Annotated in this window: 49 protein-coding genes (2 of these 49 cut by a window edge); 31 read left to right on the top strand and 18 right to left on the bottom strand. The window is 73.5% G+C overall.

The window, feature by feature from the left end; genetic code table 11:
• The 5 genes from ACERUN_RS03935 to ACERUN_RS03915 form a co-directional block, all read left to right on the top strand.
• A protein-coding gene (locus tag ACERUN_RS03935; RefSeq protein WP_370288424.1) for a TetR/AcrR family transcriptional regulator crosses the window boundary here: on the top strand, window positions 1-294 show its 3' portion. Its footprint begins 312 nt before the window's first position; only the last 294 of its 606 coding nucleotides appear in the window; its start codon lies off the left edge, out of view; it ends in the stop codon at window positions 292-294.
• A 138-nt stretch (window positions 295-432) separates the two neighbouring features.
• Window positions 433-747: a WXG100 family type VII secretion target gene (locus tag ACERUN_RS03930; RefSeq protein ID WP_370288423.1), complete on the top strand. Its 315-nt coding sequence runs from the start codon at window positions 433-435 to the stop codon at window positions 745-747.
• A gap of 3 nt (window positions 748-750) precedes the next feature.
• Complete coding sequence (locus ACERUN_RS03925) at window positions 751-1,047, top strand: WXG100 family type VII secretion target (protein WP_370288422.1); 297 nt, start codon at window positions 751-753, stop codon at window positions 1,045-1,047.
• Window positions 1,044-2,351: a colicin D domain-containing protein gene (locus ACERUN_RS03920; protein ID WP_370288421.1), complete on the top strand. Its 1,308-nt coding sequence runs from the start codon at window positions 1,044-1,046 to the stop codon at window positions 2,349-2,351. The genes ACERUN_RS03925 and ACERUN_RS03920 overlap by 4 nt, the downstream gene beginning before the upstream one ends.
• Before the next feature lie 7 nt (window positions 2,352-2,358).
• Window positions 2,359-3,060: a hypothetical protein gene (locus ACERUN_RS03915; RefSeq protein WP_370288420.1), complete on the top strand. Its 702-nt coding sequence runs from the start codon at window positions 2,359-2,361 to the stop codon at window positions 3,058-3,060.
• Window positions 3,061-3,116: 56 nt separating this feature from the next.
• On the opposite strand, the gene ACERUN_RS03910 is transcribed toward ACERUN_RS03915, so the two are convergent.
• Window positions 3,117-4,745 (bottom strand): acyl-CoA dehydrogenase family protein, encoded by a 1,629-nt coding sequence (locus ACERUN_RS03910; RefSeq protein ID WP_370288419.1) that lies wholly within the window; start codon window positions 4,743-4,745, stop codon window positions 3,117-3,119.
• A 63-nt stretch (window positions 4,746-4,808) separates the two neighbouring features.
• Here ACERUN_RS03910 and ACERUN_RS03905 point away from each other — a divergent pair, with 63 nt between their 5' ends.
• Complete coding sequence (locus tag ACERUN_RS03905) at window positions 4,809-5,537, top strand: PaaX family transcriptional regulator C-terminal domain-containing protein (protein ID WP_370288418.1); 729 nt, start codon at window positions 4,809-4,811, stop codon at window positions 5,535-5,537.
• A gap of 4 nt (window positions 5,538-5,541) precedes the next feature.
• Here the strand turns inward: ACERUN_RS03905 and ACERUN_RS03900 are convergent, their stop codons facing one another.
• The 4 genes from ACERUN_RS03900 to ACERUN_RS03885 form a co-directional block, all read right to left on the bottom strand.
• Window positions 5,542-6,258, bottom strand: a complete 717-nt coding sequence (locus tag ACERUN_RS03900; RefSeq protein WP_370288417.1) for an SWIM zinc finger family protein — start codon at window positions 6,256-6,258, stop codon at window positions 5,542-5,544.
• Entirely contained in the window at window positions 6,255-9,272 is a 3,018-nt protein-coding gene (locus ACERUN_RS03895) for a DEAD/DEAH box helicase (RefSeq protein WP_370288416.1), read from the bottom strand. Before ACERUN_RS03895 ends, ACERUN_RS03900 begins: the two co-directional genes overlap by 4 nt.
• A gap of 62 nt (window positions 9,273-9,334) precedes the next feature.
• Window positions 9,335-10,675, bottom strand: coding sequence for a hypothetical protein (locus ACERUN_RS03890; protein ID WP_370288415.1), 1,341 nt, complete (start codon window positions 10,673-10,675; stop codon window positions 9,335-9,337).
• A gap of 61 nt (window positions 10,676-10,736) precedes the next feature.
• Window positions 10,737-12,875 carry a DEAD/DEAH box helicase gene (locus ACERUN_RS03885; protein ID WP_370288414.1) on the bottom strand — a complete coding sequence of 713 codons (2,139 nt, stop codon included), beginning with the start codon at window positions 12,873-12,875 and terminating at the stop codon, window positions 10,737-10,739.
• A 320-nt stretch (window positions 12,876-13,195) separates the two neighbouring features.
• On the opposite strand from ACERUN_RS03885, the gene ACERUN_RS03880 reads away from it, so the two are divergent.
• Both ACERUN_RS03880 and ACERUN_RS03875 read left to right on the top strand, forming a co-directional pair.
• Window positions 13,196-13,570 (top strand): hypothetical protein, encoded by a 375-nt coding sequence (locus ACERUN_RS03880; RefSeq protein ID WP_370288413.1) that lies wholly within the window; start codon window positions 13,196-13,198, stop codon window positions 13,568-13,570.
• A gap of 88 nt (window positions 13,571-13,658) precedes the next feature.
• Window positions 13,659-14,240, top strand: coding sequence for a hypothetical protein (locus tag ACERUN_RS03875; RefSeq protein WP_370288412.1), 582 nt, complete (start codon window positions 13,659-13,661; stop codon window positions 14,238-14,240).
• Between the two features lie 128 nt (window positions 14,241-14,368).
• On the opposite strand, the gene ACERUN_RS03870 is transcribed toward ACERUN_RS03875, so the two are convergent.
• A complete protein-coding gene (locus ACERUN_RS03870; RefSeq protein ID WP_370288411.1) occupies window positions 14,369-16,336 on the bottom strand; it encodes a M13 family metallopeptidase in 1,968 nt (655 codons plus the stop codon).
• A 131-nt stretch (window positions 16,337-16,467) separates the two neighbouring features.
• On the opposite strand from ACERUN_RS03870, the gene ACERUN_RS03865 reads away from it, so the two are divergent.
• Together ACERUN_RS03865 and ACERUN_RS03860 are read left to right on the top strand one after the other, a co-directional pair.
• Window positions 16,468-17,139 (top strand): CAP domain-containing protein, encoded by a 672-nt coding sequence (locus tag ACERUN_RS03865; protein WP_370288410.1) that lies wholly within the window; start codon window positions 16,468-16,470, stop codon window positions 17,137-17,139.
• 116 nt (window positions 17,140-17,255) lie between these two features.
• Entirely contained in the window at window positions 17,256-17,831 is a 576-nt protein-coding gene (locus tag ACERUN_RS03860; protein ID WP_370288408.1) for a CAP domain-containing protein, read from the top strand.
• A 64-nt stretch (window positions 17,832-17,895) separates the two neighbouring features.
• Here the strand turns inward: ACERUN_RS03860 and ACERUN_RS03855 are convergent, their stop codons facing one another.
• Window positions 17,896-18,867: an NADPH:quinone oxidoreductase family protein gene (locus ACERUN_RS03855; protein WP_370288407.1), complete on the bottom strand. Its 972-nt coding sequence runs from the start codon at window positions 18,865-18,867 to the stop codon at window positions 17,896-17,898.
• A 28-nt stretch (window positions 18,868-18,895) separates the two neighbouring features.
• Window positions 18,896-20,275: a glycoside hydrolase family 1 protein gene (locus tag ACERUN_RS03850; RefSeq protein ID WP_370288406.1), complete on the bottom strand. Its 1,380-nt coding sequence runs from the start codon at window positions 20,273-20,275 to the stop codon at window positions 18,896-18,898.
• A 140-nt stretch (window positions 20,276-20,415) separates the two neighbouring features.
• On the opposite strand from ACERUN_RS03850, the gene ACERUN_RS03845 reads away from it, so the two are divergent.
• Window positions 20,416-21,090, top strand: coding sequence for a pirin family protein (locus tag ACERUN_RS03845; protein ID WP_370288405.1), 675 nt, complete (start codon window positions 20,416-20,418; stop codon window positions 21,088-21,090).
• A 36-nt stretch (window positions 21,091-21,126) separates the two neighbouring features.
• Here ACERUN_RS03845 and ACERUN_RS03840 read toward each other — a convergent pair whose 3' ends face one another.
• Window positions 21,127-22,749: an FAD-binding oxidoreductase gene (locus tag ACERUN_RS03840; protein ID WP_370288404.1), complete on the bottom strand. Its 1,623-nt coding sequence runs from the start codon at window positions 22,747-22,749 to the stop codon at window positions 21,127-21,129.
• 16 nt (window positions 22,750-22,765) lie between these two features.
• Here ACERUN_RS03840 and ACERUN_RS03835 point away from each other — a divergent pair, with 16 nt between their 5' ends.
• The 3 genes from ACERUN_RS03835 (at window position 22,766) to ACERUN_RS03825 (ending at window position 26,320) form a co-directional block, all read left to right on the top strand.
• Window positions 22,766-23,482, top strand: coding sequence for a TetR/AcrR family transcriptional regulator (locus ACERUN_RS03835; protein WP_370288403.1), 717 nt, complete (start codon window positions 22,766-22,768; stop codon window positions 23,480-23,482).
• Window positions 23,479-25,122 (top strand): glycerol-3-phosphate dehydrogenase/oxidase, encoded by a 1,644-nt coding sequence (locus ACERUN_RS03830; protein WP_370288401.1) that lies wholly within the window; start codon window positions 23,479-23,481, stop codon window positions 25,120-25,122. Before ACERUN_RS03835 ends, ACERUN_RS03830 begins: the two co-directional genes overlap by 4 nt.
• A 133-nt stretch (window positions 25,123-25,255) precedes the next feature.
• Entirely contained in the window at window positions 25,256-26,320 is a 1,065-nt protein-coding gene (locus ACERUN_RS03825) for a TerC/Alx family metal homeostasis membrane protein (protein ID WP_370288400.1), read from the top strand.
• A 119-nt stretch (window positions 26,321-26,439) separates the two neighbouring features.
• Here ACERUN_RS03825 and ACERUN_RS03820 read toward each other — a convergent pair whose 3' ends face one another.
• From ACERUN_RS03820 to ACERUN_RS03805, 4 genes are all read right to left on the bottom strand, one after another.
• A complete protein-coding gene (locus tag ACERUN_RS03820) occupies window positions 26,440-27,921 on the bottom strand; it encodes an NAD-dependent succinate-semialdehyde dehydrogenase (RefSeq protein ID WP_370288399.1) in 1,482 nt (493 codons plus the stop codon).
• Window positions 27,922-28,270: 349 nt separating this feature from the next.
• Window positions 28,271-30,334: a penicillin-binding transpeptidase domain-containing protein gene (locus tag ACERUN_RS03815; protein WP_370288398.1), complete on the bottom strand. Its 2,064-nt coding sequence runs from the start codon at window positions 30,332-30,334 to the stop codon at window positions 28,271-28,273.
• 77 nt (window positions 30,335-30,411) lie between these two features.
• A complete protein-coding gene (locus ACERUN_RS03810; protein ID WP_370288397.1) occupies window positions 30,412-31,227 on the bottom strand; it encodes an SGNH/GDSL hydrolase family protein in 816 nt (271 codons plus the stop codon).
• Window positions 31,228-31,341: 114 nt separating this feature from the next.
• Complete coding sequence (locus ACERUN_RS03805) at window positions 31,342-33,060, bottom strand: DEAD/DEAH box helicase (protein WP_370288396.1); 1,719 nt, start codon at window positions 33,058-33,060, stop codon at window positions 31,342-31,344.
• Between the two features lie 189 nt (window positions 33,061-33,249).
• Between ACERUN_RS03805 and ACERUN_RS03800 the strand changes: the two genes are divergently transcribed.
• Window positions 33,250-34,563, top strand: a complete 1,314-nt coding sequence (locus tag ACERUN_RS03800) for an endonuclease/exonuclease/phosphatase family protein (RefSeq protein ID WP_370288395.1) — start codon at window positions 33,250-33,252, stop codon at window positions 34,561-34,563.
• A gap of 33 nt (window positions 34,564-34,596) precedes the next feature.
• Here ACERUN_RS03800 and glmS read toward each other — a convergent pair whose 3' ends face one another.
• Both glmS and ACERUN_RS03790 read right to left on the bottom strand, forming a co-directional pair.
• Window positions 34,597-36,507 (bottom strand): glutamine--fructose-6-phosphate transaminase (isomerizing), encoded by a 1,911-nt coding sequence (gene glmS, locus ACERUN_RS03795; protein ID WP_370288394.1) that lies wholly within the window; start codon window positions 36,505-36,507, stop codon window positions 34,597-34,599.
• A 102-nt stretch (window positions 36,508-36,609) separates the two neighbouring features.
• Window positions 36,610-36,873 (bottom strand): hypothetical protein, encoded by a 264-nt coding sequence (locus ACERUN_RS03790; RefSeq protein ID WP_370288393.1) that lies wholly within the window; start codon window positions 36,871-36,873, stop codon window positions 36,610-36,612.
• 292 nt (window positions 36,874-37,165) lie between these two features.
• Between ACERUN_RS03790 and ACERUN_RS03785 the strand changes: the two genes are divergently transcribed.
• The 5 genes from ACERUN_RS03785 to ACERUN_RS03765 all read left to right on the top strand — a co-directional run bounded on the left by ACERUN_RS03785 (window position 37,166) and on the right by ACERUN_RS03765 (window position 42,143).
• A complete protein-coding gene (locus ACERUN_RS03785; protein ID WP_370288392.1) occupies window positions 37,166-37,300 on the top strand; it encodes a hypothetical protein in 135 nt (44 codons plus the stop codon).
• A gap of 279 nt (window positions 37,301-37,579) precedes the next feature.
• Window positions 37,580-38,137, top strand: a complete 558-nt coding sequence (locus tag ACERUN_RS03780; protein ID WP_370288391.1) for a YceI family protein — start codon at window positions 37,580-37,582, stop codon at window positions 38,135-38,137.
• Between the two features lie 184 nt (window positions 38,138-38,321).
• Window positions 38,322-38,906 carry a SigE family RNA polymerase sigma factor gene (locus ACERUN_RS03775; protein WP_370288390.1) on the top strand — a complete coding sequence of 195 codons (585 nt, stop codon included), beginning with the start codon at window positions 38,322-38,324 and terminating at the stop codon, window positions 38,904-38,906.
• Window positions 38,899-40,032: a hypothetical protein gene (locus tag ACERUN_RS03770; RefSeq protein ID WP_370288389.1), complete on the top strand. Its 1,134-nt coding sequence runs from the start codon at window positions 38,899-38,901 to the stop codon at window positions 40,030-40,032. The genes ACERUN_RS03775 and ACERUN_RS03770 overlap by 8 nt, the downstream gene beginning before the upstream one ends.
• A gap of 131 nt (window positions 40,033-40,163) precedes the next feature.
• Window positions 40,164-42,143: a LamG-like jellyroll fold domain-containing protein gene (locus ACERUN_RS03765; protein ID WP_370288387.1), complete on the top strand. Its 1,980-nt coding sequence runs from the start codon at window positions 40,164-40,166 to the stop codon at window positions 42,141-42,143.
• A gap of 154 nt (window positions 42,144-42,297) precedes the next feature.
• Here the strand turns inward: ACERUN_RS03765 and ACERUN_RS03760 are convergent, their stop codons facing one another.
• On the bottom strand, window positions 42,298-44,274 hold the full coding sequence (locus tag ACERUN_RS03760; protein WP_370288386.1) for a M3 family metallopeptidase: 1,977 nt from the start codon (window positions 44,272-44,274) through the stop codon (window positions 42,298-42,300).
• Window positions 44,275-44,496: 222 nt separating this feature from the next.
• Here ACERUN_RS03760 and ACERUN_RS03755 point away from each other — a divergent pair, with 222 nt between their 5' ends.
• From ACERUN_RS03755 to ACERUN_RS03710, 10 genes are all read left to right on the top strand, one after another.
• Entirely contained in the window at window positions 44,497-45,783 is a 1,287-nt protein-coding gene (locus ACERUN_RS03755; RefSeq protein WP_370288384.1) for an MFS transporter, read from the top strand.
• 174 nt (window positions 45,784-45,957) lie between these two features.
• A complete protein-coding gene (locus ACERUN_RS03750) occupies window positions 45,958-46,836 on the top strand; it encodes a DUF4394 domain-containing protein (RefSeq protein WP_370288383.1) in 879 nt (292 codons plus the stop codon).
• A gap of 109 nt (window positions 46,837-46,945) precedes the next feature.
• Window positions 46,946-47,608: an RNA polymerase sigma factor gene (locus ACERUN_RS03745; RefSeq protein ID WP_370288382.1), complete on the top strand. Its 663-nt coding sequence runs from the start codon at window positions 46,946-46,948 to the stop codon at window positions 47,606-47,608.
• Window positions 47,605-48,399, top strand: a complete 795-nt coding sequence (locus tag ACERUN_RS03740) for a zf-HC2 domain-containing protein (protein ID WP_370288381.1) — start codon at window positions 47,605-47,607, stop codon at window positions 48,397-48,399. Before ACERUN_RS03745 ends, ACERUN_RS03740 begins: the two co-directional genes overlap by 4 nt.
• 108 nt (window positions 48,400-48,507) lie before the next feature.
• Entirely contained in the window at window positions 48,508-49,068 is a 561-nt protein-coding gene (locus ACERUN_RS03735; RefSeq protein ID WP_370288380.1) for a hypothetical protein, read from the top strand.
• The gene (locus tag ACERUN_RS03730; RefSeq protein ID WP_370288379.1) at window positions 49,065-49,379 is read left to right on the top strand and encodes a hypothetical protein; all 315 of its coding nucleotides are present in this window, start codon (window positions 49,065-49,067) and stop codon (window positions 49,377-49,379) included. The genes ACERUN_RS03735 and ACERUN_RS03730 overlap by 4 nt, the downstream gene beginning before the upstream one ends.
• Complete coding sequence (locus ACERUN_RS03725) at window positions 49,376-51,151, top strand: alpha/beta hydrolase (RefSeq protein WP_370288377.1); 1,776 nt, start codon at window positions 49,376-49,378, stop codon at window positions 51,149-51,151. Before ACERUN_RS03730 ends, ACERUN_RS03725 begins: the two co-directional genes overlap by 4 nt.
• Window positions 51,148-51,675 (top strand): hypothetical protein, encoded by a 528-nt coding sequence (locus ACERUN_RS03720; protein WP_370288376.1) that lies wholly within the window; start codon window positions 51,148-51,150, stop codon window positions 51,673-51,675. Before ACERUN_RS03725 ends, ACERUN_RS03720 begins: the two co-directional genes overlap by 4 nt.
• 302 nt (window positions 51,676-51,977) lie before the next feature.
• Window positions 51,978-52,997 (top strand): ATP-binding cassette domain-containing protein, encoded by a 1,020-nt coding sequence (locus tag ACERUN_RS03715; protein ID WP_370288375.1) that lies wholly within the window; start codon window positions 51,978-51,980, stop codon window positions 52,995-52,997.
• Complete coding sequence (locus tag ACERUN_RS03710; protein WP_370288374.1) at window positions 52,994-53,794, top strand: ABC transporter permease; 801 nt, start codon at window positions 52,994-52,996, stop codon at window positions 53,792-53,794. Before ACERUN_RS03715 ends, ACERUN_RS03710 begins: the two co-directional genes overlap by 4 nt.
• Window positions 53,795-53,932: 138 nt before the next feature.
• Here the strand turns inward: ACERUN_RS03710 and ACERUN_RS03705 are convergent, their stop codons facing one another.
• Entirely contained in the window at window positions 53,933-55,462 is a 1,530-nt protein-coding gene (locus ACERUN_RS03705; protein WP_370288373.1) for an FAD-dependent oxidoreductase, read from the bottom strand.
• A gap of 58 nt (window positions 55,463-55,520) precedes the next feature.
• Window positions 55,521-56,879, bottom strand: coding sequence for a cytochrome P450 (locus ACERUN_RS03700; RefSeq protein WP_370288372.1), 1,359 nt, complete (start codon window positions 56,877-56,879; stop codon window positions 55,521-55,523).
• A 256-nt stretch (window positions 56,880-57,135) separates the two neighbouring features.
• Here ACERUN_RS03700 and ACERUN_RS03695 point away from each other — a divergent pair, with 256 nt between their 5' ends.
• On the top strand, window positions 57,136-57,353 hold the start of the coding sequence (locus ACERUN_RS03695; RefSeq protein WP_370288465.1) for an HAD family hydrolase. 526 nt of this gene lie beyond the right edge of the window; 218 of the gene's 744 nt are visible here — the first part of the coding sequence; it begins with the start codon at window positions 57,136-57,138; its stop codon lies off the right edge, out of view.

Below are 57,353 nucleotides of genomic sequence, written 5' to 3'. Positions count from 1 at the left end.
TTCGCCCTCAGCCGTCGAGCGCTCATCATCGTGCAGGACCGCGACTGGGAGTCGCTGCCACCCGAGGCCCGCGACCAGGTGCGCTCGCTGCAGCGCGCCTACATCGCGCTGTGGATGGACCAGCTCCAGGTGCTCGACCCCGACCTCGACCGGCCGCGCGCCCGCGCCGCCGCGCAGGCCGCGTTCGGCCTCATCAACTCCACCCCCCGCGCCGGCCACGACATCCCGGACGACGACCTCCACGCGCTGCTGGCCCGCATGGCACTGGCGGCGTTGGGTGTCGATCGCGCCTGAGCGACCAGGCACGGCGTCCTCGCGCCGTCCTCGCGGTGTCCTCGCGTCGTCCACTGCCGGGGCTGTGGACGACGGTCGACCTCGCGTCTCCGCTTCGGGCCAGAATCGAGTCAGGACACACCGACTCGGGAGGTAGCTGTGGACCTGGATGCACGACGATTCGAGCAGGCGCGGACGGCGATCCGCGCCGAGGCCGATCGACTTGCCGAATGTCGTGATCGCGCCCATCGGCGCGTTATCGGTCTCCTCGACGGCGGCTGGGCGGGGAGGGCGGCCGACGACTTCGCCGAGGCCTGGGGTGCGTGGCAGGCCCAGGCCGCAGCCCTGAGCCAGGATGCTGCCGACACGGCAGCCCTGTTGGCTCTCGCTCGTGCCGACGTCGCCGCGGCCGACGAGTCCGCGGCAAGACGCTCGATTGCCCAGGCACAGCGCCTCGTGCAACGGCTGGGGTGAGCCGTGAGCGCCTACAGCGTGGACCTCACGGAACTCGATCTGACGATGCGGGCACTGGCGCAGGCCCACGGAGAACTGGTGGACGTCGGCGCGCAGCTGGACGGCGCCGCCGACCTCCTCGCCGAGCACTGGCACGGCATGGCCGCGACATCCTTCGCCGAGGCCCAGCGACGGTGGTCCGCGCGCCTGGTCACCGCCACGCGAGCCCTCCATGAACTGCGTGCCGCCGCGCAGCGGGCGCACGGCGCCTACGCGGAGGCAGCCTCCGTCAACCGGAAGGCATGGGAGGCCCTGCGATGAGGATCGCGGTCGATCCGGTCGGCTACGCCACGGCAGCCGAACTCCTGAACGACGCCGGTGATCTCGCCGCTGCAGCACTGGAGCGCCTCCAGCACGGGCTCGCCAGCAGTGGCGCGATGGCCGGCGACGACGCGGCGTCCGAGAGGTTCGCCCGCACCTACGACGACGCTGCCGCGACCGCCGTCGACGCGATGGCCGACCTGGTCGATGCGATCGGCACCGCCGCCACGTTGACCGCGCGCAGCGGCGAGCGCCACAGGCGCGCAGAGACTGCGGCCTCCCTGGTAGCGCGCGACGCCGGCCACCGCGGAGCCCTCGCGCTCGCGCGGCCCACGCGCCAACGACCACCCTCGGCGCTGGGCGCCGACGACCCCGACACGCCTGCCCTGTGGGACCTCGTGGTCGACGACCTGGAGGGCTACACCTGGCCGGGCGCCGACACCCCTCGCCTGCACCACGCCGCGCTCGCCTGGTCGGGCGCGGCGAGCGAACTCGTCGTGGTCGAGCGCCTGATCGGCCATGCCGCCGGAGCACTCGAGGAGCAGCACTCGCCCGAGATCGAGGTCGCCTGCGACGCCTTGCGCGAGCTTCTCCGCCACGCGGTCGACCTCGCCGCGAGCCTTGAGGGCATCGGCCGCAACTGCGCAGGTTTCGCCGATCAGGTCGAGACCACCAAGGAGGTGGTCCGCGGTCTGCTGCAGGAGCTGGCCGTCGAGCTCGGCACCACCGCGGTGATCTCGGGGGTCACCAGCGTCGTCACCTTCGGCGGGGCCGCGGCCGTGGGGGCGGGCGTGGCGGCCGTGCGTGTCGCCGCGAGAGCCCGCGAGATGGTGGCGGCCTTCCGTGCTCTCAGAGCCCTGCACTGCGTGGAAGCGGTGGCGAGGGAGACCGAGGGCCTGGGCCGGATACGGAAGGCGCTGCAGCGATACCGCGATGGCAAGGAGTTGTTGGATGCTCAACGCACCGTGCCTCACCTCGCGCGCATCGACGCACCGCCGCTGACCGCACCGGTGAGGCAGCTCCAGAGCAAGTACAAGCACGCGAAGGAGTTCGACCCCACCATGGAGCCGAACTACAGCCCGCGGAACGCCGCGCTGTTCGAACAGCGACTGAGACAGTTCGTCGAGGGGCCGGGGGTCGTGACTCGCCAGGTGAACTACCGGGGCAATCCGGATGCCCTGGTCACGTTCGACCCGGTGACGGGCAAGATGCTGATGCAACATCCGGACGGCCGCATGTGGTCGAGCTGGCCCCTGAGTCGCAAGCAACTCATCGACGTCATCAACAACGGGCACCTGGGGTGATCCGCCCATGAAAGACCGCGAGCGACGCCGCATGCCGGACGCCATCGCCATCCGCCCGGGCCTTCCTGGGGTGGACTCCGTTCTGGAACTCGCCGATGACTTCTGCCATGGGCGGATGACCACCCGTGAGTTCACTCAGCAGCACTGGAACCTGCGCCGGTGGGTGCTGCCGCCCACCGGTCATCCCCTCGCCCCCTACCTCGACGACCTTCAGCGGATCTGCGAGGGGTACGTCGCGGACCCAGCACTGAGAGAACCGGCTGATCCGGAGGATCACGAGGTGCTCGCCGCTGCCGCATCCGCCCTGCGCGCGTGGCGGGATCTCGGCGGCGACCTACGCCCTCGCTGGCTGCGGAAGCTGGCACTGGGGCGGCGGCATCCAACAGGAATGCGCCGCCTCCCCTCCCGTGGGTGGTCGCGTGCCAGCGATCCGGTCGTGGAACTCCTCCTCGACATGTCGGCCGCTCTCGTGCGTCGGGAACTCACGCCGCTTCGCTTCGTCCGGTCGTACGGGCACGTGCACCGAAGCCTCGACGCCAGACTCGATGAGAGACACGACGCCCTGCTCCAGGATCTCTCCTGGGCCTGCGAGGACTGGGTGCCCGACGACATGACTCCCGAGCCCGGCGAGGTCGACTCCGACGGCCTGCGCGCGGCGGCCGAGCAGATGCTGGAAGCCTGGGCAGCCCTCGATGCGGGAGATCGGTGACCGCGGCGACGATCGCGGCAGCGGGGCTGTGGAGAACGAGCCGCCACCGCGAGGGCTCAGAACCCCGGCGCCGCCCGTTCCAGGATCGGCGCGAGGTCGAGCCCGGCGGGCAGGGTGCCGAACGCGCTGCCCCAGTCGCGGTCGAGCCGGGTGGCGCAGAACGCCTCCGCGACCGCGGCAGGCGCGTACCGCAGCAGCAGACCTGCCTGGAACACGACGGCGATCTGCTCGACGATGCGCCGTGCCCGCAGCTCGATGTCGTCGAAGGAGGTGAGCTCCTTCTTGAGCCGCTCGACAGCGTCGTCGTAGCGGGCGTCGCGACCGGCGGCGAGCTCGGCCTCGACGAAGAACGCGTCGAGCGACTCCGGCTCGCGGCCGATGGCGCGCAGCGCGTCGAGGGCGGCGACGTTGCCGGAGCCCTCCCACACCGAGAGCAGCGGCATCTCGCGGTAGATGCGGGCGAGGTCGAAGTCCTCGGTGTAGCCGTTGCCACCCAGGCACTCGAGGGCCTCGGCCGCCACCGACGGGCCGCGCTTGCACACGTAGTACTTCGTCGCCGCGAGCGCGAGGCGACGAAGCGCCCCCTCGTGGACGTCGCCGCGCACGGCCCGGTCGTTGGCTCCGGCCAGCCGCATCATCGCGGTGGTGGCCGCCTCGGACTCCAGCGCCAGGTCGGCGAGCACGTTGCGCATCAGCGGCTGCTCGATGAGCGCCTTGCCGAAGGCGGCGCGGTGCTGCGCGTGGTGCCTGGCCTGCACCAGCGCCGACCGCATCCCGGCGGCAGAGCCGATCACGCAGTCGAGGCGGGTCATGTTCACCATCTCGACGATGGTGCGCACACCCCGCCCCTCCTCCCCCACGAGCCAGCCGGTCGCGCCGTCGTACTCGATCTCGGAGGAGGCGTTGGACTTGTTGCCGAGCTTGTTCTTGAGCCGCTGGAACCGGATCGGGTTGGCCTCGCCGCCCGGCAGCACGCGGGGCAGCAGGAAGCACGAGAGCCCGCCGGGGGCCTGGGCGAGGGTGAGGAAGAGGTCGCTCATCGGCGCCGAGGTGAACCACTTGTGCCCGACGATCCGGTAGGCGCCGGGCTCGCCCGCGATCGGGGTCGCGGTGGTCGTATTGGCGCGGACGTCGGAGCCGCCCTGCTTCTCGGTCATCGACATGCCCGCGATGAGACCGCGCTTGGTGGCGGGGTCGCGGAGGCCGAAGTCGTACTCGCGGTTGGTGAGCAGCGGCTCGAATCGCGCCGCCAGGTCGGGGTTGGCCCGCAGCGCGGGGACGACGGCGTAGGTCATCGAGATCGGGCAGCCGTGGCCGGCGTCCACGTTCCAGGCGTAGAACTTCGCCGCCCGCGCCACGTGGGCCCCCGGGCGCTCGTCGGCCCACGGGGCCGCGTGCAGGCCGTGGCCGACCGCGGTCTCCATGAGGCGGTGGTAGGCGGGCACGTACTCGACCTCGTCGACCCGTCGTCCGTAGCGGTCGAAGGTGTGCAGCACGGGCGGCACCCGCTCGGCGAGGCGGCCCCACTGCTGGGCCTCGTCGGTGCCGGCCAGGCGCCCCAGCTCGTGCACCTCCGGCAGCGCCCAGGCGGCGTCCTCGCGGGCGAGGCCGTCGAGCAGGGCGGGGTCGGCCGCGGTGTCGTGGCCGAGTAGCGGCGGTGCCTGGTTGAGAACCTCGTGGGTCATGCGGTGATGTTACGCCCAGAGAGTCGATCAACGCGAGAAGCGTAATGTCCCTAGAATCCGACGGTGCCCGTGCCGAAGCCGCTACCCGCTCGGTCGGTGGTGCTCAGCCTGCTCCTCGGCGCCCATCCCGACGACCTCACCGCCGCGGACCTCGTGCGCGCCGGCGAGCACGTGGGCATCGCAGCGAGCACCGTGCGCGTCGCCCTCACCCGCGCCGTGGCCGCCGGCGACCTCGTGAGGGACGACGGCCGCTACCGGCTGGGCGAGCGACTGCAGCGTCGCCAGGAGCGGCAGGACGAGGCGGTGCGCGACGCCGAGCGCAGCTGGGACGGCACCTGGGAGATGGCCGTGGTCGTGGTCGCCGGGCGGTCCGGCCCCGAACGGGCGGCCCTGCGCGAGCGCCTGACCACGCACCGGCTCGCCGAGCTGCGCGAGGGCGTGTGGACCCGTCCGGCGAACCTCCGCCGCCCCCGCGGCTACCTGGAGGAGGTCGTGCTCAGCACCTTCACGGCCGTCCCCGACGAGCCGTCCGCCACCCTCGCCGCCACCCTGTGGGACCTCAACGGCTGGGCTCGCACGGGTCACCGGCTCCTCGAGGAGCTGGCGAGCACCGAGGACCCCGCGACCCGGCTCGCGGCGGCGGCGGGCGTCGTCCGCCACCTCGCGAGCGACCCGCTGCTGCCGGCTCCCCTGCTGCCGCGCGACTGGCCGGCCGCCGAGCTGCGCGCCACCTACGCCGCCTACCAGGCCTCACTGCGCGCACTCGCGGCCGGCAACGCCGGTCGCAGCTGAGCGGTCAGATCCCGTCGGCCTCGGCGGGTGCACCGAACGACGCGAGCAGGGCCCGGGCGCGCAGCGCCGCGTCGACGGCCAGCTCGACGTCGTCGGCGAGCGCGGCGACCGACACCGGGTCGGAGCGCCCGTCGTCGTCACCCGGGCCGTCGGAGGGCTCGGCGGGCCGGGTGAGTGCCCCGACCCGGGCGAGCAGGTCGTCGCGAGGCAGCCCGCGCAGGGCGAAGAGCACGAGCGGTTCGTCGTCCACGAGCCAGCCGAGCTGCGTGAGCACGGCGAGGGCGTGGGGGCACGGGTCGAGGTAGTGGTCGCACGTGCAGGTGCACGTGAACTCCCCGCCGTAGGGCAGCAGCTCGACGCCGGCCTCCTCCGCGTGCTCCACGAGGTCGTGGGGCAGGTCGCCGCCGAGCAGCTGGACGACGCGACCCGACGTCGCAGCCACGACCTCCGCCAGCGCCTGAGCGGCCGAGGCGTCGAGCACGGGCACCGCGACCTGCACCGTCCAGGCGTCGTCGCCGTCGCGCACGGCGGCCAGCACGCTGCCGGCGTCCACGGTGATCGCACCGACCTGGTCGCTGCGCGCGAACGAGCGGCCGCGCTTGAGGTCGCCGTCCGCGTAGGCGGCCTCCTCGACGGCGCGCTGCCAGGCCTTGCCCCACCACGAGCGGACGCCGCGGCGCGGGCCGCTCAGCCGCCGATAGGTGACGCGCGTGTCGCTCACGGCGCGGCCGGTCCGGCGTCGTCGGGGAGGCCCTCGGCGTCGAGGCGCGCGATCGTGGCGGCGCGCCGCTGCTCCTCGCGCAGCGACACGAGGTCGCGCAGCTCGGTATCGCTGAGCTCGGTGAGCGCGGCCTCGCCGCGAGCGAGCACGGCGTCGGCGAGCAGCCGCTTGCGACCCAGCAGTTCGGCGACCCGCTCCTCGACGGTGCCGCGCATCACCAGCCGGTGCACCTGCACGGGCCGGCTCTGGCCGATGCGGTAGGCGCGGTCGGTGGCCTGCTCCTCCACCGCGGGGTTCCACCAGCGGTCGAGGTGCACGACGTGGTCGGCGCGGGTGAGGTTGAGCCCCGTGCCGCCCGCCTTGAGCGAGAGCAGGAACACCGGCACCTCACCGCGCTGGAAGCGCGCGACCATCGCCTCGCGCTCGGCCACCGGCGTGCCGCCGTGCAGGAACTGGTGGACGACGCCGCGCGAGGCGAGGTGCTGCTCGACCAGCCGCGCCATCGCGACGTACTGGGTGAACACGAGCACGGCGCCGTCCTCGGCGAGGACGGTGTCGAGGAGCTCGTCGAGCAGCTCGAGCTTCTGCGAGCGGCCCGCCAGCCGCGCCGAGCCGGCCGACTGACGGAGGAACTGCGCCGGGTGGTTGCAGATCTGCTTGAGACCGGTGAGCAGGGCGAGCACCAGGCCTCGGCGGGCGACGGGGTCGGCCCGCTCGATGCGCTCCATGGAGTCGCGCACGAAGGTCTCGTAGAGCACGGCCTGCTCGCGGGTGAGCGTGAGCAGGTGGTCGGTCTCGGTCTTCGGTGGCAGCTCGGGCGCGATACCGGGGTCCGACTTGCGCCGCCTCAGCAGGAACGGCCCGATCAGCTCGGCGAAGAGCCGCGCCTTGGTGGGCTCGACGCCCGACTCGATCGGCGCAGCCCACGTGCGCCGGAAGGCCTGGCGACTGCCGAGGAGCCCGGGCACCGCCCAGTCGAGGATCGACCACAGCTCGGTGAGCTCGTTCTCCACCGGAGTGCCGGTGAGCGCCACGCGCGCCCGCGAGGAGAGCTTGCGCAGGGCGCGCGCGGTGGAGGTGCGGGAGTTCTTCACGTGCTGGGCCTCGTCGGCGACGACGAGATCCCACTCCACGCCCGCGAGGGTGGCGGCGTCGCTGCGCAGCGTGCCGTAGGTCGTGAGGACGACGCCCTCCCCGAGGCCCTCCAGCGAGCGGGAGCCGCCGTGGAACCGGCGCACCTCGACCTCGGGCGCGAAGCGGGCGAACTCCGCCTCCCAGTTGCCGAGCAGGCTGGTGGGGCACACCACGAGCAGCGGACGCCCGGCGCACAGGGACCGCTCCCGCCGGTGCAGGTGGAGCGCGATCACGGTGATCGTCTTGCCCAGACCCATGTCGTCGGCCAGGCAGCCGCCGAGCCCGAGCGCGGTGAGGTCGGCCAGCCAGGTGAGCCCGTGCCGCTGGTAGCCGCGCAGCTCGGCGCGCAGGCCCTCCGGGGCGGGCAGCGGCTCGCGGGTGGGCGCGGCCAGCACCTGCTCGCGCACGCGGAGCAGGCTCGCGCCGACGACCACCCCCGTGGTGGTGGAGTCGTCGTCGGGCGGGTCGTCGGCGCGGGCCGGGCCGAGCTCGGCGACGCCGGTGAGGGCCGCGCCCAGGGCCTCGGCGGCACCGACCCGGCGGATCAGCCGCTTGCGGGCCCGGGCGGCCACCGAGGGATCGACCACCGTCCACGCGCCACGCAACTTCACGACCGGCGAGGCGGCCTCGGCGAGGGCCTTCATCTCCGACTCGCTCAACGCCTCGCCCGCCAGCGCCACCTGCCAGGAGAAGGCGAACAGGCCCTCGGCGGAGAACGGGCTGTCGTCGAAGGGCGACTCCGGCGCCCCGCCCGCCCCCCGCGCCGGCGCGCGATCGAGCACGACGCGGCTGGTGAGCGCGGGGCCGAGCGAGCGCGGCCAGTGGACGTCGGCCCCTGCCGCACGCAGCGGCCCCACCCGTCCGAGCAGCTCGGCGATCTCCGCGCCGTCGAGCTCGATCTGCTCCGGCACGGCGAGGTCGAGGAAGCGGTCGAGCACCGGCCACACCTCGGCCGCCGCGCGCAGGGCGATGCCGGCATGGATGCGCGCGCGGGGCCCGAACCCGTGGACGTCGGCGCCCGTCGTCCACAGCTCGGCGGCGTCGCGCACGTGGAGCGGATCGCGCTCGTCGTGCACCTGCAGCACGAGCCGCATCGAGGCCGCCTCGAGCTCCTCCTCGTCGGCCTCGACGCGCAGCGAGATGCGGACGAGCTCGGGGAGCGGCTGCTCGGTGAACTGCTCGCCCGCCGGGGCGTCGCCGCCGCCGCGGTCCGCGGCCGCGGCCCGCTCGGCGAGGCGACGCCGCACCCGGGCGGCGAACTCCTCCCCCCGATCGGCGGCAGCGCCTGCCGCTGCGGCGGGCTGATCGGAGGGGGCGGGCTGGGCCGGGGTCGGGCCGGTGCGCGGCGGTCGGGCCCGGCGTCCGCGCTGGGACGGCGCCGCCCGCGGCAGGTCGTCGGCCACCGCCTCGAGCACCCGGACGACGATCGCCTCCGCTGCGGCGACGCGGGCCTCAGCGGCGTCACCCTCGCCCGCGTCACCCTCGCCCGCGACGCCCTCGGCGCGCGCGAGGGCCAGGCGGCGCACCGACTCGCGGTCGTGCTCGTCGAGCGCCACCGGACGCCAGCCGGCGACGGCGGCTCTGGCGTGCTCGGAGGGCTCCGGGAGCTCCGGGAGTTCCGACAACTCGGCGGGCTCGGCGGGGGCGATCCGCCCCGACGCCACGAGGCGCAGCCCGAGGAGCACCGCGCCGCTGAGCAGCGCCACACTGGGATGGGCGTCGCCGCTGGCGTGGGCCCTGCTCAGCACAGGCAGGGCCGCAGCCAGCGGCAGGGTGACCGAGCGACCCCCGACGGCACCGTCGCTGAACTCGATCGACGTCTCGCGCGGCCGGGCCCCGGCGAGCAGTCGCGCCGGGCCGGTGACGGGGACGAAGCTCACCCGGGCACCGTAGCCACCGGGTCCGCCACAAGCCCGATCGCGCGGGCCGTGACGGCCTGCGGTCAGGGCAGGACGGGGCCGGGGCCCGGGGCCGGGTCGAGGTCGTACTCGGCCTGCTGCTCAGCCGCCTTCACCGTGGCAGCGCGTCGGCGCGCCAGCAGAGCGGCACCGAGCACGAGCACCCCGCCCGCGGCGCCGGTGGCGACCGACCACCACGTGGGGTGCTCGACGGCCAGGGCGGCAGCCCCGAGCGGGATGGTGACCGTCGGCATCACGACCGCGAGGACCGCGAAGCCCGAGGCGTCCGAGAACCAGGAGGCCAGCGCCCACAGCAGGCTGAGGCCGCCGGCGAAGGCCAGCACCCACCACACGTCGGAGGAGGAGAAGCCGAAGTCGCCGAAGGGGCTGTCACCCTCGGCCGTGGCGAGGCGGGAGGTGCCGCCCCCACCCTGGATCGCGGGCGACCCGCCGGCGGAGACGTCCAACCCGCTGAACAGTCCGGGGCCGAGGTCGGCGAAGAACGAGCCGAGCAGGCGCAGCACGATGAAGCTGGCCAGGATGCCGACGTAGGCGACGACGCCTGCCACGCCGACGGCCACACCGGCGACGACACGGCTGGGCAGCACCCAACCGATCACCGTGACGAGGACGACGAACGCCGCCACCGCGCCAGCGCCCACGACCACCGAGCTGGCACCGTCGACGCTGTCGGCCACGAGGTCCTCGAAGGCGAGGCCGTAGAGCAGGGCGAGCCCGCCGATCGCGGCGACCACGAAGGCGGGGCGACGCGCGATCACATAGCCGAGCGCGGACAGCCCGGCGAGCAGACCGCCCTCGAGGTAGGCGAACCAGCGCTCGTCGGAGTCGACCCCGACGCCGACCATCGCCACGACACCGAGGATGCCGACGACGCCGGGCCAGGTGACGGCGTCCTCGCGGGCGCGACCACCCGGACGACGCTCGGCCAGGATCGCCGCGACCGCGGCCACGGCGAGGAGGACGACGGTGGCGATCACGCCGGTGGCGAACACGGACGCGTCGAGCTCGCCGTCGGAGCGCGCGCGCACGGTGGAGACCAGCACGGCACCGCCGAGGAGGCCGGCACCGAGCGGTGCCAGGGCTGCGCCGAGGCCCGAGCGCGCGGGAGCCGCCGGGGCCGCGGCGACGGCGGGCCGGCCGGGCTCGCGCGGCCCGTCGGAGCCCTCGTCGAGCGGCAGCGGGTCGTTGACGATCGGAGGACGCGTCGCGAGCGTCGGCGTCGGATCGGTCGAGGTCGCGTCGCGGCCGTCGTCGGGCCGGTGGTCGGCGGTCGTCGGCTGCTCCGCGGGCTGCTCGGGGGTGCCGCCGGCGGTGTCGGCGGTGGTGTCGCCGGAGTCGCCGGTGGAGGGAGCGTCGTCGGTCATGGCGCGACTCTAGGACGCGATCGCCGCGTGGGGCGGGCGGCGCGCGGTGCCGCGGGCCCCCTCACGCCGAGACGCCCAGCACCAGCGGGAGCACGGCGTCGGCGCCGGCCTCGGTGAGAGCCTGCGCGGCCAGGGTGAGCGACCAGCCGGTGACGAGGCGGTCGTCGACGAGCAGCACGCGACGACCGGCGACGGCGTCCGGGGTGTCGAGGCGCAGCGCACAGCGGCGGCTGACCGCGATCACACGCTGGGCGGAGTTGGTGGCCCCGCGGTCGGGCTCGACGCTCGCGTCGACCAGTGCCCAGCGACCGACGACCGGGCGGTCGAGGAAGCGGGAGAGGCCGGCGGCGAGGTCGCCGACCAGCTGCGGGCGCCGCTGCGACTCGGCGACGACGATGGCGTCGATCGCCGGCCGCCACTCCTGCAGCATCGCGACCATGGCCCGCGCCAGGGCGTCGGGCACCGGACCGTCGACGACGCGACCGTCGGGGCCGAGGGCGAAGAGGGCGCGCAGTGCCGAGCCGTGGCCCAGATCGGTGAGTCGGGCGACAGCCCGCCCCTCCTGAGCCGGGGCCTTGATGCGTCCGGAGAGAGACAGGCCCGCTGCAGCGAGGCCGCTCGGCCACTGCTTGCGCGCGTCGATCGGCACGCCCGGACGAGCCAGGCGCTGCGCAGCCTCGTCGACGGAGGACTGGGAGACCTCCTCGGGCAGCGCGAGCCCGCCGCAACGGTCGCAGCGCCCGCACCGCCAGTCCGGATCGGCCAGCACCTCGGGGTCATCCAGCTGCCGGCGCAGGTAGCGCATCCGGCACTCCTCGGTGGCGAGGTAGTCGACCATCGCCTGCTGCTCGGCCGCACGAGCGGCGGCGACACGCTCGTAGCGCTCGGCGTCGTAGGCCCACGGCTGGCCCGTGGACTCCCAGCCGCCGCGCACCCGCCGGACGGCGCCGTCGACGTCGAGCACCTTGAGCATGGTCTCCAGGCGGGTGCGCGAGAGGTCGACCAGCGGCTCGAGCGCGGCCGTGCTCATCGCCCGGCCCTCCGCGGCGAGGACGTCGAGGGTGCGGCGCACGACGTCCTCGCGGGGGAAGGCGAGGGAGGCGAAGTAGGCCCAGATGTCACGGTCCTCCGGTGCCGGGAGCAGGACGACGGAGGCGCCCTCCGGCCCGAGGTCGTGACCGCGTCCGGCGCGGCCCACCTGCTGGTAGTAGGCGACGGGACTGCTGGGGGCGCCGAGGTTCACCACGAAGCCGAGGGAGGCGTCGAAGCCCATGCCCAGCGCGCTGGTGGCCACGAGCGCCTTGACCTCCCCGTCGATCAGCGCCTGCTCGAGCGCGAGCCGCTCGGTCTGCTCGGTCTGCCCGGAGTAGGCCGCCACGGTGTGCCCCCGCGAGCGCAGGTAGTCGGCCACCTCCTGCGTGGCTGCCACGGTGAGGCAGTAGACGATGCCGCTGCCCGGCTGCGCGGCGAGGTGGTCGGCGAGCCACGCGAGCCGTCGCGCCGGATCGGGCAACCGGACGACGCCGAGGCGCAGCGAGGCGCGGTCGAGGCTGCCGCGCAGGACCAGCGTGTCGGCCCCCAGCTGCTCGGCGACGTCGGACGTGACGCGCTGGTTGGCGGTGGCGGTGGTGGCCAGCACCGGGATGCCTGCGGGCAGCTCGTCGAGCAGCGTGCGGATGCGCCGGTAGTCGGGCCGGAAGTCGTGCCCCCAGTCGGAGATGCAGTGCGCCTCGTCGACCACCAGGAGGCCGCAGCTGGCCGCGAGCCGCGGCAGCACCTCGTCGCGGAAGCCCGGGTTGTTGAGCCGTTCGGGGCTCACGAGCAGCACGTCGACCTCGCCGGCCGCGACCCGCTGGTGCACCTCGTCCCACTGGTCCATGTTGGTGGAGTTCACCGTGACCGCCCGGATGCCGGCGCGTTCGGCCGCCGCGATCTGGTTGCGCATCAGCGCCAGCAGCGGCGAGATGATCACCGTCGGGCCCGCCCCGCGCTCGCGCTGCAGGAGGGTGGCCACGAAGTACACCGCCGACTTGCCCCACCCCGTGCGCTGGACGACGAGCGCGCGGCGGCGCTGCTCGACGAGCGCCTCGATCGCCGTCCACTGGTCGTCGCGCAGACGCGCGTCGGGGCGACCCACCAGCGCGCGCAGGTGCTCCTCGGCACGGGGGCGGAGCGAGGCGGTGGCGGCGGGGGAGGTCATACCGGGTGTCTATCAGCCACCCCCGACGGCGAGGCGGGCGTCGTCCACAGGGCGGGGGTGCGGGGGCATCCGCGGCGCGGCAGCAGGCGGGCCGATGCAAGAAAGTTCACGAAGCGAACGTCTGCAGTCCGCGATGCGGACATTTTCTCGAATCTGTTCACCGTTTTGGTGAACCCGGCTACTGTTCTTCTTGCAGCCGCTGGTGACCCGAGACGCCAGCGGCTGCTCTACTTTTTCCGCACCGTGCGCTGGCGTGTGCCATGACCACCCGTCACTCTCGATCGGCTGCGACGACGCGACCCACCGGCCAAGCTGGGCCCATGTCCCATGCCCGCCCTCGGCGCACCCACCGGAACCCCTCGGCCGCGGTGCTCGCTGCGGCCGTCGTCCTCGCGCTCGTCGCTGGCAGCGGCGGTGCGGTGGCCGGCGCCCTCATCACCGGCAAGCAGATCAAGAACGAGTCCGTCACCGGCGCCGACCTGCGCAACGGCACCGTCGGCAGCGCCGACATCGCGGATCGCAGCCTCGGCAGCCAGGACGTCGCCGACAGTTCGCTGGGCAGCCAGGACGTCGCCGACCCTGCCGCACCGTCGACGGCGTGCCCCCAGGGCGCCTGGACCGTGCGGACGCACGTGCGCCTCACCGACGGGTCGATCACCGCGAGCGACGAGCCATTCGTCTTCCAGATCGGCTGATTCGCCGGACACACCGGGCCTCCGGACCGATGCTGGCCCCATGCACTCCCGTCCCCGCCGCACCGGCGGCGCCCGCTGACTTCCGTCCATGGCGCTGCTCGCCGCCGTCGTCCTCGTGGTCGCCGCCGGAAGCGGCGGAGCCGTCGCCGGCGCCCTGATCACCGGCAAGCAGATCAAGAACGAGTCCGTCACGGGCGCCGACCTCAAGAACGGCACGGTGACCGGCGTCGACCTCAAGGACGGCGCCCTGAGCGGCGCTGAGGTGCGCGACGGCTCCCTCGGGCTCGGTGACCTCTCCGCCGCCGCGCGAGGGCGGCTGGGAGGTCTGCTCCTCGCCAGCGTCGCGGTGCGGGCCGACGGGTCGGTCCGCACGATCCGCACCGCGCCCGGGATCGGAGTGCGCGTCGATCACGACGTCGAGGGCATCTACTGCATCTATCTCATCGATGCGGCGGGACGCACCGTCGCCACTCCCACGACCACACCGATGACCGTGGGCATCGACGGCCGCGACAACCCGGTGGCGCCCGCGCTCCGCCTGGTCAGTCAGGAGGTCATCATCGGCTGCAACGACGCCTTCGGCGTCATCACCCGCAAGACCTCCTTCACGCCGGAGGGCCAGCCCATCGACCTGCAGTTCAACCAGCCGTTCACCGTGCAGATCGGCTGAGGCCGAGGCGTAGGCGCGGCCGCGGTCCCGACTGGGAGGAGGAAACTGGCACTGGGACGACGGAACTCCCTCGTCCCAGTGCCAGTTTCACCGGCCGGCCGGTGAATCCGCCACCGGCGGCCGCCCGCTCACCAGATCCGCACGCGCTCCTCGGGATCGAGCCAGAGGCCGTCGCCGGGGGCGGTGGCGAAGACCTCATGGAACTCGTCGAGGTTGCGCACGATGTTGGCGCGGAACTCCGGCGGGCTGTGGGGGTCGATGGTGAGGTACTGGCGCTCCTGCTCCTCGCGGCGCTTGGTGCGCCACACGTAGGCCCAGTTAACGAACAGCTTCTGCCGCTCCTCCGTGGTGGCCTCGCGGCCCTCGCCCGCCACCGCGATGAGGTAGGCGGTGTGGGCGATGGTGAGGCCGCCGAGGTCGCCGATGTTCTCGCCGACGGTGAGCGAACCGTTGACCTTCTCACCCGGCAGGTTGCGCGGCTCGAAGCCGTCGTACTGCTCGATGAGCGCCTTGGACTTCACCTCGAAGGCGGCCTTGTCGGCCGGGGTCCACCAGTCGTTGAGGTTGCCCTCGCCGTCGTACTGCGCACCCTGGTCGTCGAAGCCGTGCCCGACCTCGTGGCCGATCACCGCGCCGATGCCGCCGTAGTTCTCGGCCGGGTGGGCGACGGGGCTGAAGAAGGGCTTCTGCAAGATGCCGGCCGGGAAGCAGATCTCGTTGGTGCCGGGGTTGTAGTAGGCGTTCACGGTCTGCGGCAGCATGAACCACTCGTCGCGGTCGACCGGCGAGCCGATCTTCAGCAGCTGCCGATCGGTCTCGAAGGCGGAGGCGGCGTGCACGTTGGCCACCAGGTCGTCGGGGACGACGACGAGCGCGCTGTAGTCGCGGAAGCGCTCGGGGTAGCCGATCTTGGGCCGGAAGGTGGCGAGCTTCTCGTAGGCCCGCTCCTTGGTCTCCTCCGTCATCCAGTCCAGGCGGCTGATCGACTGGCGGTAGGCCGCGAGCAGGTTGGCGACGAGCTCGTCCATCATCGCCTTGGACGACGGCGGGAAGTGCCGCGCGACGTACTCGCGCCCCACGGCCTCGCCCATCGCGCCCTCGACGAAGGCCACCGCGCGCTTCCAGCGCGCCCGCAGCTCAGGGGTGCCCGAGAGGGTGCGGCCGTAGAAGTCGAAGTTCGTCTGCACCAGCTGGTCGGTGAGGTAGGGCGCGGCCGAGCGGAGCACGCGGGTCAGGAACCACTCGCGCAGCGTCTCGATCGGCGTGGCCTCCAGCACCTGCGAGAGGTGCTCGAAGTACGACGGCTGGCGCACCACGACCTCGGCCAGCGTGGCGTGCTGACCGTCGAGGTGGCCGCCGAGGTTGGTGATGTAGGCGGTCCAGTCGAAGGCCGGGCACAGCTCGCGCAGCGACTCCTCGGTGAGGAGGTTGTAGGTCTTCTGCACGTCGCGGGTCTCGGCACGCTCCCAGTGCCCGCGGGCGAGCTCGGTGTCGAGGTCGAGCACCCGCTGCGCGGCGGCAGCGGGGTCGTCGTGCCCGCCGATGGTGAGCATCGTCGTCAGGTACGCGGTGTAGGCGGTGCGGATCTCGGCGAACTTCTCGTCGCGGTAGTACGACTCGTCGGGCAGCCCCAGGCCGCCCTGGGTGAGGTGGAAGAGGTAGCGGTCGGAGGCCTTGGAGTCGGTGTCGATGTAGGAGCCGAAGAGGCCGTAGCCACCCACGCGCTCGAACTCGCCGAGGAAGGCGGCGACGTCGCGGACGTCGCGCAGCGCCCCGACCGCGTCGATCAGCGGCTGGACGGGGGCGAGGCCGGCCGCCTCGACGCGCTCGGCGTCGATGAAGGAGTTGAAGAGGTCGGCGATCTTGCGCGCGTCCTCGGGCACCGAGCCGGAGGCGGGGTCGGCGGCGAGGTCGGTGATGATCTCGCGCACGTGCTCCTCGGCCTGGTCGGCCAGCTGCACGAAGGGGCCCCAGCTGGAGCGGTCGGAGGGGATCTCGGTCTCGTCGAGCCAGGTGCCGTTGACGTGACCGAAGAGGTCGTCCTGCGGACGGATGGCGGGGTCCATGCCCGGACGGGCGTCGTCGAGGATGCTCACGCGCTCGAGCCTAGCCAGCACCGCCGACCCGGCGCCGGGTCGGCGCCGACCGGCCGCGATCTGCGGGACTCCGGTCCCGATTCCCCACCCGCCTCCTCAACCACCGCACCCGGGCCCCGATGGCGGGGGACATGGCTCCGACGACGCGCTCCCGCGACGTCCACCCGCCCCGAGCCGCCCGCCGGGGCCGTGGACGGCGACTGCTCGTCGTCCTCGTCGCCACGGCGTCGGTGCTCGTGGGGACGACCGCAGCGGTGGTCACCGTCGGCACCCCCGCCCGCGCGGACGACGCCTCGGTCACCACCAGCACCAGCACCGGCACCAGCACCAGCACCGACCTCCGCCCCGTGGCCGCGACCGCGGTCCCGCGGGTGGTCGGCGGCCAGGGCCGTCCGGCTGCGGCCCGCGCCCTCGTGCAGCGCGTGCTCGAGGGGCAGGTGCTCGCCCTGACCAACCGAGAGCGGCGCCTGCACGGCTGCGCGAACCTGCGGTCCTCGCGCGCCCTCATCGTCTCGGCCCGACGCCACACCGTGGCGATGGCGGCCGCGGGGACGATGTCGCACCAGCTGCCGGGCGAGCCGTTCTTCTCGGCGCGCATCACGAACGCCGGCTATCGCAACTGGCGCCTCGTGGCGGAGAACATCGCCCAGGGCTTCAGTGGCCCGGTGGCGGTGGTGAAGGCCTGGATGGGCAGCCCCGGCCACCGTCGCAACATCCTCGACTGCCGGTTGCGCGACCTCGGGGTGGGCGTCGTCCTGCTCAACGGCGAGCTGTGGTGGACCCAGAACTTCGGCTGGCGCTGAGCCATCGGCGCACCGGTCCCGCTGTCCTAGTCCTTTCGGACTAGGACGCCGAGGCGTTCGTCCCCTCCTGGCCACAGGTGGTGGCGTCCCGATTCACCAGGACCCACGATGGGTCCATGGTCCCGCCCGCCAGCCTCGTCCCGACCGCGCAGCGCCCGCACCTGCGGTGGCGCAGCACCCGCACCGCGATCGCCGGCCTCGCCGCCGCGCTCGCCACGGTCCTCGCCGTCAGCGTGCTCGGTGCCGCGGCGCCGGCCCAGGCGGCCACGGGAGTCGCCGGCAGCGGCCCGACCGGGGAGCGCGTGGTCGCTCGCACGCTGGTCGGCGACACGATCGCGGTGATCAACAAGGCCCGCGCCCGCGCGCGCTGCGTTCCCCTGAAGTCCCACCCCGCGCTCGTGCGCTCGGCCACCGCCCACAGCAAGCGGATGGCCACCCGACGCCAGCTCAGCCACCAGCTGCCCGGCGAGCCCTCCTTCGACCGGCGCATCGCGGCCGCCGGCTACCGGGCCAAGAGGGCGAGCGAGGCGCTCGCCTCGGGTCCCCGCACCGCCCAGCAGGTCGTCACCGCGTGGCTCAACAGCCGCGTGCACCGCGCGATCCTGCTCGACTGCTCGCTGCGCGACGTCGGCATCTCCGTGTTCGCCGGCGGCAACACCACCTGGTGGACGCTCAACGCCGGTCGTCGCTGACCGTCCCGGCAGGCGGATCGGCGCAGGCGGCTGGGCTCAGGCGGCTGGGCGCAGGCGGCTGGGCTCAGGCGGCTCCGCGCAGGCGGACGACGAGCTTGCCGAGCGCAGCGCGATCGTCCATGTCCTGCAGCGCCCGGGCGAACTCCTCGGCGGCGTACACCTTGCCGATGGGCGGGCGCACGTGGCCGGCGGTGATCATCGGCAGCAGTCGGGCCCACTGCTGCTGGAGGTAGCCGGGCGTGGCGAAGGCGTAGGCACCCCAGCCCACGCCGCGCACGTCGACGTTGTTCAGCAGCAGCCGGTTGACCTTGACCTCGGGGATGCCCTGGCCGGCCGCGAAGCCCACCACGAGCACGCGCCCCTGCGGTGCCAGTGAGCGCAGCGAGTCGGTGAACGAGTCGCCGCCCACCACGTCGAGGACGACGTCGACCCCGCGCCCGCCCGTGAGCTCGCGGACGGCGTCGCGGAATCCCTCGGCGAGCACGGTCTCGTGGGCTCCGGCGGCACGGGCGAAGGCCGCCTTCTCCTCGGTGCTCACCACCGCGATGGTGCGCGCTCCGAGCGCGCGCGCCACCTGCAGGCTCGCCGTGCCGACACCGCCCGCGGCACCGTGCACCAGCACCGTCTCGTCGGGGCGCAGACCGCCGCGCTCCTCGAGGGCGAAGAGGGCGGTCAGGTAGTTCATCGGCAGCGCCGCGGCGGCCTTGAAGTCGATCTCCTCGGGCAGGGCGAAGAGGTAGTCCGGCGACATGGCCACCCGCTCGGCCGCCCCGCCGTAGGCGAAGACCCCGGCCACCCGGTCGCCCCGCGCGAAGCCCGGACCCGAGACGACGGTGCCGGCGAAGTCGACGCCGAGGGTGAAGGGCGGGTCCGGGCGCAGCTGGTACTCGCCGCGGCTCAGCAGAAGGTCGGGGAAGGAGACCCCCACGGTGTGCACGTCCACGAGCACCTCGTGCTCGGCGGGCGTGGGCTCGGGCACCTCGTTGACGACGACGTCGCCGGGGCCGGTGGTGGTGACGACCTGGATCGCGCGCATGCCCCGCACGCTACGCCGTGCCCGGTCGCTACTCGACGGGGCGCTCGGCCAGCGCGGCCGCCACCTCGGCCACCCACGCGAAGGAGGCCTTCGGGGTGCGCTCCCCCGTGGCGTGGTCGACGTGGACGAGCCCGGTGCGCTGGCTCATCCCGTCGGCCCACTCGAACCCGTCGAGAAGGGGGACGTAGACGCCGCGCACGTCGACGCCGCGCTGCGCCGCCTCGGCCACCGCCCGCAGGTGGGCGGCGAGGTACTCGATGCGCGGGGCGTCGTCCACGTGGCCGGCGGCGTCGGGCCCGGTGGCGTAGGCCGGCGTGAGCCCGGTGACGACGATCGGCGGCACTGCTGCGCGGAAGCGGGCCCGCATCATGATGAGGAACTCGCGCAGGGCCTCCGGCACCACCGGGCGGTCGGCGTCGGTGAAGGGATGGCCCAGCACGAGGCGCTGCTCGACCGGCAGCGGGGCGTCCTCCGCGGCGGCGGCCACGCGCAGCGGGTGGTCGTAGGTGATGCCGTAGAAGTCGAGCGGCTGGCGCATGGTCGCCAGGTCGCCGTCCCGGATGACGTCCTCGCAGAGCAGCTCGAGGTCGGGCGAGTAGCGCCCCAGCAGCATCCCCTCGAGGTAGTGCCCGTTCCAGAGGAGGTCGTAGAGCTTGGCCGCGCCGACATCGGCGGGGTCGTCGCTGGCCGGCCACACCGGGGCGTGGTTCGTGGCGCAGCCGACCGACAGGGCCCCCGCCGCGCGCAGCGCGATGGCGGCGCGCCCGTGGGCCACCAGCAGGTGGTGCGCCACCACGATGGCGTCGAGGCCCAGCTGCCGCCCCGGCGCCTCGGTGCCGACCACGTATCCCGACCGCGTGACGACGTTGGGCTGATCGACCGGGATCCAGTCGCCGACCCGGTCGGCCAGGCGCTCGCCGACGATCGCGGCGTACTCGGCGAAGCGGTCGATGGTCGCGCGGTTGAGCCAGCCGCCGTCGTCCTCGAGGCCCTGGGGGAGGTCGCGGTGCAGGAGGGTGACGACCGGGCGGACGCCGACCTCGAGCAGGCCGTCGACGAAGCGGTCGTAGTGGTCGAGGCCGGCGACGTTGACCGGGCCGCGACCGCCGGGCTGGACCCGCGACCACGCCACGGAGAAACGGTGGGCGGGCGCACCGAGCCGGCCCAGCAGCCGCAGGTCGTCGGCGCGGCGCCGGTAGTGGTCGGAGGCCACCTCGCCGGTGCTCGCGTCGACGATCGCACCGGGCACGCCGCAGAAGGTGTCCCACACCGACGGTGTGCGGCCATCGTCGTCCACGGCGCCCTCGACCTGGTAGGCCGCGGTGGCCGTGCCGAGCACGAATCCCCCGGGAAGCCGCTGGCCGAGCCAGGCGGGATCCAGCTCCGGGCGTTGCGCGCGCTCGTTCACGATGCTCCACACCCTCTCGCGTCGCCGTCACCACCGGCAACGCGCCGACCACGTCCCTGCCGCCGACCTGCACAATCTGACACGTGAGTGTCGAGATCCGCAGAGGTTCCGAGAGGTTCATCGAACGCGAGGGGCGTCGGTTGAGCCGTCACGCGTTCTCCTTCGGGCAGCACTACGACGCCGAGCGCCTCTCCTTCGGCCCGATCGTGTGCCACGACGACCACCTGCTGGGTCGCGGGGCCGGCTTCAGCGAGCACGAGCACCGCGACCTCAACATCGTCACCTGGGTGGCGCAGGGCGCCCTCGTGCACACCGGTGACGACGGCGAGCCGGTCGTCCTGCCGGCCGGCACCGCCGCGGTGCTGCGCACCGGCGAGGGGGTGCGGCACGCCGAGATCGCCTCGGACGACGGCCCGTGCCGGTTCGTGCAGGTGTGGCTCGCGCCCCGTCCCGACGCGGCCGACGCGGCCGACGCGGCCGACGCGGCCGGTGCCGAGGTCTCCTACGCCCACGCCGCCATCGCGGCCGAGGCCGGCTCGGGCCTCGTGCCGGTGGCCTCGAGCGTGGACGACGCCCCGCTGGGGCTGGGCGTGCCGGGCGCGCGTCTCGGCCTCGCCCGGCTCGGCGCGCACGAGCGCCTCCTTCTGCCCGCGGCCGCCCGCGTGCACGCCTACCTGGTCAGCGGGGCCCTGCTGCGCTCCTCCCTCGCGGAGCCGCTGGCCGCGGGCGACGCCTTCCTGCTCGTCGACGAGCCCGCCCACGAGGTGGTGGCCGCGGTGCCCACCGAGCTGCTCGTGTGGAGCTTCGAGGCCTGAGTCGCACGCCGGTGCGAGGCCGGTGGGGGCCGCGCTTCAGGGGATGAGCACCCCGGGGTTGAGCACCCCCGCGGGGTCGAGGCGCGCCTTGACCGCTCGCAGCACCTCGACCCCCACCTCGCCGATGCCGGCGGCCAGCCACGGACGGTGGTCGGTGCCCACGGCGTGGTGGTGGGTGATGGAGGCGCCGGCGCGCACGATGGCCTCGCTGGCGGCGGCCTTGGCCGGCAGCCAGCGCGCGAGCGGGTCGCCGCCGCCGGGCGTGGCCACGGTGAAGTAGAGCGAGCAGCCGGTGGGGTACACGTGTGAGATGTGGCAGAGCACGAGCGTGCCCTCGCCGAGCTCGGCCTCGAGGGCCGCGCGGACGTCGCGGTAGAGCCGCTCGCGGTTGCTCCAGAAGGTCGCGGTCTCCAGCGTCTCCACCAGCACGCCGACGTCGAGCAGGTCGTCGCGCAGGTAGGGGCCGGCGAAGCGGCCCTCGGCCCACGCCGCCCCGGGACCCTCGCCGAGCGGGGTGCCTCCCATGGCCTCGAGGACGTCGCGCACCGCGGCGCGCTTGGCGGCCACCGCCGCCTCGGTGCCCTCGAGGCCGACGATCATCAGGCAGCCGCCCGACGGTGCCGCGGCCTCCTGCCCGGCGCCGACGCGCCCGGGGTCGGCCAGGTTGATCGCCGTCTCGGACTCGTCCGAGAGCCGCAGGACAGTGGGCAGCAGGTCGCTCTGGGCGAGCGCGCGCATCGCCTCGGCGCCGGTGGTGAAGTCGGGCCAGTGCCAGCCCTCGTAGACGCGCACCTGGGGCAGGGGGCGCACGCGCACGGTCACCTCGGTGATCACGCCGAAGGCACCCTCGGAGCCGAGGAAGAGCTGGCGCAGGTCCGGCCCCGCAGCGTCGGCGGGCGCCGTCCCGAGGCGCACCTCGCCCACCGGCGTGGCCACGCGCAGGCCGACGACGAGGGCATCGAAGCGGCCGTAACCCGCGCTCGACTGACCGCTCGAGCGGGTGGCGGCGAACCCGCCGATGCTGGCGTACTCGAAGGACTGCGGGTAGTGGCCGAGCATCAGGCCGTGCTCGGCGAGCAGCGCCTCGGCCTCGGGGCCGCGCAGGCCGGGCTCGAGGGTCGCCGTGCTCGCGACCGGGTCGACCGCGATCAGTCGTCGCAGGCCGCCGAGGTCGAGGCTCACCACGCCGGCGAGGTCGCCGCGGTGCGCCACCAGGCCGCCGGTTACCGAGGTGCCGCCGCCGAAGGGCACCACCGCGACCCGCTCGCGGGTGGCCCAGGCGAGCACCTGCTGCACCTGGTCGTGGTCACCGGGGCGGACGACGACGTCCGGCGCGTCGTCGAGGTCGCCCTCGCGCTGGCGCAGCAGGTCGGGGGTCGACTTGCCGCGGGTGCGCAGGCGGCGGACGGCGTCGTCGGTGCGCACGGCGTCGGGCCCCAGCAGCGCCTCGAGCTGCTCGCGGTGGGCGGGGGCGAGCCGGCTCGGCGGCAGCTCGACCTCGGCGGCCGCCGGGCGCGGGTGCAGCCCGAACGCCAGCTCGACCAGGGCGCGCGCGCTCTCACCGAGACCCGGCGCGTGATCGGGGTCACCCCAGCGCGTGGGCGGCATCTCCGGCTGGTGTCGTTCGGGCGAGGGTGCGGCGGGGAGGGGGCGTTCCACCGCTAGAGTGTGACACATGGACGACATTCGTCACATCGATGCGCATCGCTCCGACGACGTCGTCGCAGGAACCGGGATCGCGGCGGGCGACCGCGATGGCGCCCGGTCCGTCGAGGAGGGCGCGCCGGGCCGCGAGCTGGCCCGCGACGCCGCCCTGGACGCCGCGCGGGCCACCCTGCTCGACCTCGGGTGGCGCCGCACGACCCTCACCGAGGTCGCTCGCCGGGCCGGCATCTCCCGCATGTCGATCTACCGCGCCTGGCCCGACCGCGAGACCCTGCTCGGCGACCTGCTCACCCGCGAGGCCGCCGGACTGCTGGGCGTGCTGCGCGACGAGGACACCGGCCGCGCCGCCGCGACCCCCGCTCGGATCGCCGCCGACCTGCGCGCGCTGCTCGGCGCCCTGCGCGCCAACGAGCTCTTCTCGCGCGTGCTCCAGCTCGACCCGGAGATCGTGCTGCCCTACCTCTTCCAACGACGCGGCCGCACGCAGGACCTGATCGCCGAGCTGCTCGGCACCGAGATCGCCGACGGGCAGCGCGCCGGCGTCGTCCGCCGCGGGGAACCGATCGCCCTGGCCCGAGCGGTGCTGCTCACCGCGCACGGTTTCGCGCTCTCGGCCTCCACGATGATCGACGCCGACGTCGACCAGGCCTGCCTCGACGACGCCCTCGAGCGCGCCGTGGTCGGGCTGCTCGCACCCACCGACACAGCGGGCCGGAGCGGGCGATGAGGGCCCGGCGCATCACGCCGGGGCTGGCCGATGCGCCGAGCGACGTCGACCTCGTCGTGATCGGGCTTGGCGTCACGGGCGCGGGCGTGGCCCTGGACGCCGCCGCCCGCGGGCTGCGCGTGCTCGCCGTCGACGCCGTCGACCTCGCCTTCGGCACCAGCCGGTGGTCGTCGAAACTCGTGCACGGCGGTCTGCGCTACCTCGCCTCCGGGCAGGTCGCGGTGGCCCGCGAGAGCGCGATCGAGCGCGGCGTCCTCATGGAGGTGACGGCGCCGCACCTCACCGAGCCGATGGCCACGCTCGTGCCGCTCGGCGCCGCGGTCGGCAGGCCCACCGCGCTGCTCACCGCCGCCGGACTGCGGGCCGGCGACGTGCTGCGGCGCAGCGCCGGCACCGGGTCCGACACGCTGCCCGGACCGCGACGCCTCGACGCCGCCGGCGCGCTGCGGCTCGCGCCGGGCCTGCGACGCGACGGCCTGCGCGGCGGCCTGCTCGGTTGGGACGGCCGCCTCGAGGACGACGCCCGCCTCGTCGTCACGATCGCCCGCACCGCCGCGCAGCACGGTGCCCACGTGCGCACCCGGGCCCGGGTCGTGGCAGCCTCGGGGCGGCGCGTCGTCCTGCGCGACGAGCTGAGCGGCGCGCACCACGAGGTGCACACCCAGGCGGTCGTCAACGCCGCCGGCGTGTGGGCCGGCGAGATCACCCCCGAGGTGCGACTGCGCCCCTCCCGCGGCACCCACCTCGTGCTGGGCCGCGACACCCTGCCCGGGCTGCGCGCCGGCGTCTTCGTGCCCATCCCCGGCAGCCGCAACCGCTTCGTGCTCGTGCTGCCGCAGCCCGACGGTCGGGTCTACGTCGGCCTCACCGACGAGCCGGTCACCGGCCCGGTGCCCGACGTCCCCGAGCCCACCGAGGCGGAGGTCCGCTTCCTGCTGGAGGTGGCGGCCAGCGCATTCGAGCGCCCCCTGCGGCGCACCGACGTGGTGGGCGCCTTCGCCGGTCTGCGGCCGCTGCTCGACACCGGCACGGGTGCCACCGCCGACCTGTCGCGCCGCCACGCCGTCCTCACCGGCGGCGGCATCGTGAGCGTCGTCGGCGGCAAGCTCACCACCTATCGCCGCATGGCCGAGGAAGCCGTCGACGCCGCACTCGCCGAGGCCGGACCCACCCTCGCCCGCGCGGCCGATCCCTGCCGCACCGCTCGGCTGCCCCTCGCGGGCGCGGCACCGCGGCCGGTGCTCGCGGCGCTGACCGCGCGCCTGCACCAGCGGCTCGGGCCGGGCGGGGTGCGGCTCGTGCGCCGCTTCGGCGCGGACGCCGAGGCCGTGCTCGACGTCGCCCGCGCCACCACCGGCCTGGACGACGAGCAGCTCGCCGCCGCGCTGCCGACGTCCGCGGCGAGCGGCGTGGAGGCCCCGACGGTGGCCGAGATCGTCGTCGGCCTCACCCACGAGGGCGCGGCCGACGCCGACGACCTGCTCGATCGGCGCACCCGCCTGGGGCTCGTCACGGCCGACCGCGCGGCGGCGCGGGGCGTCGTCCAGGAGTGGGTGGACCGGTCCGCGCAGTGGCGAGGTGCCGGGGCCCGCGGCGTCGGCGAGGTGTTGGACTCGCCGACGCGACCACCCTCCCTGTAAAATCACTTAGGAGGGGAGTACCTCGCCAAGTTCGTTCGGTCAGTACGGCGGTCCCATGACCGCCCCGGGCGACGCCGGAGCCTGAGACGCACCGGTGAGGGAGACTTCATGACACGGTCCTGAAGGACGAGCCATGCCTCCTGCCCTGAATCTCCCCTACGCCGCCGCCGAATCCGGCGGAACCGGCCTGATCGACACCATCGGCACTCCCACGCTGTGGGCGGTCTCCATCGTCGGCGTCCTCGCCCTCCTGGCGGTCGACTTCGTCGTGACCCGCAAGCCTCACGAGGTCTCGATGCGCGAGGCCATCGGCTGGTCGGCGTTCTACATCGCCCTGCCCGTGACCTTCGGCTTCTTCCTGCTCGCCCAGTACGGCAGCGAGCGCGGCGTCGAGTACTACACGGGCTACCTGGTCGAGAAGTCGCTGAGCGTCGACAACCTCTTCGTCTTCATGCTGCTGCTCACCGCCTTCGCGGTGCCCAGCGCGCTCCAGCAGCGCGTGCTGCTCTACGGCATCATCGGCGCGCTCGTGCTGCGCTCGATCTTCATCGCCCTCGGTGCTGCCGCCCTGGCCAACTTCACCTGGGTCTTCCTCGTCTTCGGCCTGGTGCTGCTGCTCACGGGCGCCAAGCTGATGAAGGACACCATCAAGGGCGACGAGCACACCGTGGACGTCGAGAACATCCGCGTCGTGAAGCTGGCCCGCCGCTTCATGCCCGTCACCAACGACTACGACGGCACCAAGATGGTCACCCGCATCGACGGCGTGAAGCACCTGACCCCGTTCGCGCTGGTGATCATGGCGGTCTTCATGACCGACATCGTCTTCGCGATCGACTCCGTGCCCGCGGTCTACGGCATCACCAACGACCCCTACCTGGTGTTCATCACCAACGCCTTCGCCCTCCTGGGCCTGCGCGCGCTCTACTTCGTGCTGCAGGGCGCGGTCGCCCGCCTGGTGCACCTCGGCTTCGGCCTCGCCGCGATCCTCGGCTTCATCGGCGTCAAGCTGGTGCTGCACTGGGCGCACACGGTCTGGACCGGCGTCCCCGAGATCCCGACCCTGCTCTCGCTCGGCGTGATCGTCGGCATCCTCGCCCTCGTCACCGCCACCAGCCTCTACGCCACCCGCGACGGTGCCGGCTCGCACGGCGCCGACGCCGAGGCCAAGGACGACGAGGCGGCTCCGCTCCGCTGATCGTGCGGCCGGCCGGTGGCAGTTTCACCGGCCGGCCGGTGAAACCGGCACATGGACGACGGAACTCCGTCGTCCATGTGCCGGTTTTCTCGTCCCAGTGCCGCCTGATCCAGAAGGGATCAGGACATCGGGATGGCGACGTACGTGGTGTCGAGGTACTCCTCGATGCCCTCGAACCCGCCCTCGCGACCGAATCCGCTCTGCTTCACGCCACCGAACGGCGCGGCCGGGTTGGAGACGAGGCCGGTGTTGATCCCGAGCATGCCGGTCTCGAGCCGCTCGGCCAGGCGGATGGTGCGCTCGAGGTCGCGCGTGTAGGCGTAGGCCGCCAGGCCGTACTCGGTGGCGTTGGCGAGGCGGACGGCGTCGTCCTCGGTGGCGAAGGTGGTGATGGGGGCGACCGGGCCGAAGATCTCGGTGGTCACCGCGTCCGCCTCGGCAGGGACGTCGACCAGCACCGTGGGCGCGTAGAAGAACCCGGGGCCCTCGACCGCCTGGCCTCCGGTGAGCACGCGGGCACCACGCTCGACGGCGTCCTCGACCACGGCGGCGACCGAGGAGACGGCCTTCTCGTCGATGAGGGGGCCGACGTCGACGCCGTCGTCCTGGCCGCGGCCGACGGTCAGCGCGCCCATCCGCTCGGCCAACCGTCGACCGAACTCCTCGGCCACCGACTCCTCGACGAGGAAGCGGTTGGCCGAGGTGCAGGCCTCACCCATGTTGCGCATCTTGGCCACCATCGCGCCGTCGACGGCAGCGCCGAGATCGGCGTCGGCGAAGACGAGGAAGGGGGCGTTGCCGCCGAGCTCCATCGACATCCGCTGCAGCTGGTCGGCCGACTGCTTGACGAGCATCTTGCCGACGCCCGTGGAGCCGGTGAAGCTGACCTTGCGCAGGCGGTCGTCGGCCTGCAGCGTGCTGCTCAGCGCGCCGGCGTCGTGGGTGGTGACGATGTTGAGGACGCCGTCGGGCAGCCCCGCCTCGGCGAGGATCGTGGCCAGCAGCAGCATCGTGTAGGGCGTCTGCGTGGCCGGCTTGATCACCATCGTGCAACCGGCGGCGATCGCCGGGCCGATCTTGCGGGTGCCCATCGCCAGGGGGAAGTTCCAGGGCGTGATGAACAGGCAGGGGCCCACGGGCTTGCGCACGGTGAGCAGGCGGCTGCCACCGGCGGGGTTGTGCATCCACCGACCGTGCACGCGGACGGCCTCCTCGGAGAACCAGCGCAGGAACTCCGCGCCGTAGGTGACCTCGCCCTTGGCCTCGGCCACGGGCTTGCCCATCTCGAGGCTCATCACCAGGGCGAGGTCGTCGGCGCGCTCGGTGACGAGCTCGAAGGCGCGGCGCAGGATCTCGCCGCGCTCCCGGGGCGCGGTGGCGGCCCACTCCGCCTGCGCGGCGTGGGCGGCGTCGAGGGCGCGGACGGCGTCATCGGTGGTGCCGTCGGCGATCGTGCCGAGCACCTCGCCGTCGGCAGGGTCGAGGACGTCGATGCGCCCGCCGCCGGCGGCGGGCACCCAGGACCCGCCGATCAGGAGCTGGCGGTTGTGCTCGGGCAGGAGCCGGTCGAGGGATTCCTGAGGGGTCGGTCGGGTGCTCATGGCCCCACTCTGGCACTGCGGGGGTGAGGACGCAGGGGCGCGGCGACGAGGACCGCGACCCCGCCCGCGCACGGGCGAGCCCCCCGTCCCATCCGAGGTCGCCCGTTCGCGGCGTGTCGATCGGGATCTTGGTCCCGGGCTCGTCGGACGATCGGCTGGAAACAGGGGGTTTCAGGCTCGTTTCTGCCCCGAACCCTGTGCGCCCCACCAGGGGTTGCTAACGTCGTGTGCGTCGCCCTTCGGAGGGAGCACCGGATCGGCGACAGGCCCCGCGTTGACCCCATGCGATGCGGGGCCGCTCCCTTTTTCGGCCGCGATCCCGATCGCCCGCTGTCGCGGACGCCAGCGCTCAGCGCGCCTCGCGCAGGAAGCGCTCGAGCAGCGGGCCGGCCGTCTGCGACCCGGTCTCGCCGGTCTGCACGAACACCGCCACCGCGATGTCGTCGTGGGCGCCGACCATCCAGGCGTGGGTGCGCACCTCGCCCCCGGTGGAGGTGTCGGCGTACTCGGCCGTGCCCGTCTTGGCGATCACCGGGCCGCCCGGGACGCCGAGCAGCCGGCGTCCGCTGCCCTCGGTGACGACGCGTCGCAACATCGTGCGCAGAGCCTTCACCTCCGCGGCCGAGAGCTTGCGCGCCTGCTTCGGCACCGGGGAGGTCGAGCCCTCCACCAGGTAGGGGACGACGGTGCGCCCGGCCTGCACGCTCGCGATCACGGTGGCCATGACCATCGGGGAGGCCTGCACCTTGCCCTGACCGATGAGGTCGGCGGCGGCCTCGGTGCGGCTCTCGGGCGCCGGCACCTGGCCGAAGTAGGCGGGGAAGCCGAGGTCGTGGTCGACACCGAGGCCGAGGCTGGCCGCGGCGGCGGCGAGGTCGCCGTCGCCGACCCGGGAGCGCGAGCCGATGAAGGCGGTGTTGCACGACTGCGCCACCGCCTCGCCGAGCTCGATCCGCCCCAGCGAGGACGACGGGTAGTCGGAGTAGTTGGTGAAGCGCTTGCCGTCGACGCTGACGCTCGGCGTGCAGGGCACTGGAGAGGTGGGCGTGAGACCCGCGCGCAGGAGCGCGAGGGAGGAGACGATCTTGAAGGTGGAGCCGGGCGCGAAGCGGGCGAAGGTCGCGTCGTTGCGCGCCCCGGTGCCGGGCCCGTTGACGGCCGCGAGCACGGCGCCGTCGCTCGGGCGGATCGCCACCAGCGCGCTGGCGGGCCCGACGCCCGCGAGAATGCGCTCGCCGAGGCTCTGCAGACGGGCGTCGAGGGTGAGCGCGAGGGGCTTGCCGGGCCTGGCGGCGATCTGGAACAGCACCCGGCGCCCTCCCTCGTCCGCCGCGCTGCTCGGCTCCTCGGACGCACCGGCGGACGGGGCCGCCGACGCAGCGGCAGCCGCTGCGGGGACGGCGTAGACCGTGCGAGCGGGGACGCCCCGCAGCTGCGCGTCGTAGCGGGCCTGCAGGCCGCTGATGCCGGCGATGTCGCCCGGCCGGTAGGCGGCTGGGTCCTTGGCGACCATCTCGGCCGTCACGGCCCCGACCCGACCGAGCAGCGGCGCGGCGAACTCGCGGGTGGGCGCGAGGGCGAGCTCGTCGTCGACCGTGCGGGCGCCGTCGATGCGCTCGAGCCCGGCGCGCACGGCCGCCGGGACGTCGTCGCGGCGGTAGGTGAGGGCCTCGACGAACGCCTTCGGCCCCGCCTTGGTGACGGTGGCGACGTAGGGGGCAACGTCGATGCCCACCAGCCGCGCGAGCGCGCGCGCCGCGCCCTCGGCGGCATCGGCCTCGAGCCGCGAGCGGTCGATCCCGACCCGGACGACGGGGCGCTCGGTGACCAGCACCTCGCCGCCAGCGCCGGTGATCTCGGCGCGCGGCGTGGCGGCCGAGGTGAGGTCGAGGACGTCGCCGTCGGCGAGCTCGGGCTGCACGAGGGCCGACGACCAGCGCACGGCCCACGCGTCGTCCACGCGCACGAGGCGGGCCGAGGAGGTGTAGGTCCAGGCCTCGCCGCCGTCGACGACCGGCCACGACCAGCGCAGCTTCGCGGTGGCGGCGTCACCATCGACGGCGACGTCACCGGCCTCGACGGCGGGACGCAGCCGGCCGAGACCGTCGACGATCGCGGCGTAGCGCTGCTGGGCCTGCTCGCCGGAGACACCCGAGAACGGGAGCGTGGCGAGGGACGGACCGGCCGCCGCCGAGGTCGACGCGGAGGCCGACGCGGAGGCCTCGGCCGAAGCCGAGGAGCCGGCTGACGGCGACGACGACGCCCCCGCCGGTGCATCGGGATCGAGGCGCAGCGCGGCCGCCAGGCGCTGCGCGAGCGCCCGCGCACCATCAGCATCGTCGCCCGAGCAGGCCGCGAGCGACCCGCCCGCGAGCACGAGCAGGAGGAGGCCGACTACCGAGGATCGCCGCATGGCCACGGTTCTACCAGCAGCCCCCGACGCGTACCGGAAGGCGGGCTGGGGCCGCGCAGGGCTCCGACCGGCGCGGCTCAAACGAGCAGGCCGGCGACGAGCGGGGCGTAGCCGCTGCTGTGGCCGAGCCGGTTCGGGTGGTAGCTCTCGGAGATCGGGTTGGAGAGGCCGTTGAGCCACTCGGTGCTGTCGCACACCGCGTGCCCGACGAAGCGGGAGGTCGGGTTGGCCCAGCGGAAGCCACGCGCGGACGCCGCTGCCGACAGCTTGGCGTTGAGCAGGTCGGCGGTGGCGTTGAGGCGGGTCTCCTCGGCCGAGGAGAAGAAGGTGCCGGCGTTGCAGTCCTCACCGTTGAACACCCGGGGATAGCCGACGACGACCACGCGGGCGTTGGGCGCCTTGCTGCGGATCGAGGCGTACAGGCTGCTGAGCCGGCCGGGCAGGGTGGAGTTGATGAAGGACTGCGCGGTGTCGATCGCGCCGTCGCAGTTCGACGCCCAGCCCGGCTTGGCGCACTCGGTGAGCACCCCCGAGAAACCCGCGTCGTTGCCGCCCACCGAGATCGTCACGAAGGCCGTGCTGCTCGACAGGGCGCTCAGCTGGCTGCTGGTGACCGTGGAGGTGGTGGCACCCGAGCAGGCCCTGAGGGTGAGCGCGTAGCCCTTCTGGTTGGCCACGAGACGGGGATAGGCGTAGTTCGAGCGCTGGCAGCTGGTGCCGTCGTCGATGTAGGAGCGGGTGCCGACGCCGGAGGAGTAGGAGTCGCCGAGGGCGACGTAGACGGGGGCGGCGGCATGGGCGGGCGCGGCGACGAGCAGCGCGGCGAGCGCCGTGCCGATCGAGGCGAGCGCCGCGAGCGGTGAGCGGAGGGCAGAGCGGGAGGACCGAGACATGGCGCACCTTCGGACGGGCGGATGTGAGCCAGGTCACTCCACCACGAACACCCTGTCGGTGTCACCCATCAGCAGGCGAACACTCGCCGACCGCCGGTCGGCCTGCCCACGACCTCAGTCGCGCGGAGGCCGCTTGCCCTTCGGCGGGCCGAAGTCGCGGGCGAGCTCGATGAGCTTGCCGCTGATCCGGGTCTGCTGCAGCTTCTCCCAGGCGCCGTCGGGCAGCTTCGCCGGCAGCTCGACGATGGAGTAGTCGGGCCGGATGGTGATCTTGCCGAAGTCGCGGCGGTCGAGCCCGCCCTCGTTGGCCAGGGCGCCGACGATCTGGCGGGGCTCGACACGGTGCCGCTTGCCGACCTGGATCTTGTAGGCCACCAGCGGCGGGCCGTTGCGCGGCGGGCGCTCGCGGTCGTCGCGGCGGCCGGGGCGCTCACCCCGCTCGCCACGGTCGGGGCGGTCGCGCTCGAAGCGAGGACGACGCTCCGGCTCGGGCTCCGGCTCGAGCAGCAGGGGCTTGTCGCCCTGCATCACGATCGCCAGCGCGGCGGCGACGTCGACCTCGGGCACGTCGTGCTCGCGGATGTAGTGGCGCACCACGTCGCGGAAGAAGTCGATGCTCGGCGAGCCGAGGGCCTCGGTGATCTGGTCGTCGAAGCGGGTCAGACGGGTCTCGTTGACCGCCTCCACGCTCGGCAGCTGCATCTGCTCGAGGGTGGAGCGGGTGGCCCGCTCGATGTGCTTGAGCAGGTAGCGCTCACGCGGGGTGATGAACGAGATCGCGTCGCCGCTGCGCCCCGCGCGGCCGGTGCGACCGATGCGGTGCACGTAGGCCTCGGTGTCGGTGGGGATGTCGTAGTTGACGACGTGGCTGATGCGGGGCACGTCGATGCCGCGGGCCGCCACGTCGGTGGCCACGAGGATGTCGAGCTTGCCGTCCTTGAGCTGGTTGACGGTGCGCTCGCGCTGGGCCTGCACGATGTCGCCGTTGATGGCCGCCGCGCTGTAGCCGCGTGCCCGCAGCTTCTCGGCGAGGGTCTCGGTCTCGTTCTTGGTGCGGACGAAGACGATCATCGCCTCGAAGTTCTCGACCTCGAGGATGCGGGTGAGCGCGTCGACCTTCTGCGGGTAGCTCACCACGAGGTAGCGCTGCTTGATGTTCTCGGCCGTGCGGGTCTTGCGCTCGATCGCGATCTCGACCGGGTCGTTGAGGTAGGTCTGCGAGAGCTTGCGGATCTGCGTGGGCATCGTGGCCGAGAACAGCGCCACCTGCTTGTCGGTGGGGGTGTCGGCGAGGATCGTCTCGACGTCCTCGGCGAAGCCCATGTTGAGCATCTCGTCGGCCTCGTCGAGCACCAGGAAGCGCAGCTCGGTGAGGTCGAGGGTGCCCTTGTCGAGGTGGTCCATGATGCGCCCGGGCGTGCCGACGATCACGTGGACGCCGCGGCGCAGCGCCGAGAGCTGCACGCCGTAGCCCTGGCCGCCGTAGACCGGCAGCACCTTCACTCCGCGCAGGTCGGCGGCGTACTTCTCGAACGCCTCGCACACCTGGAGCGCCAGCTCGCGGGTGGGCGCGAGCACCAGCGCCTGCGGCGTCTTCTGCGACAGGTCCAGGCGGTCGAGGATCGGCAGCGCGAAGGCGGCGGTCTTGCCCGTGCCGGTCTGGGCCAGGCCGAGGACGTCGCGGCCCTCGAGCAGGTGCGGGATGGTCTGGGCCTGGATGGCCGAGGGGGACTCGTAGCCCACCGACGCCAGCGCACTCAGGATCTGCTCACCGAGACCGAGGTCGATGAAGGAGGCGGTCTCGTGCTCAGTATCACCAGCGGGGTCACTCACGACGACAGCCTAGGCCCCGCGCGCGGCTGCGCGCTGATCGTCGCCGCGGTGCGCTGAGTCACCCGCGCCGCTCCCGCCCCCTGCCACGCCACTCCCACACCCCGGCAGCAGCGGCATCGAAGTCGTCAGGTCATCCGGGCGCGCGCCGACTTAGGGTGGAGCGACACCCCCCGATCTCGAGGAGACGCCATGCCCCTGCCCACCCGCCCGGCTCCGGGCGCGGGCGCGACGCCGGGCCGCACGGTCGCGGCGCTGCTCGTCGTCCTCGCCGCCCTCGCGACGCTGCTGGCCGCTCTCGGCCCGGTGCCGCAGGCTCAGGCCGCCGGGCTGCGCAGCCCCGGCCCGAACTGGGCGGTGGCGCAGAAGAGCGTGGGCGGGCGGATCGCGCTGACCATCCGCTGGAACAAGGTCGCCGGCGCGCGGTCCTACGACATCACGTTCGCACCCTCCGCCTCCGGCGGGCCGATCTACGGCGGCCAGATCGCGAAGTCGCCGCGCAAGCGCACCGTCGGCATCCGCGCCACGTCGGCCTCCACCCAGACCGGTGTCGTCTCCGGCCTGGTGCCGGGCGCCACCTACTGCTTCCAGGTGCGCGCCCGCGCCGGGTCGGCGCGCGGCGGCTACGGCAACGTGCGGTGCAAGCTCGTCGTCCGCGCCGATCGCGCGGTCCCGGCGCCGGGCGCCGCGCCGCTGGCGATGGCCGCGTTCAACGTGTGCAGTGCCGCCTGCAGCCGCATGGCCCCGTGGACGACGCGCCGCAAGGAGGTCGTGCGCCGCATCCAGCAGATGAACGTGGGCCCCCGGGGCCGCGCGGTCGACGTCCTCGCGATCGAGGAGGGACGCCAGGCGGCCGAGGACGGCGGCTTCCTCGACTCCGCCCTGGCGGGCACCTTCGTCAACGGCTGTCGGGCGCGTTCGTTCCTGCAGTCGATCTACGTGCGCACCGCCACCTACGAGGTCGTGTCCGGCACGGCCGACGCGATCAGCTTCGCACCCTCCGACCCCTCCCACGGCGCCTGCTGGGTGCGCGTGCGCGAGCGCTCGACCCAGAAGGAGGTCGTGGTCGTGGCGCTGCACCTGCAGAACGGCATCGCCTCGAGCGACAACACGGTCCGCGCCCGCCAGACCTCCGCGGTGCTCGCCGCGGTGCGGGCCGCCCAGCCGAACCAGCCGATCGTGCTCGGCGGCGACTACAACTCCAACCGCAGCCGCTCGGTCGACGCACCCGCCCGGGTGATGGCCTCGCGCGGCTTCCACGACGCCTACGACCAGGCCCTGGCCTATCGCTCGTTCCCGCTCTACAACTCCGCCTCCGACGATCGCGGCACGATCCGCAAGGGCCTGACCTGGGGCGACCACGTCGACCGCATCTTCGTCTCCCCCGGCCTCGCGGTGCGCAGCTGGGAGGTCGACTACCGCCTCGGTCGCCCCGGGTACTACGCCCAGCCGATGGCCTCCGACCACAACCCGGTGCTCGTGGAGGTCGCGATCCCCGTCCCCTGAGGCCTCCTCACCAGCGCCGCGCCAGCGGTCGGCTCACTCGACGGTGACGGACTTGGCGAGGTTGCGCGGCTTGTCGATGTCGAGCCCGAGGTGTTCGGCGGCGTGGAAGGCGAGCAGCTGCAGCGGGATCGTCAGCAGGATGGGGTCGAGCTCGCGCTCGCTGCGCGGCACGTCGAGGCGCGTCACCTCGGGTCGCGCGTCCCCCGCTGATCCCCCTGATCCCGCTGATCTCGCTGGTCCCGTGGACGACGACGGGTCGAGGTCGCCCAGGTCGACCCCCTCGTGGGTGACGACGACCAGCGGTCCGCCGCGGGCCGCGATCTGCTGCAGGGCGGTGATGTTGCGCTCGAGCAGCTCGTCGTCAGGCACGATCGCCACGGTCGGCACCTCGGGGGAGACCAGCGCGAGCGGCCCGTGCTTGAGCTCGGAGGTCTGGTAGGCCTCGGCGTGGCGGTAGCTGATCTCCTTGAACTTCTGCGCCCCCTCCCGGGCCACCGGGAACCCCCGCACGCGGCCGATGAAGAAGAGGCTCTCCGCCTGCGCGAGCCGCTTCGCGACGGGCACCCACTGCTCCTCGCGGGCCAGCACCTGCTCGATGCGGTCCGGGAGGTCCGCGAGCGCGGCGATGAGGCGCTGCCCGTCGGCGATCGAGAGGTCGCGCACGCGCCCCAGCTGCAGGGCGAGCAGCGCGAAGGCGAGGAACATGTTGGTGAGCGCCTTGGTCGAGGCGACCGCGACCTCCGGCCCCGCGTGGAGGTACACCCCGCCGTCCACCTGCCGGGCGATGGCCGAGCCCACCACGTTGACCAGGCCGATCACCCGCCCGCCCTTGCGCTGGATCTCCTGCACGGCGAGCAGCGTGTCGACGGTCTCGCCCGACTGGCTCACGGCGACGTAGAGGGTGTCGGGCTCGATGATCGGGTTGCGGTAGCGGAACTCGCTGGCCGCCTCCGCGTGGGCGGGCACGCGGGCGAGCTCCTCGATCAGCGTGGCCCCCATCTGGCCCACGTAGTAGGCCGAACCGCAGCCGAGGATCACCACGCGGCGGAAGGCCCGCAGCTCGCGGGCGTCGAGGTTGAGGCCGCCGAGGTGCCCGGTGCCGAAGCGGGTGTCGAGGCGTCCGCGCAGGACGGCCTCGGCGCGGGCGGGCTGCTCGAGCATCTCCTTGCGCATGAACGAGACGTGCTCGCCGGCCTCGAACGCCGCCGGGTCGACGTCCACCTGCTCGGCGGGGCGATCGGTGGCGGACAGCTCCGGGCCCCCCAGGCGGTAGGTGGTGAATCCGCCGGCGGTGACCACGGCGAGCTCACCGTCGTCGAGGTGGGCGACGGTGGTGGTGTAGCGCACCAGCGCGGCCAGGTCGGAGGCGACGTGCATCTCGCGCTCCCCCACGCCCACCAGCAGCGGGCTGCCGTTGCGCGCCACGACGATGCGGTCGGGGAAGTCGGCCTGCAGCACGGCGAGACCGTAGGTGCCCTCGATGCGCGCCAGCGCCTCGGCCACGCGGGCCTCGGGCGTGGCCGCGCGGGAGGCGGCGACGAGGTGGGCGATCACCTCGGTGTCGGTGTCGGAGGCCAGCTCGACCCCGGCGTCGGCCAGCTCGGCGCGCAGGGCCGCGGCGTTGTCGATGATCCCGTTGTGGACGACGGCCACCCGCGCCGCCGCGTCGCTGACCGCGTCGAGGTGGGGGTGGGCGTTGGCGTCGGTGGCCGGGCCGTGGGTGGCCCAGCGGGTGTGGCCGATGCCTGCCTTGCCGGCGAAGCGGCGGGGCAGCCCGTCGCCGAGGTCGCGCACGCGGCCGGCGCGCTTGGCGCTGCGCAGCCCGGAGCCGCCCAGCACCGCCACCCCGGCGGAGTCGTAGCCGCGGTGCTCGAGCCGCGTGAGGCCCTCGAGCAGCAGCGGTGCCGCCTGCTGGGTTCCGATGTAGCCGACGATGCCGCACATGGGCGTTCTCCTTCGGGACGGGTGCTCGGCGCGACGGGCGCCGAGGCGGGGATGGGCTGACGGGGGCGTTGGAGGGGCGTTGCCGGGGGCGAGTGCCCGGGGTCAGCCGTAGACGATGCGGCGCAGCTGGCGCTCGCTGAGCTCGGGCGCGGCGACGACGAGTCCCGTGAGCTCTTGGCGCAGCCGCGGGAAGATCTCGGCGTTGTGGGCGCCGTAGGTCTTCATCTCGCGGTGCCGGCGACGGACCCACTCCTCCACCGGCTCGGCATGGAAGGCCAGCACGTCCTCGACCAGCCGATGGGCCTCGGAGGTCGTCAGCCCGGTGCTCTGTTGCACGAACGCCAGGAGGCGCGGATCGATCACCACGGGCCCCACCGTCCCCGATTCACCGATCGTGTGCCAGTTCCTGCCCGGAATCGGGCAGGAATCGGGTCCATTCACAGCGCGATCGGCGTCCCGCGGCTTTCCCGAGCCGTCCTGCGGGCGCGATCCTGACGGTTTCCTGACGCCTTCCTGACAGTCAGGGGAGGAAGATCGTCCCGATCGGCGGCCGAACGGGCTACTGGGTGGAGGACGATCGGCCGAATTTCCCGCAAGAGGGACTGCGATGTGGAGGACGTGGTACCTTGGTGAACGAATGGTGAACAGGAGGTGTCACATGACCAACACCAACATGACCGGCCGGCTCGAGATGCGCTGGGTGCCCGTGACCACCGCGGACGGGCGTCAGCACATGGAGGCCGTGTGGGTGCAGATCTCGGCTCCCGCCGTGTTCTCGCCCCTCGCCGCCTGAGCGCACGGCCGCATCCTCCGCGCCACCCGGCACGGAGCCACGAGGCCGCTTCCGGATCCCCCCGGAGGCGGCCTCGTGGCTTTTCGCCGGGCGGACGCCCGGGGCGCCGGAGACAGGGGACGCCGATCGCCCTGAACGGATCAGGACTGGGGTGACGTGGGTAACGTCGGGCCATGGAATGGTTGACACGTCACCCTCGTTGACGAGGCACCAGCCCAATTGGTTAAAGTTTCAACCAGTACCCGGCGCCCCGCCACCCACACCCCAAGGAGCACACCCATGAGCGAGTCCACCGCCCTCACCGACATCTCGGGCGACTACACCCTTGACGTCTCCCACAGCCGCCTCGGCTTCGTGGCCCGCCACGCGGTCGTCACCAAGGTCCGCGGCCAGTTCGCCGAGTGGAGCGCCGAGGCGCACATCGACGCCGCCAACCCCTCGGCCTCCTCGGTGCGCCTGACCATCAACCCCGCCAGCGTCAGCACCGGCAGCGCCGACCGCGACGGCCACCTCGTCTCCCCCGACTTCTTCGACGTCGAGCAGTTCCCGGAGTGGACCTTCGTCTCCACCGACGTGCGCCGCGACGGCGACGACGAGTGGATCATCACCGGCGACCTCACCATCAAGGGCATCACCAAGCCGGTCACCATCGAGTTCGAGGAGAACGGCTCGGCGAAGGACCCCTTCGGCAACGTGCGCGTGGGCTTCGAGGGCGACGTCACCGTCAACCGCAAGGACTGGGACCTCACCTGGAACGCCGCGCTCGAGACCGGCGGCGTGCTGGTCTCGGAGAAGATCAAGCTCGAGTTCGACATCTCGGCGATCAAGAACGCCTGATCCGCGCGCGCCGATCGGCGCGCACCGCGCACCACCCCGCACCACCTCGCAGGCCCCGGACGCCACCGTCCGGGGCCTGCGTGCGTTCGAGGGCGCGACGAGATCCCTCGCGCGCACCAACCGGATTCCCGCCTCGCGCGTCCTTCACTGTGCACACCCCCGCACCAGGCGAGAGGATCCGCCCATGGCACTGCTCGGCTCCAGGGCTCCCACCGAGGAGGAGTTCGCCGACTTCGTCCACGCCACGTGGCCGTCGCTCTACCGCACCGCCCTCCTGCTCAGCGGCGACCACGGCCACGCCGAGGACCTCGCCCAGAGCGCGCTGGCCGCCACCTACAGCCGGTGGGGGCGCCTGCGTGAGCCGGCTGCCGCAGGCGCCTACGCCCGCCGCGCCCTCGTCAACGGCCACAACAGCTGGTGGCGACGACCCAGCAATCGCGAGGAGCGGCCCGCCCGCGAGCTCCGGGCGCCGGGCGAGGGACCGGCCCCCGGCGGGAACACGACCCGCGTCGGGCTCGAGCAGGAGGTGGGCGACCGGCTCGACGTCCTGGCCGCCCTGACCCGCCTGGCGCCACGGCAGCGCGCGGTCGTCGTCCTGCGCTACTACGACGACCTGTCGGTCGCCGCGACCGCCGCAGCGCTCGGCATCAGCACCGGCACCGTCAAGAGCCAGACCTCCGTGGCGCTGGCCGCCCTGAGGCGCGAGCTCGGCGCCGCCGATCTCGACCTCGACCACTCCACCAGCCTCCCGGGAGCCCACCATGCCTGAGCTCGGCGACCTCCTGCACGAGCGCGTCGACGGCGTCGACGTGCCCCGCCCCGACGTCCACGCGATCGCCCAGCGCGGACGCCGCATCCAGACCCGGCGCCGCCGTACCGCCGGTGCCGTCGTGGCGGCCGCCGCCCTCGTGGTCGGTGTCGGCGTCGCCGGCCTCACCGCCACGGGCGAGGCGCCCCGCTCCGACTCCGACCCGAACCGCACCGACCGCATCGCCGACACCGTGCCGCCCGTGGTCGATGCCGCCGCACAGGCGGCCTACAGCGATCTCGGCGTCCACTCCTTCGCGGGCACCGTGCACATCGGCGAGGCCACCTGGCGCACCGACGGCGTGATCTCGCACCTCGCGCAGACCAGCGCCGGCGTCGTGGTCCAGCACGCGGGGGAGGACGACGAACCCCGCTTCACCCTCGTGCGCCCCGACGGCTCGAGCCGCGCCCTGCGCCTGCCCGACGGGGTGACGCACGTGGACGGCGACCCCACCAGCCCGCGCATCGCCTGGGCGATCCTCGACGACACGACGATCTCGGTGCACGTGTGGGACGTCGAGGCCGACCGCGAGATCTGGTCGGACAGCCAGCCCAACCAGGGCGAGAAGCCGGACGGGCAGGTCATCGTGGCCGAGCTCGACGGCGACACCGTGCAGGTGGCTCTCGCCGTGCGGGGCCTGCGCGTCGACTGGTCGTTCTCGCAGGGCCGCACCACGAAGGTCGTCTTCCGCGACGGTGTCTCCATGGGGGCCCGCGGCGGCCGGACCGTCGTCCTGCTCGATCGACGTTGGAGCGTGCGGGACCTCGAGACCGACGCCGTGGTGCGCGATCTCGGCACGACCTCGATGCCGCCCGTGCTCTCCCCCGACGGTCGCTCGGTGCTCATCCCTCCGGCGCCCGGCGGAAGCGGAGCGACGGTGATCGACGTCGCCAGCGGCGCCGTGGCCCGTCTGTCGGACGACGCCGCCACCGTCGCGGCCTGGACCCCCGGCGGCCGCGTGGTCTACCGGGTCGACGACTTCCTCGAGCGGTGCGAGCCCGACGGGCGCTGCGAGGCCAGCGACCTCGACGGCTTCGACCCCGGCCAGCACAACCTGCTCGTCGGCGACTACCTGCAGGTGGGCTGAGCGCCCGCACGACCCCGTGCCAACGGCGGCGGCTGGGCGGCGGGCGGCTGGTGACCGACCGGGTGCTGACGGTCGACGGAGGTTCGGGCGGCAGACACCCGCGGTTCGCTCGGGCCGTGTGGGATGGCGGGGTGTCGACGTCCTCAACGCCGCCGACGAGATCGGACGACGGCGCCGCCCGCGGCGAGGCCGGCTCGCGCAGCGACCAGCGTGGCGCCATCTCGCGCCGGGGCCTGCTCCGCGGCAGCGGCCTGGTCGGGGCGGGTGCCGTCGTCGCGACCGCGGGCCACGCCGCCGCGACCGCGGGTGCCGAGCCGGGCGCGACGACGCACTCGGCCGGCGCGCGCACGAGCGGACGTCCCCGCTGGCAGGTGGACGTCGATGCGCCGCGCTTCACCCTGGCCGTCATGCCCGACACCCAGTACCTCTTCGACGGCGACGCCCTCAACCCCGAGCCGATCGCAGCCTCCCTCGACTACGTGCTGCGGCGCCAGCGCGAGCTGAACATCGCCTTCTTCGCCCACCTCGGCGACGTGGTGCAGAACGCGCGGGCGAGCGAGATCGCAGCGGCGAGCCCGGTGTTCGACGTCCTCGATGAAGCGGGAGCAGCGTGGAGCGTGCTCGCCGGCAACCACGACATCGACGAGTCGACGAACGACCAGCGCGGACGCACCGCCTACCTCGACGCGTTCGGTCCGCAGCGCTTCGCCCGCTCACCGTCGTTCCGCGGCTCCTCGCCGGGGGGCTACAACACCTTCCACACCTTCCGCGCCGCCGGTCGCGAGTGGCTGGTGCTCTCCCTCGACTGGCGCCTGTCGCCCCTGGGCGTCGCCTGGGCCCGCTCGGTGCTCGCACGGCACCGCACGCTGCCGACGATCGTGATCTCGCACGAGCTCGTCACGAGCGTGCCCGGGACCACGCGCGGCGAGCTGAGCCCCTACGGCGCCGAGGTGTGGGAGCACGTCGTCCGCGGCTTCGACCAGGTGGTCCTCACCCTCAACGGCCACGACTGGCCGGCCACCCGGATCGTGCTGCGCAACGACGCCGGGCACGACGTGCAGATGCACCTGACCAACTACCAGCAGCGCTACTTCGGCGGTGCCGCGATGCTGCGGCTCTACCACTTCGACCTCGCACGCGGAGTCGTCGACGTCGAGACGGTGAACCCCTACTTCGAGGCGATGGCCCCCGAGCAGCGCAACGTGCTGGCCGCCCAGGAGGTCGAGCTCTCCGGTGCGACCGACCGCTTCACGATGCCGCTCGACCCCGCCACCCGCTTCGCCGGCTTCGCACCCGTCACCGCCCGCCCCCGGCGGTCCCCGGAGGCGATGGTCGTGCCCGACACCGTGGCGTACTGGCGTTTCGAGGGGGCGACGGCCGGCGCGGCGGGGCGGGCGCTGGCGTCGTCCACGCGGGTGCGCGACCACAGCGGGCAGGGCAACGACCTCGTGGTCGCGACCTCGCCGGGCTCGGACGCCGACGACCTGCGGTGGTCGCCCTCGCACCACCCCGACCAGCCGTCGGGCGGCAGCCTGCTGCTCTCCGGTCGCGCGCGCACGGGCACCTGCCTGCGCACCGTCGACGACGCACCGCTCGACGCGGCGACGTTCGAACGGGGCTACACCCTCGAGGCGTTCGTGCAGGTCCCCGACGACTTCGACCCGGCCACCGAGGCCTTCGCCGCCGTGCTCTCGCGCCGCGGCAGCGCCGGCGAGGCGGGACTCGCAGGCACCGGGGCGACCGGCGACCGCGACGAACCGCTCGCCACCTTGAGCCTGTCGAACCTGCGCGAGCCCCAGTGGTGCGCCTACCCGACCTCCACCCCGCGGCGCGGCTCGTCGATCACCTGCTGGGGCCACCAGCTGCCGCTCGGCACCTGGTGGCACCTCGCCGTCGTCAACGACACCCGCCGCACCACGCTCTACGTCGACGGCTGCGCGGTGGCCCGCAACCCCGCCACCCCCAACCGCGGCCTCACCACCCTCGACCGGTCGTGGCTCGTGGGCGGCTACGAGTACGCCGGCCGGCTGGAGAAGACCTTCCGCGGCTGGATCGGCGATGTGCGTCTCGTCGCCCGCCCCCTCGCCCCCCGCGACTTCCTGATCGCCTGAGCGGGCGGCCGCCGGTGGCGGATTCACCGGCCGGCCGGTGAATCTGGCACCTGGACGACGGAACTCCGTCGTCCAGGTGCCAGATTCGTCGTCCCAGTGAGCCCCGAGCCTGTGGACGACGCCTCGCCCACCGCCGCGGGGACAGGGCGACGGATCAGCGGGCCAGCCAGGCCGCGTAGGCGTCGAAGGCGAACGGTCGACCCAGGAAGTCCGCGACCAGGTCGGCGGCGTCCTTCTCACCGCCGCGAGCCAGCAGGCGATCGCGATACCGGTGAGCCACCTCGACGACGGCCGGGGCGAGCAGGTCGCCGTCGCCCGCGGCGTCCACGAAGGCGCTGAACATGTCCTTCGCGATCACGAGCGACCACATGTAGGTGTAGTACCCCGAGCTGTAGCCGCCGAGGTGCCCGAAGCTGGCGAACATGTGGGTGCCGTCGAGGTAGGGCAGCGCGCCGTAGCGGCCCTGCAGCTCGATCATGCGCTCGGTGAGGTCGGGCACCCCGTCGCCGTCCACGCCGGCGAGCGCCCTGTCGGCGTGGAAGAAGTACGACATCGCCGCGTAGAACATCTGCGTGCGGGCGAAGATCCCCTTGCCGTAGTCGTCGGCGGCGCGCATGGCGGCGACGAGGTCGTCGGGGATCGGCTCACCCGAGGCGTCGGTGGCGAAGGTGCGCAGGACGTCGGCGTGCCACGCCCACTCCTCGAGCATCTGGCTGGGCGCCTCGACGAAGTCCCACTCGGTGGCCACGCCGGCGAAGCGCGCCCAGTCGCCGTGACCGGCGAGCACGTGGTGCAGCAGGTGGCCGAACTCGTGGAAGAGCGTCACGACGTGGTCGTGCTCCATCAGACCCCGCGAGAAGTTGCACACGAGCACCCCCTCGGGCAGCTGCTCCCCGGCGACCCCATCGACGAGCGTGAACTGCGCGGCGTGCTTGTACTTGCCGTCCCTCGGATGGAGGTCGAGGTAGATGCGGCCGAGCACGTCGTCGCCGCGACGCACCTCGTAGGCCGTCACCTCGTCGTGCCACACGGGCACCTCGATCGGCGTGTAGACGAGGTCGAAGAGCCGACCGGTCACGTCGAGCAGCCCCTGGCGCACCTTGGCGAAGTCGAAGTAGGTGCGCACCCGCTGCGAGTCGACCGCGTACTGCTCCGCGCGCACCAGCTCGGCGTAGTGGTTGTAGTCGAACCCGGGGACGACGTCGGCGTCGGGGAAGTCGCGGCGGTAGCGGGCGAGCAGCTGGTCGAGGTCGCGCCGCATCGGCTCCTCGGCCGCCTCGGAGATCCGGTCGATGAACGCCGGGATCGCCTCACCGGCGCCGATCATCTTCACGTCCGCGTCGTAGGAGGGCCAGTCGGCGTAGCCCACCAGCGTCGCCAGCTCGTGACGCAGGGTGAAGAGCTCCACGAGCAGCGCCTCGGACGTCGGCCACCCACGCTGCAGGAACGCTTCGGTGATCTCACGGCGCAGCTGCTGGTCGCGGGCGAACATCCGCACCGGCACGGAGTCCGGGTAGTCGGTCGTGACGGTGACCAGACCGTCGTCCTCGACGGGGTGGGCGGCGAGCCAGTCCTCCGGCATACCGTCGAGACGCTCGGGCGCGACCCGCACCGTCCGGACGTCGTCGCGCACGACGCGGCTGAACTCCTGGTCGATCTCGGTGATGCGCTCGCGCACGGCCTCGATGCGGGCGCGGGTGGTGTCGTCGCGGTCGACGCCGGATCGGCGGAAGTCGCTGCGCACCTTGGCCAGCAGGCGGGCGGCCAGCGGATCGGCGGCGACCGCGGCGTCGTCCACGGCTGCGAGGACGTCGTAGAGCTCGCGGTCGAGGCTCCACCGGGTGGCGAGCCGCGAGGCCTCCTGCTCGGCGACGTCGCCGAGCTCACGGACCTCCTCGTCGGGGTGAACGTTGCCGAGGAGGCTCCCGGCGGCCGCCACGTTGCCGAGGTGCAGCGAGGCGCGATCCCACTGGCGGAGCAGCGCGACGGGATCGCTCGGCGCGTCGGTGCGCAGGCCGTCGGCGAGCTCGGTGGCCCGGGCAAGCTCGGACGCCGTGCGCTCGCGCAACCAGTCGGCCCACTCGTCCCGGGCGGTCGGCAGGTCGAGGGGGCCGGGCTGGGCGCTCGTCATGGGCCCAGCGTAGGGAAGTGGGTGCGTTCGGTCGTCACTCCTGCCTCAGGATTCACCGCTTGACCGGTGAATCTGGCGCACCTGGACGAGGTTTCTGGCACATGGACGACGGAACTCCGTCGTCCATGTGCCGGTTTCACCGGCCGGCCGGTGAAACCGGCCCCGGCCCGCCGCCCGCCCACCCCCGAACCCCCACCACCCACCCCGCCGTAGCCTGAACAGGTGAGTCTTCGGGGACTTCTGGCCGACACCCGTCCGCTGCGCAACGACCACTTCCGGCGCCTGTGGACGGCGAACATCGTGACCGTCATCGGTGCCCAGCTGACGGTCGTGGCCGTGCCGGCGCAGATCTACGCCGACACGGGGTCGTCGGCCTACGTGGGTCTGACCGGACTCTTCGGCCTGGTGCCGCTCGTCGTGTTCGGCCTGTGGGGTGGGGCGCTCGCCGACGCCTTCGACCGCCGCACCATGCTGGTGGTCACCACGCTCGGGCTCATCGGCACCGCCACGCTGTTCTGGCTGCAGGCCGCCCTCGGCTCCAGCAACGTGTGGCTGCTGCTGTGCCTGTTCGCGGTGCAGCAGGCGTTCTTCGCGGTCAACCAGCCCACCCGTTCCGCGGTGCTCCCGCGCCTGCTCACGCCGGAGGAGCTGCCGGCGGCGAACTCGCTCTCGATGACCGTCACGCAGGCCGGCGCCATCGGAGGGCCGCTGCTGGCCGGCGTCCTCATCCCGTTCACCGGGTTCGCCTGGCTCTACGCCGTGGACGCCGTGTGCCTGCTCGCCACGCTGTGGGCCGTCGTCCGACTGCCGGCGCTGCCGGTCGTGGGCGCGCCTACCGGAACGCCCGGCCTGCGCTCGGTGGTCGAGGGTCTCAGCTACCTGCGCACCCAACCCGTGCTGCTGATGTCGTTCGTGGTCGATCTCATCGCCATGGTCTTCGGCATGCCGCGCGCACTGTTCCCGCAGATCGCGCACGAGAGCTTCCTCGGACCCGAGTCGGGCGGCCTCGCCTTCGCGCTGCTCTTCGCCGGCATCCCGGCCGGCGCCGTGGTCGGCGGCGTGTTCTCCGGATGGGTGTCGCTCGTCGAGGGCCAGGGGCGGGCCGTGATCTGGTGCATCGTGGTGTGGGGTCTGGCGATGGTCGGCTTCGGCCTCAGCGTGTTCGCCGCCGATGCGCTGCCGGGATCGGCGCGGCTGTGGCTGGTGATCGCGGTGCTGTTGCTGGTCGTCGGCGGTGCTGCCGACATGGCGTCGGCCGCGTTCCGCACCTCGATGCTGCAGAGCGCCGCGGAGGACAACGTGCGCGGGCGGCTGCAGGGCATCTTCATCGTCGTGGTCGCGGGCGGCCCGCGCATCGCGGACGTCATCCACGGGGCCAGCGCGGCGATGGTCGGCACCGCCGCCGCGGCCGCCGGCGGTGGCGTCCTCGTGGTCGTCGGAGTCGTGATCGCGGCGCTCGCCGTGCCGAGCTTCGTGCGCTACCGCATCACCGCGCCCGCGCGGGTCTGAGGCTCACCGAGCCGACCGCTGGCCTGACGCCCACCGAGCCGGCCGCGGGCCCCGGTGGACCGTGTGCACACGGTTCCGAGAAAAGTCTGCCGACATTTGAACGCCGGGGCCGCGCGCTCGGTATCCCCCTCGAGAGCCGGCGACCAGCCGGCCCCTACCTCGGAGGACACCACCATGCATCGCTCCCTGAAGACCACTGCCGCCGCCGGCCTGGCCGCTGCGGCGCTGCTGGCCGGCACCACCACGTTCACCGGCTCGGCCGAGGCCCGCGGCGGCCTCGGCGGCCTCCTTGGCACGAGCACGTCCGCCTACGCGCTCGGCACCGACGGCACCACCTTGTCGCGCCTGTCCGTCAACGGCCTGCGCAGCCCCGCGAAGCTCGGGAAGGTCACCGGCCTGGTCGGCGACTCCACGCTCGTCGGCATCGACATCCGCCCCACGGGCGGCAAGCTCTACGGCCTCGGCAACGCCGGCGGCGTCTACACCATCGACGACCGCGCCCGCGCGACCAAGGTGTCCTCGCTCGTCACCGAGGGGGGCGCGGCCGTGGCCCTGGCGGGCAGCCGCTTCGGGGTCGACTTCAACCCCGCCGCCGACCGTCTGCGCGTCATCAGCAACACCGGCCAGAGCCTGCGGATCAACGTCGACACCGGCGTCACCGCCGTCGACACCTCGCCGAACCTGACCCCCGGCACCGCCAAGACCGGCATCGAGGCGGTCGCCTACACCAACAACGACGACGTCGCCGCGACCGCGTCCGGAACCTCGCTCTACGACCTCGACGCAGGCGACGACGCCCTCTACCAGCAGGTGCCCGCGAACGCCGGCACCCTCGTCCTGGTGGGCAAGCTGGGGCGCGACTTCACCTCGATCTCCAGCTTCGACATCTCCTCGCGCGTCGAGAACGGCGTCGCGGTGCGCAACAAGGGCTACTTCGTCGGCACCACCGCCGGTCGCACCGGCCTCTACACGGTCGACCTCACCACGGGTGCGGTCGAGTTCGAGCGCCGCGTCGACGGTTCCGTCGCCCAGATCGCCGTGCGGCACCGCTGAGGCGTCCCGCACCATGACGGGGGCCGGTCACGCACCCTCACCTAGGCTCGCCACGGCTGCGGGGTCCATCCCGACCCGGGGCCTCCGAGCCGATCCCGGGAGTCGTCGCGTGAGCAGCCCCCACGATCCACCAGCATCCGGTGCGCCCGCGGCTCCGGCCGCGGGCGCACCGGGCGCCGGCGATGCCGCCGAGCACCTGGCCCGCGAGGCCTACCGCCTCCACGGCGGCGAGCTCTATGGATACGCCATGGTCCGGCTGCGCGACGACGGGGCCTCCCAGGACGCCGTCCAGGAGACCGTCGTGCGCGCGTGGCGAGCAGCGCATCGCTTCGATCCGGCGCGAGGTTCCCTGCGCAGCTGGCTGTTCGCCATCCACCGCAACACGGTGATCGACCAGCTCGACGCCCGAGGGTGGCGCGTCGTCCTCCGGGAGGGAGACGACGACGTGCCACCCGAGCGGGCGATGGGGCACGATCATGCCGAGCAGCTCGCCACCGAGGACGCCGTCGTCCGCGCCGTGGGCGCGCTATCGCCCGATCACCGCACCGCGATCGTCGAGACCTACCTGCGTGACCGGCCCTACGCCGAGGTGGCCTCCGACCTGGCGATCCCGGTGGCTACCGTGCGCACCCGGGTCTTCCACGCGCTGCGGCACCTGCGCCGACATCTGGGCAGCACCGACGACACGACCCACGACACGACCCACGACACGAGCAACAACACGAGCACCAACACCGGCAGCACCGGGACGCGAGCGGAGGAGGCACGATGAGCGCGACGACACCGCCCCACGGGGAGTGGGAGCAGCTCGTGGTCGACCACGTGCTCGGTCGGCTCACGCCGGCGGACGACGTCCGCGCACGCGACCACCTGCGCGAGTGCGCCACCTGCCCGACACTGGCCCGCGAGACCGCCGCCACAGCCGCGGCCTTGCGTCGCATCGCTCCGGACCCGTCGACGGTGGGCGAGGAGGCCGACGCCGTCGCCCCGCGGGAGCTCGACGAGCGGATGGCCGAGCTCTTCGCGACGGGCATCGGCGGCCCGGCGCCGGCGGCGCTGGCATCGTCCGGCGAGCTGCCGACCCCCGAGGCGCATGGGACCGCGGGCGTCGTCCACCTGCGTGACCGACGCCGCCCACTGCTCCTGGTCGCGGCCGCCGCCGCCGTCGCCGGACTGCTCACCGGGAGCGCCACCACCGCACTGGTGGTCCGCGACGACGCCCCCGCCGTCGCCCCGGCTCCGGCGCCCACACCGCAGGTGCTGCCCGTGCGTGCGCTCGACATCGAGTCGGGCGTGAGCGCGACCGCCGGGGTGGTCGACCACACGTGGGGCGTCGAGATCCGGCTCACCACCGAGGGCCTGCCGGCCGGTCGCACCTACCGCGTGGTCATCACCGACGACGACGGGCGCCGCTACGACGCCGGCGCGTTCGTCGGCGTCACGGGCCGACCGGTCGTGTGCAGCATGAACGGCGCCGTGCTCCTGGCGCGAGCGGCACGGTTCGTCGTCCTCGACGACGGTCGGGCGGTCATCAGCGGCGACCTCCCCGCACCGCGCACCTGAGGCCACTGAGCTCGACGCCGCTCATCCACAGGGAAGCGACGCGCTGTTTCCCGCCCGTGATCGCGGGCAGGAGGATGGCCCGCCCCCGTCTCGGATCGGATCACGGCCATGACCACTGACCCCTCCCCCGGCTTCCTCGAGGTCGACGACGACGCCGCAGCCCGCGACCCCTTCTGGGCCACCGTCGTGCGGCGCCACCCCGACGTCGACGTGGTGCTGCTGCCACCCGAGCCGCCACCGAGCGCCGCACCGGCGGGGGAACAGGTCGATCCCGAGGAGCACCGGCTGGCCCAGCAGGCCGGCGTCCACCGGCTGCTCGACGCCCTCGGGCTCCCCCTCCCCGAGCGGGTGGACGACGGGTGGCTCGCCGGCAGCGCCGCGGGCACCGTGCGCTGGCAGGGCACGGTCGCCTGCGAGGTCGCGGCCGAGGTGGCCTCAGGAGCCCTGCGCAGCGCCGCCGAGCACCTCGCGGACGACGGCTGGCACCGTCTCGTCCCCTCCGGCGGCGTTCCCCGGGTGCTCGCCGGGCGCGACACACCGCGGGGCCGCGAGGAGGCTCAGGTCCTGCTCCCGGCGCCCACCCGCGTGGTGGTGCGGATGCGGTCGGTGCCGATCACGGTCGGCATCGAGGCGGCCTCGGCCCTGCTGCGAGCGCAGGTCGGTCGATGAGCAGCGATCCCCTCGTCTGGCAGAACGAGTACCTCCGTCGAGGCACCGCGGCGTGGGAGGACCAGATCGATCTGATGACCACGGCCGCCGGAGAACTCGGCCGTGCCTCCGTCACCGCTCTGCCGCCGAGCGCCCAGGGCAGCGCCGCCACGTTCCTGGAGCGCTGGTCCGGCTACGCGCAGGAGAGCGCGGCGATCGCCCGCGGCTTCCACGGAGCCCTCCGGGCCACCGCCGACGACTACTCGACCGCCGACGACGCGACCGATCGTCGCTTCAGCGATCTCGACGGGCGTCTGGGGCCGGCGCGATGAGCACGGTCATCACGGTGCCGGCGCCCGTGCCGGCCCGCATCGAGCCTCCGCAGGGCGAGGCCGAGGGCAGCGACACCCTCGCGACCACGCTCTACGCCACGGCGGCCCGCTTCGAGGAGTTCGCCGACCGCTGCACCGAGATGCCGACCCTCGGCGAGTGGGCGGGCATCGCCTACCGCTCCTACGTCGAGGCGTCGTCCAGGGCGGCCACCGAGCACGCGGCCATGGCGCGCACCGTGCGGCGCGTCGCCCGCGGCGTCACCTCGTTCGCCGACACCCTGCGCGATCTCGTGCGCGAGCACGACGACCTCGTCGGCCGCAAGCTGATCCTCGACGCCCGCCGCGGCCAGCTGCTCTCCGACATCAACGCCGCCACCGAGGCGACGCCTGCCGAGGTGATCGAGCTGCAGGGCCGGGCCACCGACCTCGCCCGCGACTACGACGACCTCGTGGCCGACGACGCGGCGCTGCGCCGTCGCGTTCGCGAGAACGAGACGCTGCTGCGCCAGGTGTTCGAGGCCGCCGACACGCTCGGGGAGTCGACGGCCGACGACGGCGGGGTCCCGCCGCTCGCAGCAGCCGCCCTGCAGCGCAGCGGCGCACCCGGCTCGGGCGCCTCACCCCGGCAGGTGCACGACTGGTGGGCCGGGCTCAGCGAGGCCGAGCGCGAGGCGGTCATCACCGCCTACCCCGAGCGCATCGGGCAGGGCGACGGCCTACCCGCCTCGGCACGCGACGACGCGAACCGCGTCCTGCTCGACGACGACCTCGCCCGGCTCGGCGCGAAGGAGGACGACGACACCCTCTCGCCGCTCGAACGCCGCGCACTGGAGAACGCGCGCCGCACGAACGACGCCCTCGCCAGCGCCGACGCCTACACCGATCCGCTCGAGCCCACCAGCCACCCCGGCGGAGTGCTCTGGCTCTACGACCCCACCGCCTTCGACGGCGACGGCCGGGTCGCCGTGGGCGTCGGCGACCTCGACACCGCCGCCGACGTCGCGATCATGACGCCCGGCATCAACACCGACATGACCGGCGTCGGCGGCTACACCGAGAACATGATCAACCTCTACGAGGCCACCCGCTTCAGCGGAGACGGCTCGAGCGTGGCCACGCTCTTCTGGCTCGGCTACGACGCACCCGACGGCCCGACGGACCTCGCCACCCTCACCGAGGGGCGCGCCGAGGACGGCGGTCACCGGCTCGCCGACGCGATCGACGGGCTGCGCGCCTCACGACCCGACGATCCCGCCCATCTCACCGCCATCGGCCACAGCTACGGCTCCACCACCGCCGCCTACGCCACCGAGCACAACAGCGCCGTGGACGACGTCGTCCTGGTCGGCAGCCCCGGCGCCGGTCCTGCCGACGACGCCGGCGACCTCGGCCGGGGCAGCGGGCACGTCTACGTGGGCCGCGACAGCACCGACTTCGTGGCGACGCTCGGCGACGAGGGCTGGGTGGGCAAGTTCGGGATCGGGCTCGGCACCGACCCGTCGTCCGAGGACTTCGACGCCACCCGATTCGAGGCCGAGAACGTCGACCGCTCCTGGCACCTCAACACCGGGTCGGGTCACGGCTCCTACTTCAACAGCGACACCGAGTCGCTCTACAACATGGGACGCGTCGTCGACGGTCACGGTGGTGACGTCAACGTCGCCGAGCAGAGCTACGACCCCTGGTACGCAGGCCCCGTGGATCCCGAGGACGACCGGCAACCCACCGCGAACACGGATGGGCGTTCCAACACGACGGGCCGCGAGCGATGATCCGCCGCACGGCGGTCGCGACGCTCGCGTGCCTGGCGATGGTGCTCACCGCGTGCGGTGGTCCCTCCCTCGACGACTCCGAGGAGCGCTTCGACGAGCTGCGCAGCGAGACCGACGCCCAGCTGCGCGAGGTCGCTCCTCTGATCCGTGAGGCGGATGTGCAGATCAACCGCACCGAAGGTCAGGAGGGCCGGGTCGGCCTGCCACCGCGGGAGGGCAAGAGGTATCAGGCCCGCGTCGTCCTCGTGCCCGATCCTGGCGACACGAAGTCGGAGCAGGCCGAGCGGGTGGTGCGTGCGCTGGAGTCGGCCGGATGGCGGCGCCTCGATGGTGGCGACCTCACCGACGCGGATCCCGCGATGCAGCTCGAACGCGACGACTTCCAGGTCAAGGTCGAGTGGCAGCCGCGGGGCGGCGACTTCGTGGTCGACATCCGGAAGGTCGGCCCCGATGCGTCCGTGGAGTTCCCCGAGGGCGCGATCGCGCCCGGCTCCAGCACCCCGGAGCCGATCGAGCTCGACTGAAGCCGATCGCGGTCGTGGCCTCGGCGCGGCTCAAGGAGCTCACCGCTGCGGGCGTCCTGCGGCGCGAGCCCTACCGCGAGCCGGGTCAGCGCACGCGCGAGCTCGAGGTCCGCGTACCCACGCCCCGGGGCGACGGACCACCCCGCGCCGTCCACCGTCGGCGCCACCTCGGCGCACCATCCCTGCCGCCTCGGCGGAAAGGGGTTGCGGTGTCGGCGGGTACCCCTAGCCTCAGGACCATTCGGAGCGCGCGCCGCGGGGGGCGGTGGGCATCAGGCGAGAGGCGAGGGGCAGCACCTGCGATGAGCGGCAACGAGATGATCCGGGCCGAGGGCCTGACGAAGCGCTACAAATCGGTCGAGGCCCTGCGCGGCCTCGACCTGTCGGTGCCCGAGGGCACCGTGCTGGGCCTGCTCGGGCCCAACGGTGCGGGCAAGACCACCGCGGTGCGGTGCCTCACGACGCTGCTGCGCCCCGATGCCGGATCGGTGCGCATCGCGGGCGTCGACGTCCTCGCCGATCCGGCCGGGGCACGCTCGCGCATCGGCCTGTCGGGTCAGTACGCCGCGGTCGATGAGAACCTCACCGGCTACGAGAACCTCGTCATGGTCGGTCGGCTCTACCACCTCGGCAAGGCGCGGTCGCAGGCCCGCGCTCGCGAGCTGCTCGAGCGCTTCGACCTCACCGACGCCGGCGACCGTCCGGCCAAGACCTACTCCGGCGGCATGCGCCGGCGCCTCGACCTCGCCGGCGCGCTCGTCGCCGAGCCGCCGGTGCTGGTGCTCGACGAGCCGACCACCGGCCTCGACCCGCGCAGCCGCCAGCAGATGTGGGACGTCATCCGCGAGCTCGTCACCGGGGGCGCCACGCTGCTGCTCACCACGCAGTACCTCGAGGAGGCCGACCGCCTCGCCGACGACATCGTCGTCATCGACTCCGGGCGCGCGATCGCCCGCGGCACCGCCGACGAGCTGAAGTCGCAGATCGGCGGCGAGCGCATCGAGGTCGTCCTGGCCGACACCGCCCAGCGCCAGGCCGCCGTCCGCGTGCTCGGCGAGGTGGCCGCGGGCGAGGTCCAGGTGGGCGACAACGGCCGCGAGCTCACCGCGGCGTCCTCGCGCAACGGCGCCGCCGACCTGCTGCGCGTGCTGCAGGGCTTCGAGCGGGAGGCGATCGCGGTGCTCGACGCCGGGCTGCGTCGTCCCACCCTGGACGACGTCTTCCTCACCCTCACCGGTCACGCCACCGAGGCCGGCGCCTCCGGTGCCGACGACCCCGACCCGCAACCGACCACGCGCACCGCGAAGGAGACGAGCCGATGAACGCGGCGACCCAGGCGCTCAGCGACGGCTGGGTGGTGGCCCAGCGCAACCTCATCAAGATCAAGCGGGTGCCCGAGGTGCTCGTGTTCGTGCTGATCAGCCCGATCATGTTCGTGCTGCTCTTCGCGTTCGTCTTCGGCGGCGCGATCAACGCCCCGGGCGTGAACTACCGCGAGTTCCTCATCGCCGGCATCTTCGCCCAGACGGTCGTCTTCGGTGCCACCTTCACAGGCGCGGGCCTGGCCGAGGACATGCAGAAGGGCATCATCGACCGCTTCCGCTCGCTGCCGATGTCGCCGTCGGCGGTGCTCATCGGACGCACCACCTCCGACGTCGTCTACAACGTGGCCTCGCTGGTGATCATGACCCTCACCGGCCTGCTCATCGGCTGGCGCATCCGCGAGGGGATCCTCGACGCCATCACCGGCTTCGCGCTGCTGCTGGTGTTCGCCTACGCGATCAGCTGGGTGATGGCCTTCGTGGGCCTCATCGTGCCGAGCGTCGAGGTGATCAACAACGCCAGTTTCATCGTCATCATGCCGCTCACGTTCGTCTCCAACGCCTTCGTGCCGGGCGACAGCTTCGACGGTTTCCTCAAGGTGCTCGTGGAGTGGAATCCCGTCACCACCCTCACCCAGGCCTCCCGCGAGCTGTTCGGCAACCTCGGCAACGCCCCCGTGCCCGACGCCTGGTCGATGCAGCACCCGGTGGCCTACACGCTGATCTGGACCGTCGGCATCCTGGCTGTCTTCGCACCCCTCTCGGTGCGCCAGTACCGCCGCACCACCAGCCGATGAGCGGTGCCACCGCCGGCCTGCGGGGCAGGTAGTCTCGGCGGCGGCGCTCCGGCGCCCCCGTACCTCCCGCGCCCCGCAGCAGTAGAAGTCGGCGAGGACGTCGGCCCCGACGCTTTTCCTGCCGGCCGCCTGCTGCGCTCAGAACCGGTCGGCCAGGCGCCGCGCGGCGATCTGCAGTGCGTCCCACACGGTCGCGAACGGCGGCGCGTAGGAGATGTCCATGCCGGCGAGGTCGTCGACGGTGAGCGAACCCCACAGCGCGGCGGCCGCGGCGTCCACCCGCTTGCCCGCACCGCGACCTCCGACCACCTGGACGCCGAGCAGGCGGCGGGTCGCGCGGTCGGCGACCACGCTGGTGGCGATGGGGTCGGCCTCGGGCAGGTAGCCGCTGGCGGTGGTGCCCTCGGTGACCAGGTCGACCGGGTCGTGACCGGCCTCCGCGGCCGCCGCGGAGCTGAGGCCGGTGATGCCGATCTCCAGGTGCACCTCGCCGAAGGAGAAGCGGGTGATGGCCGTGCCGAGCGCTCCGCCGAAGCGCTTGTCGGCGCCGAGCAGGTTGTCGCCCACGATGCGCCCGAGCTTGTTGGCGTGCGTGCCGAGCGGAGCGAAGACGCGCTCACCGGTGAGGCGGTGCTGCACCTCGCAGCAGTCGCCGGCCGCCCACAGGCCGGGGCCGATCCGACCGCCGGCGTCCGGGAGGTAGCCGCCGCGCGCCCCGAGCGGGATGCCTGCGGCACGACCGAGGTCGCTGCCCGGACGCACCCCGGCTGCCAGCACCACGACGTCAGCGCCGATCACCGTGCCGTCGTCGAGCACGGCGGCGCTGACGTGCCCGTCGCCGCGGGTGTGGAGGTGCTCGACCGTGCTGCCGCAGTGCAGCGTCACCCCGGCAGCGCGCAGACCGTCCTCGACCCGCGCGCTCTGCGCGGGCTCCAGACCACCGAGCACACGGCCGCGGGTCACCAGCGCCACCGCGAGCCCGCGGCGCAGCAGCGCCTCGGCCATCTCCACGCCGATGTAGCCGCCGCCGACCACGACGGCCCGCTCCGGACGACGCCCCTCCCCCGGCACGACGACCCGTCCGGCACCCGGTGCCCCGGCCGAGGCCGCACCGGCGTCCTGACCGGCGTCCTGACCGGCGTCCCGACCGGCCGCCGCGGGTGCCGGGGCTCGCCCGGCGAGCAGGTCGAGCCAGGCGGCGCCGTCGTCCAGGTTGCGCACCGAGCGCACGCCGCGCACCGGGCGACCGTCGGCCACCCCCCACGCGGGGACGACGGGCACCGCACCCGTGGCGAGCACGAGCTCGTCGTAGGCGAGCTCGTCGGCGGTGCCGGACGCCAGATCGGTGGCCTCGAGGCGCCGGTGCACCAGGTCGAGACGCGTGGCGCGCGTGCCGAGGCGGAGGTCGAGACCGGCGGCACGATGCTGCTCGGGGGTCCGGGCGACGAGGTCGTCGCCGGAGTCGACCTCGCCGGCGATCCAGTACGGCAGGCCGCACGCGGAGTACGAGGTGTGCGCGGTGGCCTCGAGCACGGTGATCTCCACCGGCTCCTCGGCGGCGCGGGCCGCGCGCAGGGCGGTGTGGGCCGCGCTCATGCCGGCGGCGTCGCCGCCGACCACGACGATCCGTCGCGGGCGGCCGGGGCGGGCGGGGCGGCGTCCACTCATGTCGAGAACCTAGCGAGCCGGTGCGCGCCCGCCGGTGCCGGCGGACGCGAGGCGAGGGTCAGGCCGGAAGGTGCTCCCGCTCGCCCAGGCGCACGGGCAGCGCCTCGACGCCGTAGACGGCCGAGAGCTTGCGGAACTCCAGCTCGGAGAGGTCGGCGGCCATCGCGAGGTTCGGGAAGCGCTCGGCGAGCAGCCGCAGCGCGGTGCGCAGCTCCATGCGGGCCAGCTCCGCACCGACGCAGCGGTGCATGCCCCACCCGAAGGCCAGGTGACGCGTGGGCTCGCGCGTGGGGTCGAAGGAGCCGAGGTCCGACCCGAGTGCGGGGTCGCGGTTGGCGGCGAGCAGGGAGACGCCGACCGCGTCGCCCTCCTTGATCAGCCGGCCGCCGACCTCGACGTCGACCTTCGCGAAGCGCAGGAACGCCAGCTGGACGACGGTCAGGTGGCGCAGCAGCTCCTCGACGACGCGGTCGACCGACGCGGCGTCCGAGCGCAGGAGCCGACCGGCGTCGGGGGTGGTGGCGATGAGGTGGGCACCGAGGGCCAGCATGCTGGCGGAGGTCTCGTAGCCGCCGAGGAAGACGCCGTCCGCGATACCGCCGAGCGTCACGTCGTCCAGCTCGTCGCCGTGCTCGCGCAGCAGCGCGCCGATGAGACCGTCGCCGGGGTTCGCGCGCTGCTCGCGCACCGCGTTGATGAGGAACTCGCGGGTGTGGGCCTGCGCGCCGAAGGCTCCGGCGCCGCCCTCGCTGAGGTCGAAGCGGGCCACGCCCAGCTCGAGGAAGCGGGCGCGGTCGTCGACGGGGAGACCGAGCAGGTCGCAGATGACGTCGAAGGGCACCGCGAAGGCGAACTCCTCGACGAGGTCGACCACCCGCCCGTCGCGACCGGCGGCCTCCATGGCGTCGAGCCGCTGCTCGACGATCGCCTCGATGCCCGGCTGCAGGCGGGCGAGGCGGCGCATCGTGAACTCCGGCGTGAGGTAGCGGCGCAGCTGGGTGTGCAGCGGCGGGTCGGTCATGCCGAGGCCGCCGATCTGCTCCTCCTCGCCGCGCCCCTCCTGGGAGACGAACTGACCGAGGTCGTTGGACCACAGGTCGGCGCCGCCCGCCAGCACCTCCTTGGCCTCCTCATAGCCCGACACCAGCCAGACACCGCGGCCGAAGAGCTCCGCCAGCTTCTTCACCGGCTCGTCCGCCTGCGCCTGCATGAGGGCCGGGACCGGGTCGAGGCCGTCGCGGCGCAGCGGCAGCGTGAACTGCTCGGGCAGGAAGCGGAGCTTGCGCAGGTCGATGCCGTCGCGCATCGTGCGGTTGAGCAGCCACAGACCCACCCGCTGCTTGACGGGGCCGAGCACGGGCGCGAGCACAGGGCCGAGCACGGGCGCCGTCGCCCGGCTGAGATGGTGGAGCGGCATGGCGGTATTCCACCAGATCCGGGGCCGGGGGCCGCTGCTCGCGGCGAGCGGGCGTCGTCCACGCGCCCCCTCGGCGCACCATCCACGCCCCCTCGGCGCACCATCCGCGCCCCCTCGGCGGGCGGTGGGAGTGTCACGCGGGGGTAACCGGGGCGTCGGGTGCGCCGACTAGCCTGACCGGGTGACGAGCGGGACGCAGGACACGGCCGGACCGGGTGGATCCGAGGGCAGCGGGGGCGAGGCGACCGACTGGTCGCTGTGGAAGGCGGTGCTCTTCGACCTCGACGGCGTGGTGACGCCCACGGCCGAGGTGCACATGCACGCCTGGCGCGAGCTGTTCACCTCCTACCTGGAGGAGCGGGCCGAGCGCGAGGGCGGCGAGGTCGAGGCCTACACCGACGCCGACTACTTCGACCACATCGACGGCAAGCCGCGCTACGACGGCGTCCGCGCGTTCCTCGCCTCCCGCGACAT

The sequence above is a fragment of the Nocardioides sp. genome (assembly GCF_964229035.1).
Taxonomy (GTDB): Bacteria; Actinomycetota; Actinomycetes; order Propionibacteriales; family Nocardioidaceae; genus Nocardioides.
This window is presented reverse-complemented; position numbering and strand designations above follow the sequence as displayed.

Coding starts and splice junctions, on each gene's coding strand:
- ACERUN_RS03920 (WP_370288421.1), top strand. CDS start 1,044: ATGAGGATCGCGGTCGATCCGGTCGGCTACGCCACGGCAGCCGAACTC.
- ACERUN_RS03915 (WP_370288420.1), top strand. CDS start 2,359: ATGAAAGACCGCGAGCGACGCCGCATGCCGGACGCCATCGCCATCCGC.
- ACERUN_RS03910 (WP_370288419.1), bottom strand. CDS start 4,745: ATGACCCACGAGGTTCTCAACCAGGCACCGCCGCTACTCGGCCACGAC.
- ACERUN_RS03890 (WP_370288415.1), bottom strand. CDS start 10,675: ATGACCGACGACGCTCCCTCCACCGGCGACTCCGGCGACACCACCGCC.
- ACERUN_RS03885 (WP_370288414.1), bottom strand. CDS start 12,875: ATGACCTCCCCCGCCGCCACCGCCTCGCTCCGCCCCCGTGCCGAGGAG.
- ACERUN_RS03880 (WP_370288413.1), top strand. CDS start 13,196: ATGTCCCATGCCCGCCCTCGGCGCACCCACCGGAACCCCTCGGCCGCG.
- ACERUN_RS03875 (WP_370288412.1), top strand. CDS start 13,659: ATGGCGCTGCTCGCCGCCGTCGTCCTCGTGGTCGCCGCCGGAAGCGGC.
- ACERUN_RS03865 (WP_370288410.1), top strand. CDS start 16,468: ATGGCTCCGACGACGCGCTCCCGCGACGTCCACCCGCCCCGAGCCGCC.
- ACERUN_RS03860 (WP_370288408.1), top strand. CDS start 17,256: ATGGTCCCGCCCGCCAGCCTCGTCCCGACCGCGCAGCGCCCGCACCTG.
- ACERUN_RS03855 (WP_370288407.1), bottom strand. CDS start 18,867: ATGCGCGCGATCCAGGTCGTCACCACCACCGGCCCCGGCGACGTCGTC.
- ACERUN_RS03835 (WP_370288403.1), top strand. CDS start 22,766: ATGGACGACATTCGTCACATCGATGCGCATCGCTCCGACGACGTCGTC.
- ACERUN_RS03830 (WP_370288401.1), top strand. CDS start 23,479: ATGAGGGCCCGGCGCATCACGCCGGGGCTGGCCGATGCGCCGAGCGAC.
- ACERUN_RS03825 (WP_370288400.1), top strand. CDS start 25,256: ATGCCTCCTGCCCTGAATCTCCCCTACGCCGCCGCCGAATCCGGCGGA.
- ACERUN_RS03820 (WP_370288399.1), bottom strand. CDS start 27,921: ATGAGCACCCGACCGACCCCTCAGGAATCCCTCGACCGGCTCCTGCCC.
- ACERUN_RS03815 (WP_370288398.1), bottom strand. CDS start 30,334: ATGCGGCGATCCTCGGTAGTCGGCCTCCTCCTGCTCGTGCTCGCGGGC.
- ACERUN_RS03810 (WP_370288397.1), bottom strand. CDS start 31,227: ATGTCTCGGTCCTCCCGCTCTGCCCTCCGCTCACCGCTCGCGGCGCTC.
- ACERUN_RS03800 (WP_370288395.1), top strand. CDS start 33,250: ATGCCCCTGCCCACCCGCCCGGCTCCGGGCGCGGGCGCGACGCCGGGC.
- glmS (WP_370288394.1), bottom strand. CDS start 36,507: ATGTGCGGCATCGTCGGCTACATCGGAACCCAGCAGGCGGCACCGCTG.
- ACERUN_RS03785 (WP_370288392.1), top strand. CDS start 37,166: ATGACCAACACCAACATGACCGGCCGGCTCGAGATGCGCTGGGTGCCC.
- ACERUN_RS03780 (WP_370288391.1), top strand. CDS start 37,580: ATGAGCGAGTCCACCGCCCTCACCGACATCTCGGGCGACTACACCCTT.
- ACERUN_RS03775 (WP_370288390.1), top strand. CDS start 38,322: ATGGCACTGCTCGGCTCCAGGGCTCCCACCGAGGAGGAGTTCGCCGAC.
- ACERUN_RS03770 (WP_370288389.1), top strand. CDS start 38,899: ATGCCTGAGCTCGGCGACCTCCTGCACGAGCGCGTCGACGGCGTCGAC.
- ACERUN_RS03760 (WP_370288386.1), bottom strand. CDS start 44,274: ATGACGAGCGCCCAGCCCGGCCCCCTCGACCTGCCGACCGCCCGGGAC.
- ACERUN_RS03750 (WP_370288383.1), top strand. CDS start 45,958: ATGCATCGCTCCCTGAAGACCACTGCCGCCGCCGGCCTGGCCGCTGCG.
- ACERUN_RS03740 (WP_370288381.1), top strand. CDS start 47,605: ATGAGCGCGACGACACCGCCCCACGGGGAGTGGGAGCAGCTCGTGGTC.
- ACERUN_RS03735 (WP_370288380.1), top strand. CDS start 48,508: ATGACCACTGACCCCTCCCCCGGCTTCCTCGAGGTCGACGACGACGCC.
- ACERUN_RS03730 (WP_370288379.1), top strand. CDS start 49,065: ATGAGCAGCGATCCCCTCGTCTGGCAGAACGAGTACCTCCGTCGAGGC.
- ACERUN_RS03725 (WP_370288377.1), top strand. CDS start 49,376: ATGAGCACGGTCATCACGGTGCCGGCGCCCGTGCCGGCCCGCATCGAG.
- ACERUN_RS03720 (WP_370288376.1), top strand. CDS start 51,148: ATGATCCGCCGCACGGCGGTCGCGACGCTCGCGTGCCTGGCGATGGTG.
- ACERUN_RS03715 (WP_370288375.1), top strand. CDS start 51,978: ATGAGCGGCAACGAGATGATCCGGGCCGAGGGCCTGACGAAGCGCTAC.
- ACERUN_RS03710 (WP_370288374.1), top strand. CDS start 52,994: ATGAACGCGGCGACCCAGGCGCTCAGCGACGGCTGGGTGGTGGCCCAG.
- ACERUN_RS03705 (WP_370288373.1), bottom strand. CDS start 55,462: ATGAGTGGACGCCGCCCCGCCCGCCCCGGCCGCCCGCGACGGATCGTC.
- ACERUN_RS03700 (WP_370288372.1), bottom strand. CDS start 56,879: ATGCCGCTCCACCATCTCAGCCGGGCGACGGCGCCCGTGCTCGGCCCT.